General features: G+C 57.0%; 55 protein-coding genes and 3 pseudogenes (2 of these 58 only partly in view). 31 read left to right on the top strand and 27 right to left on the bottom strand.

Translation table 11 applies throughout. The annotated features are described in order from the left end of the window. The 5 genes from QA646_RS29985 to QA646_RS30625 form a co-directional block, all read left to right on the top strand. Positions 1-141: the 3' portion of a CBS domain-containing protein gene (locus QA646_RS29985; RefSeq protein ID WP_283061226.1), read on the top strand. It extends 561 nt beyond the left edge of the window; the window shows 141 of its 702 coding nt (coding positions 562-702); its start codon lies off the left edge, out of view; the stop codon is at positions 139-141. A gap of 262 nt (positions 142-403) precedes the next feature. After that, positions 404-859, top strand: coding sequence for an SPW repeat protein (locus QA646_RS29990; protein WP_283061228.1), 456 nt, complete (start codon positions 404-406; stop codon positions 857-859). After that, positions 813-1,271 carry a host attachment family protein gene (locus QA646_RS29995; protein ID WP_283061229.1) on the top strand — a complete coding sequence of 153 codons (459 nt, stop codon included), beginning with the start codon at positions 813-815 and terminating at the stop codon, positions 1,269-1,271. Before QA646_RS29990 ends, QA646_RS29995 begins: the two co-directional genes overlap by 47 nt. Positions 1,272-1,397: 126 nt before the next feature. Next, a complete protein-coding gene (locus QA646_RS30620) occupies positions 1,398-1,922 on the top strand; it encodes a hypothetical protein (protein ID WP_349254288.1) in 525 nt (174 codons plus the stop codon). Between the two features lie 16 nt (positions 1,923-1,938). Continuing rightward, positions 1,939-2,337 (top strand): hypothetical protein, encoded by a 399-nt coding sequence (locus tag QA646_RS30625; protein WP_349254289.1) that lies wholly within the window; start codon positions 1,939-1,941, stop codon positions 2,335-2,337. 184 nt (positions 2,338-2,521) lie between these two features. Here the strand turns inward: QA646_RS30625 and QA646_RS30005 are convergent, their stop codons facing one another. The 3 genes from QA646_RS30005 to QA646_RS30015 all read right to left on the bottom strand — a co-directional run bounded on the left by QA646_RS30005 (position 2,522) and on the right by QA646_RS30015 (position 5,614). Next, positions 2,522-4,237 carry a PAS domain-containing sensor histidine kinase gene (locus QA646_RS30005; RefSeq protein WP_283061230.1) on the bottom strand — a complete coding sequence of 572 codons (1,716 nt, stop codon included), beginning with the start codon at positions 4,235-4,237 and terminating at the stop codon, positions 2,522-2,524. Between the two features lie 15 nt (positions 4,238-4,252). Then, positions 4,253-4,990 (bottom strand): helix-turn-helix domain-containing protein, encoded by a 738-nt coding sequence (locus QA646_RS30010; protein WP_283061231.1) that lies wholly within the window; start codon positions 4,988-4,990, stop codon positions 4,253-4,255. Between the two features lie 177 nt (positions 4,991-5,167). Beyond that, complete coding sequence (locus tag QA646_RS30015) at positions 5,168-5,614, bottom strand: hypothetical protein (protein WP_283061232.1); 447 nt, start codon at positions 5,612-5,614, stop codon at positions 5,168-5,170. Between the two features lie 147 nt (positions 5,615-5,761). Here QA646_RS30015 and adhP point away from each other — a divergent pair, with 147 nt between their 5' ends. Beyond that, positions 5,762-6,835, top strand: a complete 1,074-nt coding sequence (gene adhP / locus QA646_RS30020) for an alcohol dehydrogenase AdhP (RefSeq protein ID WP_283061233.1) — start codon at positions 5,762-5,764, stop codon at positions 6,833-6,835. After that, the gene (locus QA646_RS30025; protein ID WP_283061234.1) at positions 6,828-8,693 is read left to right on the top strand and encodes a heavy metal translocating P-type ATPase; all 1,866 of its coding nucleotides are present in this window, start codon (positions 6,828-6,830) and stop codon (positions 8,691-8,693) included. The genes adhP and QA646_RS30025 overlap by 8 nt, the downstream gene beginning before the upstream one ends. Positions 8,694-8,746: 53 nt before the next feature. Here QA646_RS30025 and QA646_RS30030 read toward each other — a convergent pair whose 3' ends face one another. Continuing rightward, positions 8,747-9,487: a glycosyltransferase family 25 protein gene (locus tag QA646_RS30030; protein ID WP_283061040.1), complete on the bottom strand. Its 741-nt coding sequence runs from the start codon at positions 9,485-9,487 to the stop codon at positions 8,747-8,749. Then, positions 9,484-10,347, bottom strand: coding sequence for a glycosyltransferase family 25 protein (locus tag QA646_RS30035; RefSeq protein WP_283061041.1), 864 nt, complete (start codon positions 10,345-10,347; stop codon positions 9,484-9,486). The genes QA646_RS30030 and QA646_RS30035 overlap by 4 nt, the downstream gene beginning before the upstream one ends. A 272-nt stretch (positions 10,348-10,619) precedes the next feature. Between QA646_RS30035 and QA646_RS30040 the strand changes: the two genes are divergently transcribed. From QA646_RS30040 to QA646_RS30065, 6 genes are all read left to right on the top strand, one after another. After that, positions 10,620-10,892 (top strand): PepSY domain-containing protein, encoded by a 273-nt coding sequence (locus QA646_RS30040; protein WP_283061042.1) that lies wholly within the window; start codon positions 10,620-10,622, stop codon positions 10,890-10,892. 3 nt (positions 10,893-10,895) lie between these two features. After that, the gene (locus QA646_RS30045; protein WP_283061043.1) at positions 10,896-11,450 is read left to right on the top strand and encodes a cytochrome b/b6 domain-containing protein; all 555 of its coding nucleotides are present in this window, start codon (positions 10,896-10,898) and stop codon (positions 11,448-11,450) included. Next, positions 11,447-12,124 (top strand): response regulator transcription factor, encoded by a 678-nt coding sequence (locus QA646_RS30050; RefSeq protein WP_283061044.1) that lies wholly within the window; start codon positions 11,447-11,449, stop codon positions 12,122-12,124. The genes QA646_RS30045 and QA646_RS30050 overlap by 4 nt, the downstream gene beginning before the upstream one ends. 65 nt (positions 12,125-12,189) lie before the next feature. Further along, a complete protein-coding gene (locus tag QA646_RS30055) occupies positions 12,190-13,470 on the top strand; it encodes an ATP-binding protein (RefSeq protein WP_283061241.1) in 1,281 nt (426 codons plus the stop codon). A gap of 10 nt (positions 13,471-13,480) precedes the next feature. Beyond that, the gene (locus QA646_RS30060; RefSeq protein ID WP_283061045.1) at positions 13,481-14,158 is read left to right on the top strand and encodes a response regulator transcription factor; all 678 of its coding nucleotides are present in this window, start codon (positions 13,481-13,483) and stop codon (positions 14,156-14,158) included. Next, positions 14,155-15,495 (top strand): ATP-binding protein, encoded by a 1,341-nt coding sequence (locus tag QA646_RS30065; RefSeq protein WP_283061046.1) that lies wholly within the window; start codon positions 14,155-14,157, stop codon positions 15,493-15,495. The genes QA646_RS30060 and QA646_RS30065 overlap by 4 nt, the downstream gene beginning before the upstream one ends. 64 nt (positions 15,496-15,559) lie before the next feature. On the opposite strand, the gene QA646_RS30070 is transcribed toward QA646_RS30065, so the two are convergent. After that, complete coding sequence (locus QA646_RS30070; RefSeq protein WP_283061047.1) at positions 15,560-16,060, bottom strand: cytochrome b; 501 nt, start codon at positions 16,058-16,060, stop codon at positions 15,560-15,562. A gap of 557 nt (positions 16,061-16,617) precedes the next feature. On the opposite strand from QA646_RS30070, the gene QA646_RS30075 reads away from it, so the two are divergent. Further along, a complete protein-coding gene (locus QA646_RS30075; protein WP_283061048.1) occupies positions 16,618-18,213 on the top strand; it encodes an MBL fold metallo-hydrolase in 1,596 nt (531 codons plus the stop codon). Positions 18,214-18,379: 166 nt separating this feature from the next. Here the strand turns inward: QA646_RS30075 and QA646_RS30080 are convergent, their stop codons facing one another. The 3 genes from QA646_RS30080 to QA646_RS30090 all read right to left on the bottom strand — a co-directional run bounded on the left by QA646_RS30080 (position 18,380) and on the right by QA646_RS30090 (position 20,372). After that, positions 18,380-19,366, bottom strand: coding sequence for a zinc-dependent alcohol dehydrogenase family protein (locus QA646_RS30080; RefSeq protein ID WP_283061049.1), 987 nt, complete (start codon positions 19,364-19,366; stop codon positions 18,380-18,382). After that, positions 19,251-19,874, bottom strand: coding sequence for a DUF2267 domain-containing protein (locus QA646_RS30085; protein ID WP_283061050.1), 624 nt, complete (start codon positions 19,872-19,874; stop codon positions 19,251-19,253). The genes QA646_RS30080 and QA646_RS30085 overlap by 116 nt, the downstream gene beginning before the upstream one ends. A gap of 114 nt (positions 19,875-19,988) precedes the next feature. Then, the gene (locus QA646_RS30090) at positions 19,989-20,372 is read right to left on the bottom strand and encodes an EF-hand domain-containing protein (RefSeq protein ID WP_283061051.1); all 384 of its coding nucleotides are present in this window, start codon (positions 20,370-20,372) and stop codon (positions 19,989-19,991) included. 508 nt (positions 20,373-20,880) lie between these two features. Here QA646_RS30090 and groL point away from each other — a divergent pair. Further along, complete coding sequence (gene groL, locus QA646_RS30095) at positions 20,881-22,503, top strand: chaperonin GroEL (protein WP_283061052.1); 1,623 nt, start codon at positions 20,881-20,883, stop codon at positions 22,501-22,503. A gap of 179 nt (positions 22,504-22,682) precedes the next feature. Beyond that, a pseudogene (locus QA646_RS30100) lies at positions 22,683-23,103 on the top strand (CBS domain-containing protein). A 386-nt stretch (positions 23,104-23,489) separates the two neighbouring features. On the opposite strand, the gene QA646_RS30105 reads toward QA646_RS30100, so the two are convergent. Both QA646_RS30105 and QA646_RS30110 read right to left on the bottom strand, forming a co-directional pair. After that, the gene (locus QA646_RS30105; protein ID WP_283061053.1) at positions 23,490-23,666 is read right to left on the bottom strand and encodes a hypothetical protein; all 177 of its coding nucleotides are present in this window, start codon (positions 23,664-23,666) and stop codon (positions 23,490-23,492) included. Between the two features lie 205 nt (positions 23,667-23,871). Continuing rightward, complete coding sequence (locus QA646_RS30110) at positions 23,872-24,534, bottom strand: phosphoribosyltransferase family protein (RefSeq protein WP_283061054.1); 663 nt, start codon at positions 24,532-24,534, stop codon at positions 23,872-23,874. 228 nt (positions 24,535-24,762) lie between these two features. On the opposite strand from QA646_RS30110, the gene QA646_RS30115 reads away from it, so the two are divergent. Then, on the top strand, positions 24,763-25,281 hold the full coding sequence (locus QA646_RS30115) for an Hsp20/alpha crystallin family protein (protein WP_283061055.1): 519 nt from the start codon (positions 24,763-24,765) through the stop codon (positions 25,279-25,281). 350 nt (positions 25,282-25,631) lie between these two features. Here QA646_RS30115 and QA646_RS30120 read toward each other — a convergent pair whose 3' ends face one another. From QA646_RS30120 to QA646_RS30135, 4 genes are all read right to left on the bottom strand, one after another. Beyond that, positions 25,632-26,279 (bottom strand): BON domain-containing protein, encoded by a 648-nt coding sequence (locus QA646_RS30120; RefSeq protein WP_283061056.1) that lies wholly within the window; start codon positions 26,277-26,279, stop codon positions 25,632-25,634. Positions 26,280-26,421: 142 nt separating this feature from the next. Further along, a complete protein-coding gene (locus QA646_RS30125) occupies positions 26,422-29,163 on the bottom strand; it encodes a bifunctional acetate--CoA ligase family protein/GNAT family N-acetyltransferase (protein WP_283061057.1) in 2,742 nt (913 codons plus the stop codon). A gap of 16 nt (positions 29,164-29,179) precedes the next feature. Then, on the bottom strand, positions 29,180-29,617 hold the full coding sequence (locus QA646_RS30130; protein ID WP_283061058.1) for a universal stress protein: 438 nt from the start codon (positions 29,615-29,617) through the stop codon (positions 29,180-29,182). 197 nt (positions 29,618-29,814) lie between these two features. Beyond that, the gene (locus tag QA646_RS30135; RefSeq protein ID WP_283061059.1) at positions 29,815-30,651 is read right to left on the bottom strand and encodes a universal stress protein; all 837 of its coding nucleotides are present in this window, start codon (positions 30,649-30,651) and stop codon (positions 29,815-29,817) included. A 294-nt stretch (positions 30,652-30,945) separates the two neighbouring features. Here QA646_RS30135 and QA646_RS30140 point away from each other — a divergent pair, with 294 nt between their 5' ends. Then, on the top strand, positions 30,946-31,137 hold the full coding sequence (locus QA646_RS30140; RefSeq protein WP_283061060.1) for a hypothetical protein: 192 nt from the start codon (positions 30,946-30,948) through the stop codon (positions 31,135-31,137). 98 nt (positions 31,138-31,235) lie between these two features. On the opposite strand, the gene QA646_RS30145 is transcribed toward QA646_RS30140, so the two are convergent. Further along, positions 31,236-32,276: a lysylphosphatidylglycerol synthase transmembrane domain-containing protein gene (locus tag QA646_RS30145; protein WP_283061061.1), complete on the bottom strand. Its 1,041-nt coding sequence runs from the start codon at positions 32,274-32,276 to the stop codon at positions 31,236-31,238. A gap of 566 nt (positions 32,277-32,842) precedes the next feature. Between QA646_RS30145 and QA646_RS30150 the strand changes: the two genes are divergently transcribed. Together QA646_RS30150 and QA646_RS30155 are read left to right on the top strand one after the other, a co-directional pair. Further along, positions 32,843-34,111: a trypsin-like peptidase domain-containing protein gene (locus tag QA646_RS30150; RefSeq protein WP_283061242.1), complete on the top strand. Its 1,269-nt coding sequence runs from the start codon at positions 32,843-32,845 to the stop codon at positions 34,109-34,111. A gap of 418 nt (positions 34,112-34,529) precedes the next feature. Next, complete coding sequence (locus QA646_RS30155) at positions 34,530-35,657, top strand: site-2 protease family protein (protein ID WP_283061062.1); 1,128 nt, start codon at positions 34,530-34,532, stop codon at positions 35,655-35,657. 187 nt (positions 35,658-35,844) lie between these two features. Here the strand turns inward: QA646_RS30155 and QA646_RS30160 are convergent, their stop codons facing one another. Next, the gene (locus tag QA646_RS30160) at positions 35,845-35,979 is read right to left on the bottom strand and encodes a hypothetical protein (protein ID WP_283061063.1); all 135 of its coding nucleotides are present in this window, start codon (positions 35,977-35,979) and stop codon (positions 35,845-35,847) included. Between the two features lie 327 nt (positions 35,980-36,306). Between QA646_RS30160 and QA646_RS30165 the strand changes: the two genes are divergently transcribed. The 4 genes from QA646_RS30165 to QA646_RS30180 all read left to right on the top strand — a co-directional run bounded on the left by QA646_RS30165 (position 36,307) and on the right by QA646_RS30180 (position 38,865). Continuing rightward, positions 36,307-36,438: a hypothetical protein gene (locus QA646_RS30165; protein WP_283061064.1), complete on the top strand. Its 132-nt coding sequence runs from the start codon at positions 36,307-36,309 to the stop codon at positions 36,436-36,438. A 12-nt stretch (positions 36,439-36,450) separates the two neighbouring features. Continuing rightward, entirely contained in the window at positions 36,451-36,762 is a 312-nt protein-coding gene (locus QA646_RS30170) for a hypothetical protein (protein ID WP_283061065.1), read from the top strand. 97 nt (positions 36,763-36,859) lie between these two features. Then, complete coding sequence (locus tag QA646_RS30175; RefSeq protein ID WP_283061066.1) at positions 36,860-37,531, top strand: CBS domain-containing protein; 672 nt, start codon at positions 36,860-36,862, stop codon at positions 37,529-37,531. 20 nt (positions 37,532-37,551) lie between these two features. Then, positions 37,552-38,865, top strand: a complete 1,314-nt coding sequence (locus tag QA646_RS30180; protein WP_283061067.1) for a divalent metal cation transporter — start codon at positions 37,552-37,554, stop codon at positions 38,863-38,865. A gap of 353 nt (positions 38,866-39,218) precedes the next feature. Here the strand turns inward: QA646_RS30180 and QA646_RS30185 are convergent. Beyond that, positions 39,219-40,219 (bottom strand): IS3 family transposase gene (locus QA646_RS30185; RefSeq protein ID WP_283061068.1). Its coding sequence is split into 2 segments (ribosomal slippage): positions 39,219-39,958 and positions 39,958-40,219, totalling 1,002 coding nucleotides; the frame shifts between segments, so codons are not numbered across the junction. A gap of 116 nt (positions 40,220-40,335) precedes the next feature. Here QA646_RS30185 and QA646_RS30190 point away from each other — a divergent pair. The 3 genes and pseudogenes from QA646_RS30190 to QA646_RS30200 form a co-directional block, all read left to right on the top strand. Next, positions 40,336-40,578, top strand: coding sequence for a hypothetical protein (locus QA646_RS30190; RefSeq protein WP_283061069.1), 243 nt, complete (start codon positions 40,336-40,338; stop codon positions 40,576-40,578). Between the two features lie 510 nt (positions 40,579-41,088). Beyond that, on the top strand, positions 41,089-41,514 hold the full coding sequence (locus QA646_RS30195; protein WP_283061070.1) for a hypothetical protein: 426 nt from the start codon (positions 41,089-41,091) through the stop codon (positions 41,512-41,514). A gap of 78 nt (positions 41,515-41,592) precedes the next feature. Then, positions 41,593-41,772: pseudogene (locus QA646_RS30200) on the top strand (ISL3 family transposase); the annotation flags it as partial. 187 nt (positions 41,773-41,959) lie between these two features. Here QA646_RS30200 and QA646_RS30205 read toward each other — a convergent pair. From QA646_RS30205 to QA646_RS30240, 8 genes are all read right to left on the bottom strand, one after another. Further along, the gene (locus QA646_RS30205) at positions 41,960-43,183 is read right to left on the bottom strand and encodes an ATP-binding protein (RefSeq protein WP_283061071.1); all 1,224 of its coding nucleotides are present in this window, start codon (positions 43,181-43,183) and stop codon (positions 41,960-41,962) included. A 518-nt stretch (positions 43,184-43,701) separates the two neighbouring features. Beyond that, a complete protein-coding gene (locus QA646_RS30210; protein ID WP_283061243.1) occupies positions 43,702-44,952 on the bottom strand; it encodes an adenylate/guanylate cyclase domain-containing protein in 1,251 nt (416 codons plus the stop codon). A 132-nt stretch (positions 44,953-45,084) separates the two neighbouring features. Further along, on the bottom strand, positions 45,085-46,563 hold the full coding sequence (locus QA646_RS30215) for a sensor histidine kinase (protein ID WP_283061072.1): 1,479 nt from the start codon (positions 46,561-46,563) through the stop codon (positions 45,085-45,087). A 2-nt stretch (positions 46,564-46,565) separates the two neighbouring features. Continuing rightward, positions 46,566-47,591 (bottom strand): mechanosensitive ion channel family protein, encoded by a 1,026-nt coding sequence (locus QA646_RS30220; protein WP_283061073.1) that lies wholly within the window; start codon positions 47,589-47,591, stop codon positions 46,566-46,568. Between the two features lie 69 nt (positions 47,592-47,660). Further along, complete coding sequence (locus QA646_RS30225) at positions 47,661-48,077, bottom strand: cupin domain-containing protein (protein WP_283061074.1); 417 nt, start codon at positions 48,075-48,077, stop codon at positions 47,661-47,663. A 59-nt stretch (positions 48,078-48,136) separates the two neighbouring features. Then, positions 48,137-48,889, bottom strand: coding sequence for an SDR family oxidoreductase (locus QA646_RS30230; protein ID WP_283061075.1), 753 nt, complete (start codon positions 48,887-48,889; stop codon positions 48,137-48,139). A 162-nt stretch (positions 48,890-49,051) separates the two neighbouring features. Beyond that, positions 49,052-50,020, bottom strand: coding sequence for an MBL fold metallo-hydrolase (locus tag QA646_RS30235; protein WP_283061076.1), 969 nt, complete (start codon positions 50,018-50,020; stop codon positions 49,052-49,054). Positions 50,021-50,325: 305 nt separating this feature from the next. Continuing rightward, a complete protein-coding gene (locus QA646_RS30240; RefSeq protein ID WP_283061077.1) occupies positions 50,326-50,781 on the bottom strand; it encodes a carboxymuconolactone decarboxylase family protein in 456 nt (151 codons plus the stop codon). A gap of 274 nt (positions 50,782-51,055) precedes the next feature. Here QA646_RS30240 and QA646_RS30245 point away from each other — a divergent pair, with 274 nt between their 5' ends. After that, positions 51,056-51,841, top strand: coding sequence for an alpha/beta hydrolase (locus tag QA646_RS30245; RefSeq protein WP_283061078.1), 786 nt, complete (start codon positions 51,056-51,058; stop codon positions 51,839-51,841). A 232-nt stretch (positions 51,842-52,073) separates the two neighbouring features. Here the strand turns inward: QA646_RS30245 and QA646_RS30250 are convergent, their stop codons facing one another. Continuing rightward, positions 52,074-53,003 (bottom strand): MBL fold metallo-hydrolase, encoded by a 930-nt coding sequence (locus QA646_RS30250; protein WP_283061079.1) that lies wholly within the window; start codon positions 53,001-53,003, stop codon positions 52,074-52,076. A 408-nt stretch (positions 53,004-53,411) separates the two neighbouring features. On the opposite strand from QA646_RS30250, the gene QA646_RS30255 reads away from it, so the two are divergent. The 3 genes and pseudogenes from QA646_RS30255 to QA646_RS30265 form a co-directional block, all read left to right on the top strand. After that, the gene (locus QA646_RS30255) at positions 53,412-54,392 is read left to right on the top strand and encodes an alpha/beta hydrolase (RefSeq protein WP_283061080.1); all 981 of its coding nucleotides are present in this window, start codon (positions 53,412-53,414) and stop codon (positions 54,390-54,392) included. A 119-nt stretch (positions 54,393-54,511) separates the two neighbouring features. After that, positions 54,512-55,021: pseudogene (locus QA646_RS30260) on the top strand (SDR family NAD(P)-dependent oxidoreductase); the annotation flags it as partial. Between the two features lie 514 nt (positions 55,022-55,535). Next, positions 55,536-56,565, top strand: partial view of a PAS domain-containing protein gene (locus QA646_RS30265; RefSeq protein WP_283061081.1) — the 5' end (the start) only. It continues 3,032 nt past the right edge of the window; the window shows 1,030 of its 4,062 coding nt (coding positions 1-1,030); the start codon lies at positions 55,536-55,538; its stop codon lies off the right edge, out of view.

Here is a 56,565-nt window from a genome sequence, read left to right on the forward strand (position 1 = left end):
GAACTCTCGGGTACCATTTTTGACGAACGCGAACGTCTGGCGGCCAAGGTCGCTGCAGAAAATGTTCCGGGCGTCAAATCTGTCACCGACCAGCTTACGTGGATCGATCCTTACTATGGCGTGGCAGTTCCGCTGCCGTAAATCGCAATCCGGCAGGAAGGATCCGTTTCATCTTTCACCGCGGCCATCGCTTGTGATGGCCGCGTTCGACCGTTCTACGGGATCTTATCAAAAACCGGTAGAACATGTGGCTTGCAGCAACTTTGCCTAACTTGCCCAGCGAGCGTCGTATGCGTTTGCAATGGCGAAATTTTCCGATTTGCAGCCGTCGAATTGATCCGCCGCAAAGTAACCAATTCATGCCCGCGATATGGTTTTTCTATCAAAGCCGAGGGAGCACGCCATGTCACATCGAAACGTCAGCGACTATGCCGCCAGCGCAATCGGCACAAGCCTTGTTATCGCATCCTTTGCGCCCGCTTTTCTCTTTCCTAATCTCGGTGGAATTCTCGCTTTTTCGCTAAATTCCGGACTATGCGGGCTGGCACTATTGTCCAGTGAGAACGCTTTGGAACGCTACCCTAGAGAATGGGAGCGGATCACGCTTGCCTTGTGGCTCGCCATCTCACCCTGGTTGCTCGGCTTCCATGGCGCGGCCAGCACCAGTGGACAAGCGTTGTCTGCGCTGCCCTCATCTTCTTACCAGCCGCCTGGACGGTTTCCCATCCGGAAGAAGTTGCGAGAGCAGAAATCCTGGTATCGCAATCGCGGAAGCGGTAAAGGAAATCTACTCATAAACAGGAGCCAAGAGCATGACTCAATTGAAGATCAATTGGAAGAATTGGGTTCTCGTCTGTGATGGAGCTAAGGCACTCTTCCTGCGGAACGACGGCGATGCCGAAATCCTGAACCTCGTTCTAGTTCACGAGACGGCCGAGCCGGCGGAAGCCGCGCGAACTCTAGGGTCCGATCGTCCGGGACGGGTCTATGCATCCAAAGGAGGCGCACGCAGTGCCGTTGAAGCTGTTGACCTCCACGAAAGGGCGGAAGAGAACTTCCTTGCAGCAATCGCCGCGCAACTCGATGAATTCGTTCATGACGGCACGATCGAGCATCTGACATTAATCGCACCTCCGAAAGCCCTCGGCACCCTGCGCAAGCATATTAGCCCGTCGGTACAGGGAGCGATCACGGCGGAACTCGCCAAGGACCTCACCAAGTTGCCTATCGATGAAATCGAGGCTCGACTTCGAAGTGAGACTAAGGCCTGAACGGCAATTTTCGGGGTCTGAAACACGACGCATCATTGAGGCGAATGGACAGAAATCGTGCCCTTTCGACCTTTCCGCGGGATATCCGCATGCCGCCGGATCAATTCGGACAGAAAGGAGCGGAAAGTGCCGCAGAGCCTATTTGGCTCTATGCTGATGGGGCGACCTCACCAGATCGCAATTGCAGCGCTTTCCATCCTGCTTTTTATCATGGAAACTGTTCCGCTCGAACTGCAACGACGCATCGTCAAGGCTGCCACCGCAGGCACCTCCTACCATCTCGTCTTGCTCCTCGTTGCCGCCTATCTCGCGCTTGTCACTGCCCAGGGCCTTACCAAACTGGGCCTTGATCTCTATCGTGGCTGGATCGGCGAAGTGGCGATCCGCTGGCTCCGCCGGTCGGTTCTCGTAGAATCGACACATACGGACGATTTGCTGCCGGAATCTGTCGCCGAAGGCGTAACTTTCCACCCTCCTAGCCGGACGGAGCCTGCCGTCGGCTTCGTCGGTACAAGCATTTCCGAACCTCTCCTGCAGGTCGGAATCCTTGCAGCCGTTGCAGCCCCTGATGGCGCTGGCCATTGTCATCATCTATTTCCCGCAGATCGGCTTTGTCCCCTTCATACAAGCGGCCATCAATCGCCGGATTAAAACCAAGATCAGTGCGATGCGAAACATCAACGAAGGCATGGTGGAACACCTGACCTCCGACGATGCCGTCGAGGCACAGAGCGGCCGCATTCAAACGCTGTGTTCCGTCAACATGAGCATCTACAAACTGAAGTTCGCAATGAACCTCATGACTCGGCTCGGTTATGCCGGCATCTTCGTCCTGGGTGGATATTACGTCGTCACCGGTAAGACTGAAATCGGCACGGTCGTCGCCTTCCTTTCCGGCCTTTCCAAGATCACTGATCCTTGGGGCGCGCTGGTTGACTGGTATCGCGATTTAAAAACGACTCAGGTCAAATATGCCCTGATCCGCGATGCTATGGAGAGCTACGGCTCAACAAGCCTTGACGAGGCGAGCGACCAGGACAAAGAACAAGCAGTCCTCATCCACTGAGGATTTATCAGGACGACCGTGCCTCCGATAGAGTCCCGGTGGCAGATCGCGAGCGTTCCGCCGTTTTACGAAGATTCTCGCTTATGAACACCAACTCGCCGGCGCTGATCGCCTTTGCAGCGAGAAGGACGATTGAAAATCATGCGGCATAATCTCGACCCGACTTCTCAGCTTAATCAATGCATCACAGGCATTCGGTAAAAAGCAGTTTGATGTCATCGTTGCGAGACAATAGATCGAGCGCCTCGCTACCGCTTGCCGCCTCCAGAACTGTATATCCAGCTGTCAACAATCGTGCAACGGCAACACGTCGCACGCGCGGGTCGTCCTCCACCACCAAGATCGTTTCCGTTCCGCCGGGTATGTCAGCGGCCGCATCCTGCGGTTTGTCAGATCGAGCGGAAGCATCTTCCACCGCCGGCAGAAAGATTCTGATGCTGGTACCCTGCCCCGGTTCACTGTAAAGCTGGATGTGCCCCCCCAACTGTTTGACAAAACCGTATACCATGCTCAATCCCAAGCCGGTGCCGGAGCCCACGCCTTTCGTCGTGAAAAAGGGCTCGAACGCTCGCGCCTTCACTTCCTTCGACATCCCAACGCCCGTATCGGTGATGGATATCAAGACGAAATCACCAGGCCGCAGCTGGGGATACATTTGCGTATAGTCGATATCGAGATGCGCCTTCGATATTTCGATTGTCAGCCTGCCCCCCCTCGGCATGGCGTCCCGAGCATTGAGCGCCAAGTTCAATAAGGCATTTTGAAGCTGAGAGCCGTCGACAAGCGCGTGATTGTGGTTGCCTGTGACAATGGTGCGAAGCTCGATCGTCTCTCCTAGCGTTCGTCTCAGAAGCTCGGAAAAACCCGATACGAGGGAGCCGACATCCAGCGCTTTCGGATTCAGAGGCTGGCGCCGTCCGAAAGCAAGGAGCTGACCAGTGAGTTTGGCCCCGTCATCGGCAGCATCTTGCGCTTCGCGAAGCAGTGAACGCTGACGGTCTTCAGAGAGGCTCATCTCCAGCATTTCGAGATTTCCACTGATCACCGTCAGAAGATTGTTAAAATCATGCGCAAGCCCGCCGGTCAGTTGCCCGATCGCCTCCATCTTCTGAGCTTGGCGAAGTTCCTCTTCGATACGGTGCCTGCCAGTCAGGTCACGAATGAAACCAGTGAAAATGCGTTTCCCGTTTGAGATCGCTTCGCCGACAGACAGCTCCATCGGAAAGGTCGACCCATCTTTCTTTTGGCCTCTGACCACGCGCCCGTAGCCGATAATGCGCCGCTCGCCGGTTGTCAGATAGTGAGAGATGTAGCCGTCATGAGCCTCCCGATCCGGTGAAGGCATCAACATGTGCACATTCTGACCCAGCACCTCGTCGGAGCGGTAGCCGAAAAGCTTCTCGGCCGCGGCGCTGAACGAGGTAATGGTGCCGCGCTCATCGATGACGACCATGGAGTCGGGAACGGTGGCGAGGATCGACCTCAAATGCGCTTCTCGCTCTGCGAGATTGTCCTGAATTTGTTTCATGTCGGACACATTGTTGTTCGTTTGAATGATAACGAGGCCCACCGAGGGCGAATCGAGAGCAACCCAGCGCGTAGCGATTGCTAGACGACGCCCATCCTTGTGATGATGGATCACTTCGCCTTCCCACATCCCGCTCGAACGGACGTCCCGCCTGATATCATCGAGCGGCTGTGGAAACTCGGTGGCAAGCAGTTCATGGACGACTTGCCCAATCGCTTCATCTCGTCTCCAGCCGTAGAGGCGTTCGCAACCCGTGGTCCAGCGGCTGATAACGCCATCGAATGCGTGTACGATGAGATTGACGTTATCAAGAATGCGGACGATACGATCCAAATCCTGTTCTGATGTGGACGCCGCAGTCTCCTTGGACATGTCCGCCTCTTAGCTCTAGTGGCGGCGCTGTCCGACCGCCTTTCCTAAGTCATCGTAATCTTCGCTTTCTCCTGCCTGATGCGCAAGGGCGGTTTCATTCAGCACCTGAATGGCGTTGCGCCCGCAGACTGCGATGAGCCGCCTTCCTGACAATTTCGTAACCGTTCGCGATACGGTTTCAGTCGTGAGCCCCAAATAGTCGCCTATGTCGTGACGTGTCATCGGTAAGGAGATCATGCCGCGAGTGCCCTGCTGGGCTTCGCCATGTCGAAGCTGCTTCAGCAGAAAACTGGCAAGTCGCTCCTCAGCGCTCTTGCAGGACAATAGCACCATCTGATCCTGCGCGGCGGCCACCTCGTCGCGCAGCCGCGACAGTACTAACGAGCGAAGTTGGGGAAGCACAGCGAGCTCCTCTTCGAAGGACCGCTTTGTCATGCGCTGGAATACAACCTCGTTGATCACCTCCGCGCTGTAGAGGTACCGGTTTTTGAACGACACACCGACTACGTCGCCGTTTTTCAGAAAACCAGTTATGACGCGACGGCCATCGGGCAGCAGGCGGCAGATGCGCAAGTTCCCCTCCACGATCGAAAAGAGGTGCTTGGCCGCGTCTCCTTCAAAAAATAAGATTTGCCCGGCTGTGGCGCGCTCAAGAGGCTGTTTCTTGAAAATGATACCAAGGCTCACGGCGTCCGAAGCAGTGACAGCTCCGTCAACGATGTGAGGAACGAGATGAAGATTATTCGCCAACATGTCCCTGACTCCCTTTGTCGTGGAAGCAGTTGACGATCTTTGCGTGACGGCCGAATGCCTAGAACGTACGAATTGGTGCGACTTTGTAACAGTCTGTAACAGCCTCGGGATGGCGACTATCGAACATCAACACATAGCATCGGAATACCCATCTTGCCGTGAACAATGATCTTCTCACTAAGTCAAGTCGGCGGCAGGAGCGATATCGATGCGGCACATCAAGCCATGATCCCATTTGTTATAGTGTGCAAGATCACGAAGATGCTCAAAGACATCAGGCGCAGGCATCCAAATTCGAATAAACTGGCATTTCGAAACGATAGCTCGTCTTTTTGCCTCGGCGAAAAGATGCTCTGCAATGTTGACATCGTCGACGGCACTGCCAACGACGAGCACCGGCACATCCAGCAACTTGCCTGCGACTGGATGCTTACCGGTCGAAGATACCGTCAGCCCCCGAACATAACATGCGGTATCGGTCGCAACGACAATATGCCAGCGCTGTCCATCGACCACGGATTGCCACTGATCGATCGTCAGCGAGGGAGTGACATGCTGTAGTAAGGCGAACGCGCGAACGACCTGATCACTTCGTATCGTATGAAGTGTATATTCGCCCGTCATAAGCGTTCGCCTCCAGATACCGCCCTCATACCTCGTCGCTAGTCAAATGCGCTTGGGCTCACCCGTCATTGTTTCAGATCAATGCGAGGGCCGATGATGCGAGCATGGTGGTCGCCGACCTTATCTTATCGATGAACGGAGGTTCCCATGGTCAGGTTGATGAGGGCGGCAGTTGTAAGGGCATTCGGCAAACCACTCGTCATCGAACAAGTCCCGATACCCATCCCGGGTCCCGGAGAAGTGCTCGTCAAGGTCAAGGCGTGTGGCGTGTGCCATACCGATCTACATGCTGTCGACGGTGACTGGCCTATTCGTCCGATTTTATCTTTCATCCCGGGACATGAGGTGGCGGGTGTCGTCGCCGCTCTTGGTCCCGATGTCACAAATCTCAAAGAAGGAGATGCCGTCGGGGTCGCCTGGCTTCACGACGCGTGTCAGCGGTGTGAATATTGCGAATCCGGCTGGGAGACATTGTGCGAACATCAGCACAATACCGGCTATAGCTGCAACGGCGGCTTTGCCGACTACATGATCGCCGATGCCTCTTTTGTCGCGCGTCTTCCCAATCACATCGATTTTGCCGAAATCGCGCCGATCCTCTGCGCTGGCGTGACGAGCTATAAGGGGCTAAAGGAAACCGAAGCCCAGCCGGGAGAATGGGTCGCCATATCAGGCGTCGGCGGGCTCGGACACGTTGGCATTCAATATGCAAAAGCCATGGGTTTGAAGGTAATCGCCCTCGACATCGCACCGGAAAAGCTCAACCTTGCGCGGATGGCTGGCTCCGATTTCGCGATCAATGCCGCGACGCCAGATGCGGTCGCGGAAGTGATGAAGGTCACTGGCGGTGGCGCTCATGGCGTCCTGGTGACGGCGGTATCTCCGGCTGCCTTTTCACAAGCGATTTCGATCGCGCGTCGCAAGGCAACGATAAGCTTGGTCGGTTTGCCGCCGGGACAGTTCGCAACGCCAATCTTCGACGTCGTCTTGAAGCGCATTACCCTGCGTGGCTCGATCGTCGGAACACGTCAGGATCTCGATGAGGCAATTGCCTTTGCTGCCGACCGCAAGGTGAAAGCCGCAATCAGCCGTGCGCCGCTGGAAGACATCAACAAGGTTTTCGCCAATCTCAAACAGGGGCAAGTGGAAGGCCGAGTCGTATTGGATATGGCGATGGGCGCATCGACCGATCGTGCGAAATCAGAACCGAGTTATGTCTGAAGCGGCCGACCAATTCGAATGCGACCGCGATCCGGGTCAAGCCATTGATCTTTTCCGGATGCAGAGGGCCTCGTCCCTGCCGCTGTTTGTTCTTGCGGTCCTGGGACTCGGGACAGGCCTTGTATGCGCCTGGTTCGGTCTGGGTTCCTGGTCGGTGCTGGCATTGATCAGCGCTACCGCTGTTGTCCTGTTCGCACTGGCGGTGGACGTCTTTCTCAGTTTTCGCAAGAAAGAATTCGGTCTGGATATTATTGCTGCTCTAGCAATGGGAGCTGCACTCTGGTTTGGCGAATATGTCGCAGCCGCTATCGTGGCGGTGATGTTTGCCGGTGGACAGTCTCTGGAGAGCTATGCCCAAGCACGCGCCGAAAGCGGGATGACCGAACTGCTGTCGCGCGTGCCGCGTCTGGCGGTGATGGTGACGGACGCCGGCTTCGCCGATGTCGCCATCGAAGAGGTTCTGGCGGGAGACAGACTTCTCGTTCGCAATGGGGATGTCGTTCCGGTCGACGGGCACGTTGACACCGGTCACGCCATCTTGAATGAAGCCGCGTTGACCGGTGAGTCCTTGCCTGTGCGACACAATCCGGGACAGATGATCATGAGTGGCGCGTCCAATATCGGTGATGCGTTCGAAATGATTGCCGCCCACCCGGCGGCCGCGAGCACATATGCCAGCATCGTCCGTCTCATCGCGCAAGCGCGCAGCTCAAAGGCTCCGATGTCAAGGCTTGCCGACCGCTATGCATTGGCCTTTCTCGCTATCACGCTGGCAATCGCTATCCTGGCGGCCCTTTTATCAGGAGAGCCGACGCGCGCAGTGGCGGTGCTTGTCGTTGCGACCCCTTGCCCTCTCATTCTCGCTGTTCCCGTGGCGCTTGTTGCCGGTGTATCAAAGGCATCGCGCAACGGCATTCTTATAAAGGGCGCCAGCGTTCTCGAGGTTCTGGCAAGTATCAGGGCGGTCGTATTCGACAAGACGGGAACACTGACGACCGGACAACCGACGATACGGCACATTGATACTAACGCAGATCCAAACGAACTGCTGGGCCTGGCCGCATCGCTGGATCAGGCATCCGCTCACACCATTGCCCGTGCCGTGGTCGCTGAAGCCAAACGCCGTAAACTTGTCCTTTCGATACCGGCAACCGTGACTGAAGTCCCAGGGGAAGGCATTGAGGGATATGTTGGCAATCACCGGGTAGCGATCGGCGGCAAGCATTTTATTGCAGCCAGATGCGGACTCATGCAACCGCCGGAACATGCAGTGGGAACTGCCATGGCTTACGTTGCTATCGACGGGCATTATGCGGGAGCATTTATCTTTCAAGATCCGATCCGAACCGATGCTTTGGCAGTGGTCGAGAGTTTAAGAGGGCTTGGAATTAAGCGCATTTCGCTGGCCACGGGGGACAGGAACGTTGTCGGAAAAGCAGTTGGCCAAGCGCTAGGTCTCGACTTCGTCAGAGCAGAACTCGCACCTGCCCAGAAGGTCGAAGCTGTTAAAGACGAATTGAACCACGGCCACGTGATGATGATTGGCGACGGCGTCAACGACGCTCCAGCGCTTGCTGCTGCCTCTGTCGGGGTGGCCGTCGGCCGCGGGAATCTCGCCGCCGCAGCCGAGGCGGCCGATGTCGTCCTTCTACGAGACAATCTGCAGCTCGTCGCAACCTCGATCGAAATTGCACGTTGGTCGCGCCGGATTGCACTTGAGAGTGTCTACGCCGGCATAGGGCTCTCAGTCGCCGCCATGATCGCCGCCGGTTGCGGATACCTTAGTCCCATTCAAGGCGCTCTTTTGCAGGAAATCATCGACGTCGCCGTCATCTTCAATGCCCTTCGAGCCGGTTAAGGAAAATGGGGGTGGTTTTCTATTAGTTTACTAACCGGCGATGGGTCGTCCGTTTACAGTTCCAGGGCGTATCGAATACGGCGCCAATACTCTACGGCGCGTAGAGCATGGGTCGGCAAACGTTTCGGGCCGAAGAATTTGACTCGTTTGTAGTCGGTTCTGTGGCCGATCAGGCTTTCCCTGCTGTGCGTCATCAAGCTCACGAGGTTCCGTTTCGTGGTGAGTACGTTCGACCCGTGGTGCCATCCCCTTTCCAGCGCGACGTCGAAGGGAAAGGCCATGCGCTGTAAGGCGGACAGCATCTTTTCCGCTCCAAGTCGCGTGATGACATAGCAGGCTGCGGACCCCTGAGGACCGTGGAGGCAGCGGCCGATTTCATCTCCAAGAGCGCTGGTCGCCATGTGCCGGAAGCCCCGGCAGCGATGATTGAAGAGTTTTATGACGTCAGCATTGCGGACTGCATTCAAGATCGAGTTCGTTCTCTCAATCAGGTCTGCCGTAACCTCAACATCGTCCTCCATGACGATCACGGCATCGAAGTCGCTTTCGACAAGCATCGAAAGACATTTGATGTGACTGCGATAGCAGCCATATTCGCCTGCCAGGATTAGGCGTCCGCCATGCCGAAAAAAACTTTTCCAATCCACATCGCCATACTCCCGCTGCGACAACTGGCGACCGTCGATGGCCGCCACACGCATCATAGGCATGCTGTATTGATCCGCTTTAGCGCGGATCGCTCGCCAACGTTCGATGGAACTGTCGAGATTGATGACGTACACGCCAAGCTTCATTGCGTGTCGCCAGCTTGTTTCACCGCATTTCGCGGGAACTGAGCCACGCCGGAGCCTATCTCATCGCTCTTCCACAACGCCGCAGCAAAGGCGTGGACAAAAGCAACTGACAATCGCCATAACCGGAAGAACAGGCGACTTGCTTCGATGAATGCCCGATAAGGCAAGACAGTAAGGTAATGCCACCGCGATCTGTGATAGCGACGACGTTTTGACTGAATTTGCGAAGGCAATCCGATCATTTGGTCGATGGGCACCGGCGAGACAAACGCTGATTTCAGGCCGTCGAAAAATTCGACGTCGAATGCGAGATCGAAAGGCAATCTCATCGGCAGCAGCTTTTCGACGAACCAATGCGCCGCACGCCGATTGATGAGATAGGCGCCGGATCCCTTTTCGCGGGTCAGCGCAATCGCGAGGCTTCGCTTTTCCGTCAATTTGGCGAAGCTGAATTTCCTACCACGATTGACCGTTGATAGCCGCAAAATGTCCCATGCTGAGCCAGCATCAAGAGCTGCCTGCAGAAGCTCGGTCAAATCCTCGGGAAATTCGAGGTCGTCCTCCAAAACGAGGGCAAACTCGCATTCGGAGACAAGCAGGCGCCTGGCGCATTCCACATGGCTTAGATAGCAGCCGATTTCCCCCGGATTGCGGCGCCGACCATGCATGAAACGAAAGGAGCGTTCGCTGAATTCCGCAAGCGGAAAGTCGAGTATTTCGCCGTCAACGGCGGCAACCCGCTCAAACTGCAATCCAACCCGATCCAGCTTCTCCTGCATTGCGGTAAGCCGATCACCGGCGCGATCAAGATTAATCAAAAAGACCTTTAGCGGCCGGTTGTCCGGCTTCTGTTCATTCATGCCCTGCTCCACTCCGGCGGCAACGGCCTCATGACCGTGCTTTCGGAGCAGACACTGTTCAGCCCGACTTACGGGACGCTTACAAGATTCCGGCAAGAAGAAGGAATTTAACAGCTCATCGCCACACTGGAAATGCGCTGCGTTTCAATACCCCTGCATTGGATTGCCTTGCCGTCCCGCACAATCTTCGCCCGCCGACAGCAAACGGACAGCTTCGCTACATTAGTGATCTTTCGTCACCAACAACTTCAATGTGCAAAAAGGATGATCCAATGAACTTTAAGATGCTGATTTCCGTCGCCGTCGCCGCAGCAGCTCCGGCGCTGGCTCATGCGAGCCCTAGCTGCACGAAAGAGCCCAAATCTGCGTGGATGTCGCAAGACGCCATGAAATCCAAAATCGATCAGCAAGGTTATAAGGTCAGGACCTTCCAGGTCACTGGTAACTGTTACGAAATCTACGGCAAGGACAAGGACGGCAAGCGCGCAGAGGTCTACTTCAATCCGGTCACCGGCGCCATCGTCAAAGCCGAAATCGGGGATTGAGCCATGACGGAGATCACGACCAACGAAAACGACTTGGCTCCGTCCGCGACGATCAAGGTCTGGGATCCGGTCGTGCGCCTCTTCCATTGGACCGTTGTGTCGGCCTGCGTGCTCAATCTCTTCATCCTCGAAGAAGGACGATATTGGCATCGCATGACCGGCTACACCGTGGCGGTCGCCTTGACCATCCGCGTGCTGTGGGGGTTTGTCGGAACCAAGCATGCGCGCTTTTCCGACTTTTTCCCAACGCCGGCCAAAGTTATGGGTCATATATTCGATATCGTCGATGGTCGCAAAAGCCGGTCCATCGGCCACAATCCGCTCGCATCCGTTATGATGCTGTTATTGATGGCTCTACTGGCTGCGACCTGCCTGACGGGATGGATGACGACGCTCGATGCCTTTTGGGGCGATAAGTGGTTGGAGGAATTGCATGGCGTCATCGCAAATAGCATCATGGTGCTTGCTTTCATCCACGCAGCCGCTGCACTGATCGAAAGCTGGAGACATCGGGAAAATCTCGTTTGGTCTATGGTGACGGGACGAAAAAGGGCATGAGGATTCTACTGGTTGAAGACAGCCCACGCCTGCGGGAGTTGGTCTCGGAGACGATCCGCGAGGCAGACTGGCGGATCGATGCCTTCTGCACTGCGGAGGAAGGGCGCCTTGCACTGGAATCGGCTGGCTATGACCTCCTCCTTCTCGATCTTGGCCTTCCGGACGCGGATGGCCTCGCCTTCTTGAAATCGATCCGCTCAGACAAACATCAGATCCCGGTGCTAATTCTTACGGCACGCGACGCCATCGATGAACGCATCGCCGGCTTGGACGCAGGAGCCGACGATTACCTCACAAAGCCGTTCAACAATGGCGAACTCCTGGCCCGCATTCGGGCCCTGATGCGGCGGTCGCCCTCCGCGCTCATGCCGACGCTCGAATTCGCAAAATTGGAATTTGACCTGACGTCGAGGCAGGTGCGTTATGATGGCGCCGACCTGGCCTTGATGCCTTCGGAAAAGTCCTTGCTGGAACTTCTCATGCGTGACGCCGGCAAGGTCGTCTCCAAGCGCCGCCTTGAGCACGCCGTCTCCGAGTTCGGCGAGGAGCGCAGTTCCAATGCCATCGAGCTTGCCATTTCGCGATTGCGCAAGAAGCTGGAAGGCCGATCGACGAACGCTAAGATCGAGACGGTTCGCGGCGTTGGCTATATGCTGCGCGAGGCTTCACCGTGAGCACGCCAAGCCCGGCCCTTGCGACCATCCTCACCCGCAGGATCGTCTTCTTTGCGGTACTTGCTATGCTCGTTCAGCTCGCCGTCGTCTTTTCTGACTACTACTGGAATGTCGGAGAGCTTTCCCGGCTTTTTGTCGAGCAAGAGACTGACCGCCTCGCCTCCGGTATCGGCAATATTGGTGGGGAACCAGCCTATCAGCTCCCCGCAGGACTGAAGGATAGATATGGAAAGCCCGATACGGGCTATGTCGCACGCATCCGCAATGCCGATGGGCGGGTAATCTTCGCATCGTGTGACAATGAATGCGAACGGCATTTTTTGCCCGCCGACATCAGGCCGCCCGACTTCTGGCTCAGGACCGTGACGCCCGGCAAGCCCTTGACGCTGGTCGGAGGGCGTGCGTTCGCCATCAATGGCAAAAACTATTTCGTCGACGTCGCATCGATGGGAGATCCAGAAAATGTCGTCTCCAACGTCTTCTGGAACGAGGTACGAGAACATATGATCGTGCCGATGAGCATACTTCTGGTCCTGGTTCTGGGCGCCACGCTTCTTTCAGTTCACTGGGCGTTGCGGCCTGTCCATGCGGCGGCCATTGCGGCGGATGCCATCGACCCGATGGATGCTCGATCTCATCTCTCTGTAAAGGGCATGCCGCTCGAGATTGCGCATCTGGCCGAGGCGGTGAATAGGGCGTTTCAACGTGTCGGCGAGCTTATGAAATCGCAAAAGCTGCTGACGACGGGCATTGCACATGAAGTTCGCACGCCGCTCGCGGCAATCAAGCTCGAACTCAGCCGAATTGATCATCTTCGAGCGCGCAAAGCGGAAGCCGATCTCGATGAGCTGGCGGCTTTCGTTGGCCAGTTGACCGCGCTTGCCCGTCTCGACAGTTTCGACCATGGCATGTTCGCGAATGTGGACCTCGCGCAGATCTGCACCGAAGTTGTCGAACAGCTTGCCCCATGGGTCTATCAGAACAACCACACTCTGGAACTGCAGGTTCAGACGGAAACAACCATCGTCCTTGGTGTAGAAACTCTCTTGAAAGATAGTATCCGCAATCTCATCGAGAACGCAGTGAAGCACACCCCGACTGGCACCGATATCATCGTACGTGTCATCGCCCGGGGGGTTCAGGTCGAAGATCTAAGTCTCGCAAACTGCTCCAAGGATCGCCAGCTTCCCGAACACGGCGATGGGCTGGGCATTGGTCTGAAGATCGTGCAACGGATCGCCGCCCTGCACGGGGCCACCTTCAAGCAGCAACAGAGTCGTACCGGTCGGCTTGCCGAGATCACGTTTTCCAAAACCGCGCCGTACCGCGCGCCAGAAACATGGTAGAGAGCAGATCATGCGTGTTTTGCTCGTTGAGGACAACGCCAAGCTTGCTGCCGTGACGAGCGATGCCATGCGCGCGCATGGCTTTACCATCGACAACGTCAATACGGCGCTCGATGCCGAGGAAGCTGCCGCCACGGTCGACTACGACGCCATAGTACTCGATCTGGGCCTTCCTGATCGCGATGGTCTGACGCTGATCGAGCCCCTTAGGAGGATTTCCCCGTCAACGCCCTTGCTCATTCTGACGGCACGCGACGCGTCGAGCTCCATTATCGATGCTCTCGATCGGGGCGCGGACGACTATCTCTGCAAGCCTTTTGTGATGGGCGTTCTGGTCTCGCGGCTGCGTGCCGTCATGCGTCGCGGCCAACCACGATATGGCACGGTGCTCCAACTCGGCAATGTGGCGCTTGACCCGACCCAGCATGCCGCCTCGGTCGGAGGTGCCGAGCTGCAACTCAGTCGTCGAGAATTTGCAGCGCTCCATCTTTTCCTCCGGCGTCCCAACCACGTTTTGTCAAAAGCGGAGGTGGAAGAGGCTCTTTACGGATACGGAGACGAGGTAAGCTCCAATGCGATCGAAGTGCTGATCCACCGGCTACGAAAGAAGCTTCTGGGTGCGAGTTCGACGGCTGATATTCACAACATGCGCGGTATCGGCTACATGCTGACGGAAAAGCGTCCATGAAAAGGGCGCGATTTACACTGCTAAGGCGGCTTGTCTTGGCGATGTCGATCGTCGCAATGGTTGCCATTGCTGCCAGCGTGCTCTTCCTTTATATGCGCTTCAAGTCCTCGAATGACGAGTTCCGAGAAGAAACGCTTTCGACCTTTGCCAAGGACCTGCGCAAGGAGTTGTTGACCGATCCAGCTCTGACCGGGATCCATGCTACAGCGCTTAAGATGCGCATCAAAGAATTGCGTGGTGAATATGCCGTCATCGGAGCGGACGGGAACATTCTTGATTCTTCAGGTCTGGAGCAGTCGCTCATTCCGCTCCTTGGCCATAGGACAAAATATTTTCAGCTCCCGGCCTCCAATGGACGAAAAGCCCTTTTCGGCATGACGCTGCCGATCGGCGACAATTCAGCCGCCGGCTTCATACAGGTCGCCTTTCCGCGAGACCGTGTCATATTCGATTCCGTTCTCGAGGAGTTCGTCGCCGATATCGCCTGGATCTGGATACCCTTTGTCCTCGTGCTGCTGGCTACGAACGTCGCCGTACTTGCTGTTGCGCTGAGGCCACTCAGCACAGCAGCCCAGGAAGCAATGACGATCGGCCCGTCGAGCATCGCGAAGCGATTGACCGAGGCCAAAATGCCCGAGGATGTATTGGCGCTGATCAGATCGGTCAACGGAGCACTGGACCGCCTGCAAGCGGGGTTTCTATCGCTGGAGCAATTCTCCGGTCAGCTCGCACACGAACTCCGAACGCCTCTGGCGATCGCCAAGGCTCGGCTCTCCCTGTCTCAAGACGATACCGCACGCGCGGTCGAAAGGGATTTCGACGACATTGAGCGCGTCATCACACAACTCGTCGATCGTGTGAGGATCAAAACCCTTCACTACGAGTCGGACGATGTGGTAGACCTCTGCGATGTGGCCGCTGATGTCGCGCGCTACCTGGCACCCATGATCATTGATGCAGGGCACAATATCGAGCTGCGGACTAAAAACACGCCGGTCTTCATCACTGGCGCCGCCGATTACATCTTCCGGGCTCTGCGCAATCTCGTAGAGAACGCCATGCACCATAGTCCTGCGGAAGGTCTGATTACTATCGTGGTTTTCGAAACCGGGATCAGCGTGACCGACGAAGGACCCGGTTTTCCCGAATGGCGACTGGCCGACGTCGCTATTCAGGAAGGCAAAAGTGACCGAAAAGATGGCCTTGGGCTTGGCCTCTCCATAGTCGCGGAAACCATGGCCGCACATGGCGGAAGGTTGAAATTGGAAAATCTCCCCGGCGGCGGAGCTTCGGCAACAATGGAGTTCCATTCACGGCCTTCGGCGTTGCCCGGCTGAACCATTTTCGATCAGCCATACACTTGCCGAAAACCGTGACCACAAATGTCCCGAATGTATGTCTCTAGCCAATTGTCATTCGCCGAAGGACGTCTGTCTTCCAATAAAACTGGTGAGCCAGAGCACCAGCGACATGAGCAATGATTAAGGCCCATAGCAAGACCTTCAGGATACCCGCATGTACAGAGCCTATGGCCTCAATACCAAAGTAGTAGGCCGCAATGCCGGATAATGGCATGGCAAAGAGCAACACATACAGCGCGACATGGGCTAATCGGGCCGCGATCCGAAATAGCGCGGGTTCGCCTGCAGTCTCCTCGGGCACTCCTTGCGTGTAACGAATGCCCAAACGTACCAGCGCAAGCACCAGTATAATAATTCCAACATAGGCATGAACGTTTGCGGCCGAAACATCATCGGGCGATGGGCTCTCACCGCGTCGCACGATGCGATGCCACGCGTTCATATCGTCGGGGAACAGAAGGTTGAAGAAAACCAGCAACGCTATGGTCCAATGAAGGACACGTTGTAACGGGCTATATTTCGAACGTATCGGCTGCGTCATAGATTGTCCTCAATGGCTTCACAACTCATTGGGTATAGGATGCTTGTTGGAACTGACAATCATGTGAATTACAGCAGCCGTGTTTCTACGCAAGCTAGGTGCCTTCCGAATACCTACCGCGTTGGGCCAAACAGTCAGGCCGTGGCCGTTCCCGGTAAAGGTTCGAATTCGCGGACATCCTTCTTTGTCACCCGGAGCAGAACGCTCGCGTGACCGCGGGATGATATTAGTCGCGCATCGCAATTCGAGGCCCTACTCACACGCTCTGGCGATCGATCAAATACGAGGAGATCCATCTCCATGCCTATAAGACCGTGTCCGAGGCCCCGCGCTGGCATCGGCCGCTCTCTGACGGAGTTTCGGCAACAACGGAGTTCCGTCCGCTGCCTTCGATTTTGCCCGGTTAAGATGTTTCACACGTTGCTTCTCTTGCAGCTCCTCCACTCCTTCAGCTTGGAAGTGCCGAAAACGGAAAAGAACGACGCTTTGAACTTGATCTTCCTCAAAGCAGGACGCTGACGGCCAGCATAATATCGGTCATTACGCGGGGAGATGCGATGACGGATCCTATCCTACATTTTCATGGCGCAGCGGGCGGCGTTACCGGCTCTTGTTTCGTTCTGGAGCATAATGGCTTTCGAACCATGTTCGATTGCGGCATGTTCCAGGGCTCAAAAACGGAAAAAGAGCTGAACTACCGGCCATTCCCGTTTGAACCTTCGTCAATTCATTCAGTTATCCTGACCCATGCCCATATCGACCATTCGGGCCTTCTGCCGAAGCTTGTCAAAGCGGGTTTCGATGGTCCGATCTATTGCACTGCCGCCACGGTCGACCTCTGCACAATTATGCTGCAAGACAGCGGACACATTCAGGAAATGGAGGTCGAACAGCTCAATCGACGAAACCGTCATCGCTCACATGCTGCGATAGAACCAATTTACACGGTCGCCGATGCGCGCGCCGCCATGACGCAGTTCCGCGCCGTCTCTTACAAAGAATGGCAAGAGGGACAGGGTGGGCTTCGGTTTCGCTTCTGGGATGCGGGTCACCTGCTGGGTTCATCTTCGGTCGAAGTCGAACTAACCGCTGACGACGGCCCGATCCGCATCCTCTTTTCCGGCGACGTTGGCCCTGAGCACAAATTGTTGGAATATCCCCCGGATGCGCCTCACAATCTCGATTACGTTATCTGCGAAAGCACTTATGGCGACCGAGAACGTGATGAAGCTTCACAAGAAGGCCGACGGCAGCAACTTCGAGAGATCGTCAGTCGGGCCTATCATCCTAATGGCGCCCTCCTTATTCCGTCCTTCGCTGTCGAGCGTACGCAGGAGCTCCTCGCCGATCTCTATGCACTGATGGAGACAGGCAAGTTGCCGCGTACTCCGATCATCATCGATTCTCCGCTGGCATCGCGGGCAACCGCTATCTTTAAGCGTCATGCTCCATCGCTTCCCAACGGTGAACTACTTCAGAAAGCGCTGAACTCACAAAATATACGCTTCACGGAGAGCGCCGAGCAGTCGAAGGCAATCGATCTCATTCACGGGTTTTATATCGTCATCGCCGCGAGTGGCATGTGCGAGGCCGGCCGTATCCGGCATCGTTTGAAAAATTGGCTGTGGCGTGATGAGGGCACTGTCTTGCTTGTCGGGTTCCAGGCTGAAGGAACCTTGGGGCGCATACTTCAGGATGGTGCACGCACGGTAAAGATACAGGGCGAGGAAATCGTCGTGCGGGCCGCGATCAAATCGCTGGAAGCCTATAGCGGCCACGCCGATGCAACCGAACTGGTGGATTGGATTACGGGGCGGGAGCCGATCCGATCAGGATTGTTCCTCGTCCATGGCGAGCCGGCGGCGATCGATCAATTGAAGAGCCGACTATCTGGACGAGCATCCGTGCCAACCATCTTTAGACCCGCGCTTGACAGTGGATATCGCCTTACGAAATCCGGTGCCGTCGAACTCGGCGCTGCCGCACCTCCGCCGCGTCTGACGGCGGACGAGGTTGGGCATCGCGATTGGCATAATGATTATCAATCCGTCATTTTGGATCTTGAGGAGAAGCTACGCCAGGCTGCCGACCAAAAGAGACGCGCCGTCATTCTACGCAGAATCAAAAGAGCGCTTCAAGACGACGCCGTCTAAGGCAAGGCAGGGGGATGAACTATGTTGACAACAATCCGGGATTGCCGAAGAAGCGGAGAATGCTTTGCCATTCCGACGATCGGAGAAATCGAAGGAGCCGGTCCATGTCACCTGACGCTCGTTGCAAGAACCATGCTTCCCATATGAGAATATCATGCCCAAGCCACTACTCTGGCTTCAGCACGGCTGCGCCGCTCACTCGGCCCGCCCGCAAGTCGGCAACGGCCGCGTTGGCTTCGGCAAGGGGATAAACGCTCGTATGCGTCTTGACCATCGCCTCGCGAGCAATCGGGAAGAATTCACGGGCGTCCTGACGCGTAAGGTTTGCGACGGATATGATGCTTCGCTCCTCCCACAGCAGGCGGTAGGGCATTGTTGGGATATCGCTCATGTGAATGCCGCCGCAGACCACGCGCCCGCCTTTTCGGATCGCCTTCAACGCAGCAGGAACGAGCTCGCCGACGGGAGCGAAGATGATTGCCGCATCGAGGAGCACCGGAGGCGATTGATCGGAACCGCCTGCCCACTTCACGCCGAGACTAAGCGCGAACTGCTTGGCAGTGTCATCTCCGGGTCGTGAAAACGCATAGACTTCTTTTCCTTGCCACCGGCAAACTTGGCAGATGATATGCGCGGCCGCGCCAAAGCCATAGAGTCCAATGCGCTTCGCATCGCCAGCTTGCTTCAGCGAGCGCCAGCCAATGAGACCTGCGCACATCAACGGAGCCAGAGCGACGGGATCGGCCTCCTCATCGAGGTCGAAGGCGAAATCAGCATCCGCGACCGTATGGGTGGCAAAGCCGCCATCACGGGTGTAGCCCGTAAATAAGGGCTCGTCGCAGAGATTCTCCTGCCCCCTCAGGCAGAAAGAACACTCGCCGCAAGAATGGCCAAGCCAGGGCACGCCGACCCTTCGCCCTATCCTTGCTGGAGACACGTTTTTCCCAACCCCTTCGACAATGCCGACGATTTCATGGCCGGGAATGAGCGGAAGTTTAGGGTTGGGCAGATCGCCGTCAAACACATGCAAATCCGTTCTACAGATAGCACAAGCCTCGACACTCACCAAAAGCTCGTCCTTTCCGGGCACAGGATCCGGCCGTTCCATCATGCGCAACGGTGCGCCAACCTTTTCCATCACCATTGCCCGCATGGACTGTCTCCCTGAAGCTAAGTTCCTGTTTAATGAGGGGTGTCGGATCCTTTCCAATTCCGTCGATGTCGGTACCGGTGAGCTTCTCGGAGCGACGCTCACCAATAACCCATGACTCGGAAAGCATCATGTCGAGCTTGGCGAGCCCTTTCGGATTCAGCCGATGTTCGAGCAGTTTGAAAAACTCCTCCAACACCTTTTTAGCATCAAATTCGACCTGTTTCAGGCGTTTGGAAACTTCAACGGTCAGATCAGCTCGAGCTTGAGCGCGCTTCGCATCGGTCGGATGCCAATTCTCGTAGAATAGGCCGCGGAGGAGCACCGGCAAATGATTGGCAAGATCAACGCCCTCCTGCAGCGAGAGGCAATCACGGACGGCATGCAAAACCGACCGCAGTACGTCGTAAGCCTGCCGCAGTTCGCAATGAAGCTGTTCCGCAAGCTCCGCCACCCAAACTTCCGCCTGTCGAGCAGCATCCGGGAACGTTTGAGACGGGATATACGTCATGCTGGCCACTCCCTTGTTGGGGCTATCGAGCCGCAACAGGCGTCCGATCACTGCTCTCGATCGATCTCCAAGCGATATGCAACCGCCGGAGATGCGACGCCTGCGCGCCTCCGGCTATTGGTGCATAAATGCCTGCATCTCCTCGATCGTGACTTTACCGTCCTTGTTGGCATCCACGAGATCGAAGATGCGCTTGTGGATCGCCATCACTTCGTCGAAGGAAAGCGCGCCATCGCCATTGGTATCGGCGATCGCAAACATGATCTGCATCATGTGCCCTCGCATGGCCATCGGCATGCCTGACATCATGCCGGGCCTCATCATGTTCATCCCCATCATTCCGCGCGGCATCGTGCCATATCCACAAGGCGCGGTTCCCTCACTCTGCGCCATGCCGTCCGTCATATCGGGCGACGTCTGTCCGAACGCCAGATCTGCTCCCGAGAATGCGATCACAGCAGCAAGTATGGCTGCATGTCGTTGTTTTACCGATAACATTTCTTTCTCCTTCTCGTTTCGCCCTCATGTATTTGAACCTCTTCGGAATGGGCTTTATGTGCTGTTCCGACGATGCACCTGCGACACCTCACCGATGCCTTTCGAGGTAATTTTGGCCACTGCGTCGGCCGTCACACGGCGGGACGATGGCGGGGCAATGGCACGCCGCCGAGATCGCATGCGGCAAAGCCAACATCACTGACGCAACTATCCCTCAATCCATTCATTTTGACTTTGACCAAGATCAAAGCGTCACGACTGTAACCACCTCATCATGGGATCGGGGTGCGCCCACCCCGGCTACGACCATGGCCGCTTCAGAGAATGGATCTTTGGAGGCGCCACGCGTTCTCTGCTTCACAATTCCTGCGTAAATCTCTTTCTCTCGAATTGAAAAAGCATCGCCTCCGATCCGATTGGCACGCAAGCCAGTATCGGTCCACGTTTTGATTGGGATCAATGCCCAACCGGGCGCCTGCGCGTAGGTTGCCGACATGGAGGTGACGTCATGGCGCATAAACAAGTTTTGTTTCGCTCGGCCGCGCGAGAGAAAATCCTTAGAGGCACTACCCAACTCGCCGACGCGGTGCGTGTTACGCTTGGCCCGCGATCGAAGGCCGTCCTCATCGAGAAAAAATGGGGAACTCCGCTCGTCTGCAATGACGGCGTCACAATTGCGAAGGAGTTCGACCTCAAGGATCCCGAAGAAAATCTCGGTGCGCGCATGCTCCGCCAGGCTGCTGAAAAAACCGGCGACATCGTCGGAGATGGAACCAGCACGGCAACGGTTTTGGCTCAGGCCATCTTCTCCGACGGGTTGCGCAATGTCGTGGCCGGCGCCAGTGCCATCGAAATCAAACGTGGCCTGGATCGAGCGCTCGCATGCGCCGTCGGCCTGCTCAAACAAAACAGCAGACCGGTCACCGACAAGCGCGAAAAAGTGCAAGTCGCAACGATCTCAGCACATAACGATGCGCAGATCGGCACCTTGATTGGCGATGCAATGGAAAGAATTGGTGATGACGGCGTCATCACGGTCGAGGAATCCAAGACAACGGAAACCGTGCTCGAAGTCGTCAAGGGCATGCAATTCGATCGCGGTTTTCTGTCGCCCTATTTCGTGACCGATAGCGAACGCATGGAAATCGTCTTGGAGGAAGCCGCGATCCTTCTTGTCGACCGCAAGCTCAACGCGCTCAACGATTGCGTTGCCCTGCTCGAATCCATTGCAAAAGCGAGCATGCCTTTGCTGGTCGTTGCCGAGGATGTCGAAGGAGAAGCTCTAGCGACACTGATCGTCAACCAGATCCGCGGCACATTTCGCAATTGCGCGGTCAAGGCACCCGGTTTCGGAGATCGGCGAAAGGCGATGCTGCAGGATATCGCGATCGTGACAGGTGGACAGGTTCTGTCGGAAGACCTCGGCATCAAGCTCGAGGCGGTAACGCTCGACCAGCTCGGTCATGCGGCCCGGGTGGTTATCACGAAGGACACGACCACCATTGTCGGTGGTGCAGGTGACAAGAAAGCGATTGCGGCGCGCATCGATCAGCTTCGCCGCGAAATTGACGAGACCTCAAGCGATTACGACAAGGAAAAATTGAGGGAGCGCCTGGCAAAGCTATCGGGCGGGATCGCGGTCATAAGAGTCGGTGCGGCCACCGAGGCGGAAATGAAAACCAAGAAAGAGGCCCTCGATGACGCCATCAATGCGACCAAAGCAGCGGTCGCCGAGGGCATATTGCCGGGAGGTGGTCTGGGTCTGCTGCGCTGTGCAGAGGCAATCGCCACCGAAGAGGAGCGTTGCGAAGGCGACGAGCGGACGGGCGTACAGATATTAAAGCGTGCCCTGGAGGTACCGATCCGTCAGATAGCGGAAAACTCCTCGACCGATGGAGGCGTCGTTGTGGCGAAAGTCTTGGAGGGCAATGGCACGTTTGGCTACGATGCGGAGAAGAAGGTCTATACCGACATGTTTGCCGCAGGCATTGTCGATCCCACGAAGGTCGTCCGGGTCGCGCTCGAAAATGCCGTCTCAGTAGCCAGTGTCTTGCTGCTTACAGAAGCGACGATGACGGAAATACCCGATGATGCGAAGGAAAGCGCCGTTCATCCCGAAGCCGCTCTATAGGTCGAACAAAGCGAACACTGAATGGGCCGCCTCAGACGCCAAACAACAGGTTCTGAAAGATAGGCACATTTCAGCCGATCAAATGCTTCGCTTCATTCATACATTGACCAGCATCAATGCTGCAGGGACCATATCGTGGAAATCTGTAGTCGTCGTTGTTGCTGAAGGAGGAAATAGCAATGCATGTTTCCGAGGCGATGCACAAAGAGGTTCGGTCAGTTGCGCCGACGATGCCGGTCAAGGACCTCGCGAAAATCATGAAGACTGAAGACATCGGAGCAATTCCCGTTGTCGAAGACGACCGGATGATCGGCATGATCACCGATCGGGATCTGGCTTTGCGCGCCCTCGCAGATGGGCACGACATATCAATGCTTACAGCGCGCGAAGTGATGTCGCCTGGCGCGACATTCTGTCATGCTACCGATCGGATTGAAGAGGCCGTGCACATGATGGAGAAACCATAAAATCCGACGGCTGCCCGTGATGAACGCCAAAAACCGAATGGTTGGCATGCTGAGCATCGGCGAAATTTCGCATTGCGGCAGTAAACCTCTGACCGACCTTTTGATGAAATCCGTCAGCGAACATCACGCTTAAGGCGCATCAATGTGTTTTTAGGTCGTTCAACCTGTGTCGTGTAAACCTAAACTTCGAAGCCTTTTACTGCCGCGCAATCCGGCGCGGCAACAGGCTTATCATCTCTCCGTAATGCAAGGCTCTTTTGATGGAACGTCGACAGCTCAAGCAGGCGAACACAGTCGCCCCCGTTTGCGGGATCGGATGAGTTGGAGACATTAAAGCGTGTCGGGCGCCTTCCGCATCACGTAGCGGGCCGGACAGGGTGACTACGCGGCGCGGCGTGGTATGACCGACGCGTATGAAAAAGGTCTTTCACGAAAAACTGAAATCCAAGCGCTAGCCCTGACGACAGCAGTATGTCTCGATAAAATCAGAGGCTAGCCTTACGTCGGCTGTTGAGGTCACTATACCGATCGCTCTATCGAGCGCTGGAGTTCATAATTTTGATGATCCAACTCGCTTTTTGAGCGCAAGAACAGCACACTGAATACTGCAGCAATCATCAGAACTACAACGATCAAAAGTAGATGATCAAGCACCAGCCAGCGCAACCAGCGAAGAGAATCCTGTGCCTGTCTCATATGGCACCTCCGATGTCAGGGCCCGCGCGCGAGGTTCTGAGGCGGGTCGTAGGGGGCACGTATTCCGGATCACAATCTACGGCGGCCTTCGTTTTCTGCCCATGAGGGCACGCCTGGCGGGCGCTCCTCGGTACCCTGAAATATCGGTGCGCCTCCGAGCAACGCCCGGCTAGCGGTCGGCACGTTGGCGTTGCGGGGGAGTTCTTCATGGGCTTAATCCCAAATCCTGGGCAAGCATTTGTGAGTGGAGATATCCGACCACATCGTCATCGGAGAGCTGAGGAAAATGGTTGTAAAAGTCGCCGACGCCCCGGAAGAAGTGCGTCGTCTCCAGGCAGATGATTTCATCTGCGTCGTTTTTGAGCGCGGATATTGCCGAGAAGTGCGCGACGGGAACGGCAATGACGGTACGGCCAACGCCGTTCCCTTTGATCGCCGACAGGGCAGCTTCCATTGTCGAGCCGGTCGCCAAGCCATCGTCAACCAAAATAACAGTCTTGCCCCGTATGTCGCAGCGAGGCAGAACATCCTTAAATACAGCCTTTCTTCTGGCGATCTCCCGCAACTCTTCTTCAGCCGCAAACTGAAAGGCTTCTTCCGTGACGCGGACGCGTCGGATGACCGCCTCGTTCCTATAGATATGGGGATGGGTGCCATCCACAACCGCGCCCATAGCAACCTCCGGCGCGCAGGGAAGGCCGACTTTCCGCACAAAAACAATGTCCATGGGCGCGTGCAAAACTTTGGCAATTTCAAACGCCACCGGAACACCGCCTCTAGGCAGCCCGAGAACAACGACATGGCGATTGCGATAGTGACGGAGCACTTTTGCGAGCTTCCGCCCCGCTTCCGTTCGATCTTCAAACATGCTCCGATCTCCTAAGGGCTGGATGCAAATTTCTAACGGAAGGCAGTAGGGGTCATTGATATGCATCAAAACTAATATACCGCATCGGTGTTTGACGGCGATCAATGTCGGATGCCCGTCAATCGGCTTTGCTGTTCTCACTGCAGGCACATAACACGACTGCCAGCGGTTGAAGCGGTGAGGCCGGAGCCGGCGCCGCTCCATCTTTCAAACATGAGGAGAATGAAGATGGCCGATACAGCAACGAAGCTACCCGTCAAGACGGAAGAAAAACAACCCAGGACCCCGGACATCGGTTGGTCGCCCTTCGAGAGTTTGCGTACGGAAATCGATCGCCTATTCGATGATCTCACGCCCACGTTCTGGCACCGCCCATTCGGCCGCCTTTCGCTTGGCAAATCCTTCCCCTCAATCGCAGCACCCGCTGTCGATGTCGTGGAAAAGGAAAAGTCGTACGAAATCTCGGCCGAGTTGCCCGGCATCGAACCCAAGGACCTTGACGTACGCGTCGCCAATCACACGCTGACGATCAAAGGCGAAAAGCAGGAAACCAAGGAAGAGAAGGAAAAGGAATATTACCTTTCCGAACGCCGGTATGGATCCTACCAGCGCAGTTTCCAGCTACCCCAAAGCGTCGACGCATCCAAGATCGAAGCCTCGTTCAACAATGGCGTTTTGATAGTAACTCTTCCCAAGACTGCGGAAGCACAGAAAAACGAGCGGAAAGTCATCATCAAGGCAACGTGATGCCCACACAGGCAAAGCGCATCAGCGCTTTGCCTATTTTTCAAATGTCTCTGCGTTTTTGGGGACACTACAGCCGAGGCAAACGGCGTCTGCCGCATCGAACCGATTTGATTTATCACGAAGACAACCGTGACCATATGGAGCTGACCAACTGGACCGTTGGCCGAATGGCTTGTTTTGCGAATAGCGCTGCGATGATGCAGTCGTAGACATCAGAACGACATAGCTTTTCACGAATGGTAGGTCGCTCCATCTTTCTGTCTTCTCGCAATTCTGTACACAAGATCGCATTGCACTCACTGTCAAACTGCTTTGGGGGTGACGTGGCGTTACCGCCACGTCAGCGATTTTCAACCGATAGACAAGTGATTTTCAACTGCGGTGACCCCCGCTATCGACCAAGCCGCCTGTTCGGCTGCACTACGCTCCGTCCAGGCATGCACACCGCCTTCCAATACGACTCGCCCATCAACGACATTGACCCGGATGCGGCTGGCTTCAACTTCGGCGTAGCGTCGCAATGCGCCTTCAATCCGGCGCTTGATGTCGGAAGCCGCAGCAGCCGGGCGAATGGTCAGAAGGTTGGTGACTCCCACGACCCCGCCAAGCTTTTTTACAGCGTTTTCCGCCGCTATCCGTTGAAAATGCCACCGCACTTCACCTGAAAGCGTCACCCATCCACGCTGAACTTCGACATCGATGACCCCTTCGGGGAGCGCCGTGTCCCACTCGAGAATATCGAGTGCGCGGGCCGCGATTTCATCGTCGGCATGCTTTTTCCGCTCGGCATATCGAACTTCGATTTCCTGGGCGATGGCGCGCACACCTCTGACGCGTCTGACTGCTGCATCCGCGGCGGATTTCTCGGCATAGCTATTCACGTGTCCCGTTAGAGTGACGACACCATTTTCCACCGCGACGCCGATATTGGACGCATCGATACTGGGCTCGAACTCCAACTCGTCAAGCACATCCTGGCGTAAACTGAGATCATTCATCGCATCTCTCCAAATTGGTTGGATTTGCTGAGGTTGAACCTCAGCCTCAAATGATGATCTGTCTCGGCGTCGTGTCATTGCGCTCTGTCAATAACTTGGTATGACAAGAACCTCGGTGCGACAAATGTTGGCAAGTGCAGCATTACGAAGTGGCGGAAGCTGCATCGATCGCCTCGGATGTGCGCAATACAGCTTTGTCTGTTGATCGACAGTAGCCCGACAACCGCAGCCTTACCTGCAAAAAGGTCGCGTCATGAGGCGATGTCATGATCTCGAAGCCAGCTTTCCGGCACAAGGCCAGCATTTTGTGATTGTGGGCAAGAACCAAACCTCGCACCTCTTGTAATCCTTCGGCGCCCGCAAACTCCAGAAGCTGCCGCAAGAGAGCGGTTCCCAAGCCAATATGTTGGCAATCGCTTCGGACCAACAGACCGAAATCGCCCCACTCTCTGCTGACATCAGTGGCGAGCCGTGCGACACCGACGATCCCGCCGCCGCGATCGATCGCTATTAATGCCATCTCCCGTTCGTAATCGATATGGGTCATGCGAACGATCGCCGCCTGGGAGAGTTTTGCCTGTCCAAAGAACCGCATTCGCAAGTCGTCCCCCGCTGTCAACTCGAGCATGGCCGCATAGGCCTTGGCGTCCATGGGGCGGATTGGGCGGAAGACGAAGTCCTGACCGCCCACACTGATTTGTCTCGTCCATTCGCTCGGGTATGGCCTGATGACAAGGCTGCGGTTTGGCACCGCATCATGCAGCCGAGAAGGATCAATCTCTATGCGCGCATCGATCGCAATGGCGGTTTGATGTCCGACCGACAGCGGATTGATGTCGAACGCACGAACGAACGGGAAATCAACAGCCATTTGCGACAAAGCCAGGAGAACGCTTTTGACAATGTTCAGATTTGCGGGCCGGATGTGACGAAAGCCATGCAGCAGACGTTCTATTCGGGTTGCATTTATCAAATCGGTCGCCGAACCGTCGTCGAGCGGCGGCAAACCGACTGCGATATCATCCACCTGTTCGACGCCGATGCCCCCGGCGCCAAAGGCAATCGTTGGGCCGAAAACCTTGTCGACCGAGAGGCCGGCGAACAGCTCAAGACCATTGTCTATCTTGATCATCGGCTGGAGAACGAACCCCTCCACCTGATCAGCGAGCCCGGCGGCGGCCGCCGACGCCGCGATGGAGCGCGCGGCCCGACGGGCGCCGGCGCGCGTCGTGATGTCGAGCATTACGCCGCCGATATCGGATTTGTGCGTAATGGATCGTGATAGAAGCTTGACAACGATGGACGGATACCGGTGCAGCAACTCCGCAGCAACCTGCTCGACGGCGGCAACGTTTTTAGCGACGACGCATTCGGCAACAGGTATCTCGTAAAAGCCAAGGACGGCTTTCGCCTCGACTTCCGTCAGCATCGTTCGCGATTGCTTTGCCACTTCCTCGAAAACACGCATCGCCCCGTCGCGATCGAACCGGAGCGGCGTAGTGGTCGCGACGTGGGTCAATTGTTCCTGCCGTCGTCCCCATTGTCCAAGAACATGCAGTGCCGTGATCGCATCTTCGGGCAAGCCATAGTCCGGGATGCCGGCGTTGCACAGGATTTGCCGGCCTTCGCGACTTGCGCTGCCGCCGAGCAGACAGCTCAACAGACGTTTGTGCGGCCAGTCGGGTGCCTGCACCGTCGAGATGATCGCCGACGCGACCTCTGCCGGCGGCGCGGCCTGTACCGGGCAATACAAAGCCAGCACCACGTCAACCGCCGGATCGAGCGCGACCGCATGAATGGCCGCGGCGATCCGATCGGGCGATGCATCCCCTAGAACATCGACCGGATTGCTTTTCGACCAGCCATTGGGAAACAGGTCATCGAGGCTTGCCATCGTCCGATCCGCCAATGGCGCCAAGGCCTCACCGTGATCGAGGAGACCGTCGACGGCAAGAACCCCTGCTCCACCGCCATTCGTTACAATTCCCACCCGGGCCGACGTAAGTGGCGGCACCTTGGCCGTGATCTCCGCGGCAGCGAATAATTCTGAGAGCGCAGTGACCCGAACAATGCCGGCGCGTTTCAGGATCGCATCGATAACGCGCGGCTCTCCTGTGAGCGCGCCGGTATGGGTTGCGGCCGCCTTTGCCGCTGCCTTATGCCGGCCGGGAACAATAGCTATCAACGGCTTCAGCCGGCCCGCCGCCCGGGCTGCGGAGACAAACTTCCTCGGGTTGACGATCGATTCGAGATAGATGATGATCGCAGACGTTTCGTGGTCTCCCGCCAGGAGATCGATCCCGTCGCCGATGTCGACATCGATCATGTCGCCGAGCGACAGTACCTGAGAAAAGCCGATGCCGCGTTCGCTTGCCCAATCGAGAAGCGAACTGACAATCGCACCGGATTGAGACAGCAGCCCAATCTTGCCAGGGCTTGCGCCCGTGAGCACGAAGCTGGCGTTCAATTTCGACCCCGGAAGGATCAGGCCGACTACATTCGGTCCGAATATCCGCAGGCCGTAAGGCTTGCTGGCGGCGAGCGCCGCCTCCTTCAGACCGTTTTCTGTCGTCAATCCAGCACTTGCGACGACGGCAATTTTCGTTCCCTTCTCCCCGAGTTCGCGCAGAATGGATGGTACGGTCGGGGCCGGTGTTGCGACCACAGCAATGTCTGGAGTGTCGGGTAGCTCAGACACGCGTACATAACATTTGCGTTGCAGAATCTGCTGGTGTTTTGGATTGACGGGCCAGACCTCCCCTATAAAGCCGCCATCAATCACGTTCTGCAGTATTTTCGTACCGATGGCACCGGCCCGGTTCGAGGCGCCAATGACGGCCACCGACCTGGGACGGAAAAGAGGCGCGAGATTCTTGATGGACATCCCAACGCCCCTTCCCTTATCGGTAGACCAGAACGGGTATGGTCGATCTTTCAAGCACCTTGCCGGTGACGCTTCCGAGCAGCAGTGAGCTCACGCCGCTTCGGCCATGGGATCCCATGGCTATCAAATCACATCCCAAATTCGCGGCGGTGTCCGCAATGGTGCGAGCGACATCTTCGCTCCCAAGCACTAAAGTATTGCAGGAAACGCCGTGGCCATCGGCCCTAACTTTCTGCTGTGCCAACATCGCATTACACTTCGAGGTGGACGTCTTCTCATATTTTTCGCGCTGATTGAGATAGTCGATGCTGTCAACCGCCAACATATGAAATGGCTCCGTAACCGCCAGCAGCGTGATGTCGGCTCTCATATCCGCTGCAAGGGCAATCGCCTGCTCGGCGGCTTGCGATGCAAGCTTGGAGCCGTCCGTGGGAATGAGGATGTGCTTGAACATGGGTGGCCTCCTCGGCCGGGGTTAGATCACATGATGCTCTTGAACATCGAGAAACATCACCTGCTGTCATGGTCTGGCTGAGCGATGACCGGTCGGACACAGTGGTCTTGACGCGTCCGCTTTGATCGCCGGCTCCCGTAGCCTCGTCGCAGATATTCCATCAACCTGACAGTGAGCGTCACCAGGAAAGCTATGCCTCAGTGGCTCCAGAAAATGGGGAGCTTGGCCGTTTCAAGCATAGCCTGCGTCACACCGCCGAAGATGATCTCCCGCAGACGGGAATGGCTGTATGCGCCCATAACGATAAGCTCGGCAGCCACATCGACAGCATGCTGTTTCAACGTCTCATCGACGGTTCTTCCGCCGCTGGACAGGACATCCACGGCAACCGGAACGCCATGCCGCGCAAGGTAGGTGGCGATATCCGCGCCAGGCTCCTCACCACTGTTGGACTCGGTCGCAATGGGATCGATCAAAGTCACATGAACCTCGCTCGCCGTCTGCAGCATCGGCAAGGCCTGCTGAACAGCCCGAGCAGCTTCCATTTGGGAATCCCAGGCAATGAGTGCTGACCGTGGCGTCAGATTTGCAACTCGATCTCTCGGATTGAAGAGCACGGGTGTGGGCGATTGAAACAGGGCACCGTCCAGGATGCGTTTGCACAAATCCTGATCTTGCGCCGCTTGGCGACCGACAAGCGTCAGGTCAGCATATAGGGCACGCTTGGCGATATCTTCGTCAGCCCATGCAAATTCGGTGTAGAGATCCTGGGCATCATAGGAAAGGCCCGATGTCTTAAGCATGTCTTTGACGATCTCCACTTGATCGGCAAGCTTGGCAAGGTCGCCTTGACGTTCTTCCAGCCAAGCCGCGGAGATGATTTCGGCATAGCCGCCAACCGGCGGAGGCGCCGCCATTGCGACAATCGTCACAGCAAGGTGAGCGTCCGCGGATTGGCCCAGGGCGATGGCGTTCTTCAGATCCTCCTGAAAGTGATTGACGCCGACGGGAACGAGAATTGTCTTATAGCTCATGATCGTATCTCCATGCTTGAAAGTGAGCATAGGCACGATAACGTTTTCAGCATGAACTCACTTTGATCCGAGTCAACCGCGCAGCAATGATCGCTGTCGTTATAGAGGCAATGCCCTCTCGTGCTGGGGTGAACCTCTGATCGCAAAAAACCAGCGTCCCGGCGCCTGTTTCCCCAAGGTCGAATCGTAATCTTCTGTGCCTAGTCGCTTCCTTTGATCAAACGCAATACCGGGAATCCAGTTCGGTTAAATATATGGACAACCGAACGTATGCGTCGTCAGAAAGGAAGACATATGTTTCTTCGAGCTTTAGCGGTAGCGCTGGCAATAACTTCGGGATCGATGGCCCTAGTTTATGCCAGCCACAAATCGAGTACCAATACAGCGCCGGCCGCGCGGGACGATGCCTCGCAGACGCGAGACAAGAAGCCGAAGCTCGGCTATCCCGATCCTTTCATACCGCCAACGAAGGGCAATGGTTTTTGACACGCCGCCCGATGTCTCCAGTAGGACTTTCCCTCCTCATGTGACGGCTAGGTGTGCATGAGGACGGTAGAATTGCGGTTGCCGGGCCTGCAGCGATGTCACCCCTGTTGTACGGCTCGGGTCTCGCGGCGAATGAGCCATAGGCCCGGCAACATCGGCAGCCAGAAGGTAAAGCCGCGAAAGATAAGTGTCGCAGCGAGCGCTGCCTCCGCTTGCACCCCGAATAAATGCAACACGCCGACGCATGTACCCTCGAAGGAACCAAGGCCAAGCGGAAGGGGCGCAAGGGTCGCCACGACCGACGCAAGAATAAAACTCACGAAGGCTTTCGTCGGCGCGATATCCGTACCTATGGACCACAATGTGAGCCAAAGCGTCACCGCGTCGAGCAAGAAGATGCTCGCCTGCAAGGCAATCGTCTGCGCGAGAATGACGCTGTCGCCGACAATGTCACGTCTGACCGATCTCAGCACATCCGCAAGTCTTTTTGCTGGGCGCCAATCGAGAATAGATTGCGGGATAAAGCGACCTCGCGAGCGCGTAATAAGGAGCAAAACACCTGCGATGAGGATAATGACGCCGGCAAAGGCAATCGACATTGAAAGCCAAGCATCGCTCAGGTCGCCACTATGCCATAGCAGGATGAAAGCGACGATGGCCATCAGGAGATAGGCCGCGTAGTAGGAAAGCGCCGCGATCAAAAGCGCCGTCACCGCGACTGCAGAAGGAATGGACCGATGAAGCAGACCACGGACCACCATGATGCTGCCGCTTAATCCACCCGTCGGTATGGCCTGATTGGCGAAAAGCTCCACGACGGCAAGACCGAGCAGATCGAGAACACGTCTGTGAAATCCAGCTTTGGCCATAACCGTCGCCCAGATGGCGGCGGCACATGCATAGGTCGCCGCTTGCGAGACGAGCGCGATTGCGAGCCATAACGGATCGGCCGCCTCCAGCGTCGCGATGAAAATTGTGATGTCGCCATAGTGGAGAATGAAGCGGATCAGGCCGCCCAGGACGATGAGACCCACCCCCCAGCCCAGGATGAGGCTGATAGTGCTTGTCTCTCCGGACAGAGATTCGACATGGTATGGAGGCTGTTGAGCGGACCTCGCGGAATCTGCTCGATCATCCATCATCTGCCTCCACTTTGCGATGACCGCCGTACTCGGCATTGCCGTCAGATGTTTCCGCGCATGGTTTTCCATGCTGAAGCGGCGCCTTCATGGCCGCTACAGCAGGAATGCGGCCATACTCGCAAGATGGCACTTCCCGCATTGACGCGTATCAATGACCGGCAGGCGACGTCTTCCAGGAAGACATCACTGTCAGCATATCATGGAAAATGGTGCGGTGAACTTCTCGTCGCAACGATAGCTTGTCGACGCATTGGTACCGACAGCGGCGCCGTCTCGCCCGACAAAGTCTGCTATCTCATTCTAAAGGCGCGCCAGTTCGACGTGAAAGGACAGCTTTTTTGAGGCTGATCAATGCGCGCATCGATCTTCCGATCCATCGTGACGACCTTTGAAGGAGGATGACGGAGGTGGGTCAGATGGTGGCGCATATATTCCGAGGGACAAACGGCCGGGATCATGTCCTACAAAACGGCCTTAAAGTCATGGTTTCCGCCGTCCTCGTATTGTTCCTGTGCCTCTGTCAGGCTGGCGCGGCCTCCTTGGAGCAACCGTCCTTGGCGCCGATGCTTGAGCGGGTTCTGCCGAGTATCGTCAGTATCGCGGTTCGAGCACAAACAGAGTCCGACGATGAAAGCTCGTTCGTGACGCCGCGCGCCGAAAAATCCGATGCCTCCCCAAAGGACGCCGCGCCCTTGATGCACATATCCCAGACGACCGGCGCCGGCGTAATCGTCGACGCAGGAAACGGTTATATACTGACAAGCAACCATGTCATCGACAACGCCATCGATATCAAGGTCACGGTTGCCGGCGGCGGCACCCATGACGCTGCGGTCATCGGTGCCGACGCGGATACCGACCTTGCCGTCATCCAGATCAAGGCCACTGGTTTGGTGACAGCGCAATTGGGCGACTCACGAAAACTGCGCGTCGGAGACTATGTCGCCGCCATCGGCAATCCATTCGGCCTCGGGCAGACGGTGACCTTTGGAATCGTCAGCGCTCTCGGCCGAACGGGGCTTGGGCTCGAAAATTATGAAAACTTCATTCAAACCGACGCCTCCATCAATCCCGGCAACTCCGGCGGTGCCTTGGTCAATCTCGATGGAGAGGTGGTCGGCATCAACAGCGCCATTCTGGGACCGTCGGGCGCAAATATCGGCATCGGCTTCGCGGTCCCGGTCGGCATGGCCAAGACCGTCATGGAGCAGCTCATTGCGCATGGTGAAATTCGTCGTGGACAGCTTGGGGTTCTTGTGCAGGACAATGACGCCGACCTTGCGAAGGCACTAGCGATCAATGCCTCGACGGGGGCGCTGGTCGGCGAAGTTGTTCCTGGATCTGCAGGCGCCAAGGCCGGGATGTTGATTGGCGATGTTATTGTGGCCGTCAACGATATGCCGATCCGCACTGCCGGCGAGCTGCGAATGACAATCTCGTCCTTTCCGCCGGGCGTGGCGGTCAAGCTGTCGGTGATCCGCCCCAGCGGAAAAGTTGACATGACGGCAACGCTGACCTCCAGCGTGCCCGTCGCGGATGCGTCCCGCCCGGCCGCGATCGAAGGAGAAGGATTACTGGCGCTTGTCACGCTTGAGACGCTTAGGCCCGACTCGGATGCCTTCGGAAAAGTGGAAGGCGCCTTTGTGGCATCCACGATCGAAGATAGCAGGGCTGCGGCTGCCGGCCTGACGCCCGGCGACGTCATCGTCAGTATCAATCAAAAGCCGACACCCACGCCACAAATGGTCATCGACCTCGCACGAAAGGAAAAAGATCTGCTTCTGCTGGGAATCTTCAGGGATGGCCACAAACGCTTCTTAGTGGTGAGGTAAGTTGGACAAAGGTTTTCCGCGTGAGACCTCATCACTGGATCGAGGAGTTCAAGACGTTGGTTTACGTTGGCATTGGATGTCACCATCCGCTCTCCGCCAACGCCCGCACGGGCATTCTCCATCATTCCGGTGCCATCATAGCCCGGGATTGATCTCAATCAAGGCGACCGCAGCCGCTTCGGTTGATCTTGGTGATCGACAAAAGGAGGCAATGGGATGGTGGGAATTGCTCCGCCGGATGCCGTTCGCCAGGCGGTTTTTCTGCAAGTGCCGATCCGCACGCCGCCAGACAAAATGTCGGCAACCTGCCCGTGCGCAACACCGTTATCTGTTCGTGACGGGTGCCGACAGCTCCGCTTTCAGCACAACGGTATCGCTCAATATGACCGCACGTTAAACTCAGACAAGGGGTTCAGGCATGAGATGGTCGCTCAAGATCGGCATAATCGCTGGAACGGCGATCCGAGTGCATATGACTTTTGTCGTCCTGCTCGTCTGGATATGGCTGGCCCACTATCAAATCAGTGGAGCGCGAGCGGCTTGGGAAGGACTGGCCTTTGTCGTTGCGGTATTTGGCTGCGTATTGCTGCACGAGTTTGGTCATATCGCCGTTGCGCGTCGCTTCGGCATCAAGACGCCCCAGATAATGTTGCTGCCGATCGGAGGCGTGGCGACCCTCGAGCGACTTCCCAAGGAACCACGGCAAGAGATGTTGATCGCCATCGCCGGCCCGCTGGTGAACCTTGCCATAACCGCACTGATCGTTGCGGCGCTCGGAGGAACAGGAAGTCTGGACCAGGCTTTCGAGCCTCAGGATCCCCGCATCGGCTTTCTCGTTAGACTGGCCGGCGTCAACATCTTTCTTATGTTGTTTAATCTGATCCCGGCGTTTCCGATGGATGGCGGCCGAGTTCTGCGTGCCGTTCTGTGCTTCTGGCTACCCTGGGTTCGGGCCACACAGATTGCCGCAGCGATCGGACAGGGCATCGCCTTCGCGCTCGGTCTCTTCGGCTTGCTTTACAATCCCTGGCTCATCGTAATTGCGATCTTTGTCTATCTTGCCGCGACCAGCGAGGAACGGGAAGCGCAGATCGAGGATGTCGCTGCTCATGTCCGCGTGTCCGACGTGATGATTACCGAATTCGAGACCCTTTCACGCTCTGCCTCCATCGAAGAGGCTGTCGACAGGATGCTTGCGACGACACAAGGCGATTTTCCTGTCGTGGGATCTGATGGGCGCCTGATGGGCCTGCTGACCCGCAACAGCATCATCACGGCGCTGAAGGAGCAAGGGCCTGGGACGCCCGTCACTCAGGCCATGCGGAGCAACATACCGGAAATCGATTATCGCTCTCCGTTGAAGGAAGGCTTGCGGCGCATGCGGGAGGAAGATGCCCCAGTGGTAGCGGTGGTCGATGACGCCGGTTCGCTGTCCGGCCTCATCAACTACGAGACAATTGGTGAGATCTTGATGGTGCGATCGGCGGCATCCGATGATTTCAAGTTTGGTCATCTGCGCCACGGCGGATTGAAGTATCGCTTCTAGGTCCCTCCGCCGCTTAGCGAATGCAAAAATGGCTGCCGGCCGCAGATCGCACATCTATGGTATATCCGGATATCAATAAGCGGGTGTTTGCGGGAACATCAACTCGAGGGCCTCCCGCATGACCGGTGGAACGCCCTTGACGCGACGTCCGAAGGCTCGATCGATATCGATCCAGCCGCGCCTATATTTAGGCGTTTGCGTCGGCGCAGCTTTCGAGCGACTTTTTCTGTCGCTTGCCGTTTGCCTCTTCCTTTTCCAGTTGCTCCTCGGCAGCCTCGAGGAGTTCCATGGCATAGCAGGTGGCCGCATCGATATCACTCATGCTGAGCTTTGCGCCTTTGCATCTGTCTTGATCGCGCGCCTGATCTTTGCAAGAACGCGCCGTCTTTCCCCTTTGTGCGCCTGGTAGAGAGCCGGCAACGCTGTCAAAGCGATCGTCTCAAGCACTTCAGCCAGAATACCCCATAAAGCTCCTTACCGGTCATCATACCATATAACCCTTGCAAATAACGGAAGGTGCCCCTCACCACGGAGCCCCTTCCTGTTATCGGTAAGGATTCCAAACAGCCCCTTTCCGCCTGTCACCGACCGGCTGAATTGCTGCCGAGCAAAGTTCGCCGGGTGCTTTCAGGGATGTGGAATCTAATGGATGATGAAAGTTTTGCTTGAAGCAGCCTTTTATTGCGCCCTGGTGATGGGGGAAATTTCCTCTGCTTTTGATTCCGATCAAAGCCGTCGCAGGAAGTACGGCGCATTGTTCGACGTGAACCAAAATTCATGAAGGATTGAGACGATGCTGAGAGCCAAACGCGATACCCTCGGCGGCGCGCCCTCCAAGGCCATTCCCTCGTTGGGTGAGATAGAAGGTCGCATAATGATCCTTGAGCTACTCGCGCAAACCGCTCTCACCCGCCTTATTCGGCTTCATAGCTCCGAAGAAAAATCTGAGCTCATCAGAGCGATCAGGCACGCGATCGATCGAAAATGCCACGATGCTAAGCTTTGTGGAAGCGACAGAGAGTCCGCAGAGCAATATGCGGAGGAATTGCTGGCATGTGCGCAGGAGCAGGCAATCGATATCAGTGCAACCCGTGAAAGCGCCTGACGCGGGACATGGTAGTCAGAAACCATCGTCAAAGAAAGCTCTGCTTGCCTCTCACTAAACAAGCGGCGCTACCAGTGGCTGAATTAGGGGATCATCTATGTTGGCAAAAGACATCATGACTAGGAACGTCATCTCGGCCACACCGGCAATGAGTGTTCGAAATGCCGCGCTACTTATGCTCGCAAACGGCGTTAGCGGCCTTCCAGTGCTTGACGACAATGGAGCCGTTTGCGGCATGTTGACAGAGGGGGACCTGATCCGCCGCATTGGCGTAAACTGGGCTGCAAAGGACGCTCGAGAGCGTGACGATAAGCAGGGATTGAACACCTACATCCGAACCTATGGTTGGTCGGTCGAGGAAGCAATGACTAGAAATGTCGTAAGCATCGCCCCTGAGACGGACCTCGGGCTCGTCGGCAAATTGATGCTTGAGCACAACGTCAAGCGAATTCCGGTCATCGACCATGGGCACCTTGTCGGTATCGTCAGTCGATGCGATCTGCTCGGCCTGGTCATCGATGCACCTCCGGAAAAAATCGCAATGGGTGATGACGCCATAAGACTGGCCGTCGCAACTCGACTAGCAACGGAGCTTGGCCTCAGCAGCGACAAGGTCACCGTTATTGTCAAAGATGGTCAGGTCTATGTGGAAGGAACAATAGAAACGAGCGTTCAACGGAAGGCGATCAGGTCACTGATAGAAAATATCGGCGGTATTGGCGCATTTGTTGATCAGACGAGGCTTCCTGTTCACACAACGTCAAATTGATCCTCGGGCATAGCCATTCGATGACTCAAGACCTACTCACTGTCAAAGACAACTCTTTCCGTTCACGATTGTCGGATCGCCTCGCTCTTTTGCGGGAACACCCACTCGCCCGTGTTGGACCGGGCCTCATTACGGGCGTCGCTGACGACGACCCAGGCGGCATCGCTACTTATTCACAGGCCGGCGCCCAATTTGGTCTGAATATGCTCTGGACAATGCCCATATCGTTTCCAATGATGGCGGTGGTCCAATCGACCTGTGCTCGCATCGGCCGCGTCACGGGACAGGGATTGGCGGCAAACATAAAGAGGACATTTCCCCCCGTGGTCTTGTTGGGGGTCGTGTTTTCGCTTCTTGTCGCCAACATGCTGAACATCGCCGCCGACGTTGCCGCGATGGGCGAAGTTGCGGAGCTTGTTACAGGACTCGATCGACATTTGATGACAACGTTGTTCGTCTTTGGAACGCTCGCGATGCAGGTGTTTATTCCGTATCACCGCTATGTAGGTTTCCTAAAGTGGCTAACCGTTTCCCTACTGGCTTATGCGGCGGTCCTCTTCACGGTTCGGGTCGACTGGAGCCAGGTTGTGCTGCGGACGATCTGGCCGACAGTCACGATAACATCGAGCTACTCTGCCGTCGTCGTCGGGGTCTTCGGCACCACCATCAGCCCCTATCTGTTCTTCTGGCAGGCTTCGGAAGAAGTTGAGGACATGAATTCACAAAATAGTGGAACGGCACTGGTTAATAATCCCGCGGGGGATGTCCAGGAGCTCCGTCGAATTCGCTGGGATACTTGGAGCGGCATGCTTTACTCCAATGCAACGGCTTTCTTCATCATATTGGCCACTGCGGCGACACTGAATGTCGCGGGTATCACCCATATCGACACTGCCGCGCAAGCAGCGAGCGCGTTGCGCCCGCTTGCCGGATCGTTAGCCGCACTCGTTTTCGCGCTTGGAATCTTGGGAGTCGGTTTGATTGGCGTGCCCGTTCTCGCCGGCTCGGCCGGTTACGCGTTTGCCGAAGCCATGGGATGGAGGTTCGGGTTGGAACGGGCACCAAGGGACGCGGGAGGCTTCTACGCGGTAATCGCCATAAGCGTACTTCTGGCATTGGGTATTCAATATTCACCGATCACGCCGATGAATGCCCTATTCTGGAGTGCTGTGGTGAACGGCCTTCTCGCCGTTCCTTTAATCATTGTAATTCTAATGCTGGCGTCCAATCCGAAAGTTATGGGCCGCTATACCATCGGGGACGCTTCGAAATGTATCGGGTGGGCGACCGTTGCGGTGATGACAATCGCGGCCATTACAATGTTCCTCCCTTGACGAAAGTTGGCGCGCACTTGGCGGGATGCGCGCATCCTCGTGGCACGTGGCGCCATAAATGCTGCGCAGAACTTGGTCGCTCTTGTGCACTGGCATGCTGACCGCCCGAAAGATTTGGGGGTGCAGCGCAGGACTGCAATCATTGACGGGATATGCGATTGGGGCGCCATCAACTTTCAGAAATTCAGGACAAGTCGAATTGGCGTCGCCAGACCCCAGAGAAAGACGATCAACGTTGCTCCCAAAACTGCAACGGACCTCCAGATCGATTGATAAAGGATGTGCATGGCAGACGATCCAAGTATTTGAGTGTCTTCCTCACTTTGTGTGGAGATCGGCCAATTTGATTGGCATCATCCGTGAACCGCCCCCAAACGTTGGACCAGCGAAGGCTGGAGTTTTCCGGCTTCGGGAGTCGTGCTGGTTGCGCTTCCCGAATTTATCAGCGATATCGGCACCTTGTTGCCGATCGCGCCATGAGGCCGTTCTTCGTTATAGTATCTACGCCAATCCTCCATCTTTTCGCGGGCATCCGCAAGGGTCAGAAACCAGTGCTGGTTCAGGCATTCGGCACGGAAGCGGCCGTTAAACGCTTCTATAAAGGCGTTGTCAGTCGGTTTTCCAGGGCGTGAGAAGTCCAACGTGACGCCCTTGGCATAGGCCCAGAGATCAAGATCGCGAGACACGAACTCGGTCCCCTGATCGACACGGATCGTCTTGGGATAGCCAACTTTCCGACATACTCGTTCCAAGGTTTGCACGACATCTTCACCTCGATAGCTGTGACGCGGATCGAGCACCGGCACATAGCGTGAGAAGGTATCCACCACCGTGAGCACCCGCAGTTTCTTGCCGGTCGCGAGTTGGTCGTGAACGAAGTCCATAGCCCAGACATCGTTCGGACCGACTGCCATTTGCCGATCCTCACAGATCTCACGGATACGACGTTCCAGACCGGCCTGATCGGCACGACGAGAGGTGTAGTGGTAGGTTGACCGATCGAAGTTCAGCGCCCCACAGGCACGCCGGATCGAGATCGCCCAATCCCGGCACATGCCCTTCACCATCTCCCGCTTGCGAGCAGGCCTTAGAGCTTTCGGCGAATGACGTCCTGCAGCATCTCACGGTCGAGCGTCAGGTCCGCGACAATCTTCTTCAGCCGCGAATTCTCATCCTCGAGCTGCTTCAGCTTCTTCATCTCCGGCGGCAACATGCCGGCGTATTTTTTCTTCCAGTTGAAATAGGTCGCCTGGCTGATCCCCGCCTTCCGGCAGATCTCTGCGACCGGAACACCCTCATCACCCTGCTTCAGAATGAACGCCTTCTGTGCGTCCGAAAATTGCGATGCCTTCATCGTCTTCCGTTCCTTTCCCAGCCAGGAAAATCCACCGGAAAACTCTAGCTAAAACTGGTCCAGTTTGAAGGGTTCAGGTCAGTTCAGGTCAGGGCTATTTTCATCAGGATTGGAAATTGGTCTACGACAGCTACCTCGACGCTATTGAGGACTTCGTAAAGCATGCGTCATCTCAGGAACTTCAAGCGGTCTTTGATGTAGTCGACCCATATCTTGCAAGTGATAATTGTGACTATTTCGATATCAGCCTGTTCGGAGGCGATTACCGTCTCGAAGACGACGGAATCTCCAATTCTGACTTCCTGAATGCGATTAAGCGATCTATTGAGCAGAAAAAGGCATCGCTTTCCAATATCTGAAGCGATGAAACAGGACGTTGTTGCGTTCGATCTCGCCGCGGAATTTCCAAGCGGCTTGCGCGAGCTCACAGATCGTTCCAGTTACCTTCGTAAGCGCACACAGAGCTCAACGACCTCGCCGTCGCAGCAAGCTCGCTCCTGGCAGGGGAGTGGCGATTACCCCGGCTTTGATAACTACGCGGATGTTATGCTTTCTGGTGGAAGTTATGTGGTGGGAGCCGCACCGGGCCAATCACCCTACTATACTAGCCTGCAGGGATACTTGGGCACCGGCGGCACTGAGAAGGGGTATTATGGCGCACTTCAAATAGCGCCCAATACCAATCCAGCCTATCCACCTTATCGAAGTGGCGTTGCGGTATATCAAGTGATCGGGAATACGTCGGCTGCATTCAGTTCTGCAACAACCGCGAACCCTGATTGGGCAACGGCGGAGATCCGCAATTCTTTATACCAAGCTACAAGGATTCCCTGGTGCCGCTGTTTTCCATTCCATTCAAGGATTAAACAATGGTTTGCAACATTGACAGGAACGACGGTTCCATTCTCTTGGGAGAGCGTCGTGTGCTCGCTCGGAACGAACAGCTTTCTCAGGTTCTCGGGATGGGGCTTACGGTATGGAATGATTTGGAGGTCAATACCGGCTGGCGACATATTTCGATTAAGGATATTTTCATGCTTGGAAGGCCGGCCGCCGCAAGATTAAGCTTTTTCAGAGAAGAGTTGAAAAAAGTTTCCTTCATGCTGCTCGATCGAAACCGTGCTGAACCCGATCAAGTGCGTCGCCACTATGACGAGATCTTGATGGCTGAGTTTGGCAATCCGCAGGAAAGACACCCCCACGGGATGACTGCCTACATTCTGCCATGGGGCCGCATCGAAACAGCATATGATCTGCACAACAATCAGTGGAGTATACTGCTAATTTGGATCTGACATTCCGTCGATCTAGCCCCAAATAATGGACTCGAGTTCCTGATTTGCCGATCAGGCCTACAGGATCTCAAATTGACAGCGAACCAGGACTTATCTGTTCAGGGTCAAGTGGTGAGAATCAAACTCGCACTGAACCGATGGCAGTGTAGACACCGGAAATGCGAGCGACGAACTTTCACCGACAGGTTGCCCGAGATTGCTTCACCCTACATGCGACGAACTGAGCGGATGGCTGAGATTGTGGGCTTGGTTGGCCACAGGATGGCGGGCTCTGTTGCAAAAAATCGGCTGATCGATGGCCACCTTGATCGGAGTCGAACCTCAGGCGCTGTAGTTTGGCGTCTATTGCAGTTGATGGGAATCGAACCTAAGGCCAATTTGTTATCGAAACCGTCGAAGTTTCAAGAATGCTCGAGTCTGGAGACTGAAGCGAAATTCTCACGCGCTAGCGCCACAATGCCGATATTGGGACAGCGGACAAACGTTCCCCGAAAGGGATCACCCTGTCATGGTCGTACAAGACGATACCCGAAACAAACTTTTCTCCGGATGCTTCGGCCAAAATTCGCAACCCCGAAAAATCGGAATTCGAGACGGTTGCTGCCGCTTTTATCTCAATACCGACGATCCGCCCTCTTCTATCTTCGATGACGATATCGACTTCGTTCTGCTGCTTGTCCCGAAAGTGCGAAAACTCGAAGCGGGTTTGCCCACCGCTGGCGAGTTTGAGGATCTCCCCAAAAACAAAAGTCTCCAGTAACGCCCCGAACTGGCCCCTGTCGTCGCGGAGGCGCTCAAGAGAGAGATCGCGAAGGGATGCGAGAAGACCAGAATCGAGGAAATGTATTTTCGGCGTCTTGGTCAGGCGTTTCAGTTTGTTGGAAAACCAAGGTTGCACGGTTCGAGCGAGGAACAGGCTCTCGAAGATTCCGACGTATTTTTGCGTTGTGATGTGGTTCATCCCGATGGCAGCCCCGATCCCGGAATAGTTCACGAGCTGGCCCGAATGCTCTGCCAGAATGCGTAGCAGTCGCGGCATTTGAGCAATCTGCTCGATTTGCGCGATATCGCGAACGTCGCGTTGAACGATCGCCTGGATGTAATCCGCATACCAGTCCTGTCTGCGGCTCAAGGTTTTGCGGCCCAATGCCTCGGGATATCCACCGGCCAGAACCGCAGCCATCAGGTCGCCTCCGACGATTGGTTCTCCGGCCTTTGCTTCGTTTTGAAAGGCGTCCTGCAGGAAGCTGCTGCCGGCCCTTCTGATCTCGCTTTGCGCAAGCGGCAGCAATCGAACGACCTCCATGCGCCCTGCGAGCGAGTCTGCCACGCGTGGCAGCGTCATAAGATTGGCTGAACCGGTCAGGAGGAAACGCCCTGGGCGCTGGTCGGTGTCCACACTCTCCTTGATCGCCAACAACAGCTCGGGAGCGCGCTGAATTTCATCGATAATGGCGCGGTCCATACCCCTTACAAAGCCAACTGGATCCTGTCGCGCTGCCTCCAGGGTCGTCCCATTGTCCAGCGTGTAATACTCCATCCCCTCGTTGGCCATCTTCTTGGCCAACGTCGTTTTGCCTGATTGTCGGGGACCTACGATCAGAACGACTCGCGTGTCTGACATGGCGTCGGCAACGCGTTGCTCAACGAGCCTTGGATACAGCGCCATAGCTTCATTCCATTGGTGACCGTTTGAAACTACGGCGATGACCGATTGAAAGTCAAGTCTTGACCAATTGAAATTCAAGTGGCGGCCAGTTGAAACAACAAACCAAAGGTCGGTGGCTTGCTAGATAGCGATATGAGGTAGGCGAGAGGCCATCGCATCCCCAAGCCCACCAGCTTTTAACAACGGAAGTAATGCAGCTCTTGAAGGGGTACGAACCGAGGACTATCCAATTTCTAAGAGCTTTACAGGCTAAATATCCACGAGAATGTCTTGCCATACACCATAACTAGCTAGAATGAGCTCGACTGCACGCAAACGTCGGTCATCGAGGTGAGCATGCTCGCGGATGTCCTTCGACGCGCTGGTGTTTTGCCACTGGTTCGGGCCGCCCAAAAAGCCATGCGCGTTAGGTGGTGCCAACGTCCGAGACGATGCAAGTGGTCTTCACGCAGCCCGAGGCGACGGGGACCGGCCTCAGGATGGCCTGATTGCGTCAGGCTCGTTAACCTCGTACTCGATCATCCGATCTGTATACAAATCCCTTTGGCGCCGTTGAGCAGCCGCCTCAAATGATAGCTGGCGAGCGGATCGTCTGCGTGTGCGCCAACCAGAGCGGCGAGGGCTGGTATGGCAGCGGCTTCATCCTGCTCAAGCTTCATAAAGGCCGTTGCATACTGCGCCGTAATCGGCGCATCAAACTCTTTGATCGATAAAGGCTGGTAGGCGCGCAATGACTGGCTCCGTCCGCGCAGCACAAGATCGCCAATCGGTCGTCCTCGGAATTCCTCTGCCGCACTCGCAACACTTTCGCTGACGCAAATCCGCGTGCCCAGCGTCTTGTTTGCAGCCTCCAACCTCGCAGCCGTATTGACCGTGTCGCCGTAGGCGGTGAAATCGAAGAAGCGATCGCCGCCGAAATTCCCGACCAGCGCCGGGCCTGCGTGAACGCCGATGCGTGTGACCCCGAAATCAACGCCTTTCCGCTTCCAGCGTTCGCGAAACGCCTCCGCCCATTGATCCAGCGCCTGAGCGCAGGCGATGGCGCGGGTCGCATAGTCGACCTGATCGCCAGGCGCATTGAACAGCACCTGAATGGCATCGCCAATCACTTTAGCCACCGTTCCTTCGTGCGCGAAGACGACATCCGTGAGACCGCCGACATATTCATTGAGCAATTCAGCAAGCACTTCGGGAACGGCTGTTTCGACGAGTGCGGTAAAGCTCGTGATGTCCGTGAAGATTACGGCGATGTCGAGCCAGCGGACCTGCATGTCATCATCATTCCCACCTGTAGAGAGGCGCTTGGCAAGTTCAGGCGAAAAATAACGCGACAACGACGCATGGGCGCGCTCCGCTTCCGCTTGGCGACGGCGTGCCTCGCGCAGGAACTCGACGTGACGGATGGTCTTCAGGATCGTCGCTTCCAGATCGGCGAAATCGATTGGTTTGGTCAGAAAGTCGAACGCACCGCGATTCATTGCGGTTCGTATATTACTCATATCGCCATAGGCCGAGACGATGATGGCCGACTTCCTGTCCTCTCGCTCCTGCAGTTTCGCCAGCAGTGAGAGGCCATCCATGCGCGGCATGTTGATGTCCATGAGCACGAGATCGACATGGGGATGCTGCTCGATCGCCTGAAGCGCATCGATACTGTCATGCGCGAACACGAAACTGATGCGTCCGTCTCTGATTTGTCTTCGGAATTTCCGCAGAATAAGCGTCTCCAGGTCTGGCTCGTCGTCGACGACGAGAATGGTTACAGTCATGCCGCCGCTCCAGATCTCGTCTGGATGAAACGGTGTACTCGGCTGAAGTCGATCGGTTTCGTCACCAGTCCATCGGCGCCCCCGATCCAGCACACCGCTCATTCCAGACATGTTGACGTCAGTAGTCATAACTCAGCTCTCCTCGTGTCCGAAAAAAATACTCCTGCGAGGCAAGCGGATTGTGAACTCGGTAAACGCGCCAGGCTCGGTCTCGACATCGATGCTGCCGCCGTGTTGCTTCACGATGATGTCGTAGCTCATGGAAAGTCCGAGGCCGGTGCCTTCGCCAGGCGGCTTTGTGGTGAAGAATGGATTTAACATCTTCTCCCTGATCTCTGCCGGAATGCCAATGCCGTTGTCGCGAATGCGGATTTCGACATGGTCACCGCGGTTGTGCGTGCTGGCGCAGAGCTCGGCCTCAAAGCCAGCGGTGTTTTCGCCGCTTCGCTCGGCAAGGGCATAGAAGCCATTGGACATCAGATTCAGCAACACGCGCGAAATCTCCTGGGGGAATACGTCAGCGGAGCCGGCATCGCGATCGAACTCACGCCTAAGAGTGACGTTGAACTGCAGCTTCTCGGAGCGCGCTCCATGAAAAGCGAGGTTGAGACTGTCTTCGACCAGTGCATTCACGTCCGTCAGCCGGTGTTCGCCGCCGCCTCCCCGCGAATGCAAGAGCATGTTCTTGACGATGGAATCGGCTCGCTTGCCGTGCTGAACGATCTTTTGCAGATTGTCCTTCAACAAGCCGCCCAATTCCTCGAGTTCATCGCGAACGTTGTCGGAAAGCGCGAGCGGCGCGATCGTATTGCTCAGCTCATCCATCAGTTCCGCCGAGAGGGCGGCGAAATTATTGACAAAGTTGAGAGGGTTCTTGATCTCGTGCGCGATGCCGGCAGTGAGCTGCCCGAGCGAGGCTAGTTTCTCGGTCTGCACAAGACGGTCCTGTGCGGCGCTGAGATCATCGAGAGACTTGGATAGCTGCCTCGTCCGCTCCTGCACCTCTTCGAATAGCCGCGCGTTCTCGATCGCGATCGCGGCCTGATCGGCAAACGTGTTGAGAAGATTGATCTGGCTGTCGCTGAATGTCCCCGGCTCGGCACGCGAAATACCGATGGTGCCGATCGCGATGCCGTCGCAAAGCATCGGCACCACGATAATGCTTCGGTATCCTCTAATGCGCGCCATGTCCTTGACGGCTTGGGGGATGCCGGGTTCGGTTTCGATATCAGAGCGGAATGCCATAGCCGAGCTGAGTGCAACTCGGCTGTGAATCCCCGAAGAAGTCAAGGGAGTCGGAAATGAAGACCTGATCTCCGCATGGCTGGCGGGACTTCCCGCGGTGCAGGCTGCCAGATGGAGCATGCCATCCATGACGCGCGTCACAAGCGCCGTTTGACCGCCGAGCAACCGTCGCGAACTCTCGGAAATGACATCGAAAACCGGTTGCACGTCGGTTCGCGACATGGAGATGACGTTGAGAATCTGCGCGGTGACGGCCTGGCGTTCCAACGCAACTTCAAGCTCCGATCGCAGATCGGTGTTCTCGACCGCCGCCGAGCCTAGTTGCTGTTCAAGTTCGTCAATCCTGCGCCTAAGCTCGACGTCCATGGCTAAACCTCGCTAGACGAGAGCGGTCTGATGATGGCTGCGGGTTCACCCCTCGCAATGGCTGTCACCCAGGACAGGCTCTCCGGCGGCATCGCCAATGAGAGGCCGTTGGTCTTACAGTGCCGGTAGACGCGATCAATGACCTCATTTTTGGCCAGCATCCTGCTCGCCGGGCTTGCCACGCAAAACTGCAGCTCGACCTCGATGGCCATTGCATCGATCGCTTTGAGCGCGACGGACGGCGGCGGAATTTTAACGATTCGCTCGCAGCTCCGCAGAACGGCCAGCATGAGGTCCTCAACGACTGACGGCGGCTGAGTGGCGGCGACGTGCACAGCAAGCGCGATCCAGTGCGTTTCGTCGGGACGGCTGAGATTGGTCATTCCTTGTTTTGCAAGGACACTGTTGGGTAAGACGACGACATTGTGCCCGCCGGTCAGCAAATTGGTCGACCGCCAGTTGGTTTCGGCTATGCGCCCTTCCGTCCCGTCGCCAAGCTGGATCCAGTCGCCGATGACGTAAGCACGACCGAGCGTGAGCGCGATCCCGGAAAAGACATCAGCCAGCGTGTTCTGCAGCGCCAAGCCTATGATGATGGCGACCACGCCAGAGGTAGCAACCAACGGGCTGATCGGCGCTCCGAAGACGAAGCCGATGACTGCCAGAGCCACACCGAGATAGACGACGCCGACGATCAGATCCTGCAGCAGATGCGCTTCCCGCGGCTTGTGGTTGAGAGTGATATAGATCTGCACGAAGCCGATCAGCGTCCAAGCGAGATGGAGCCACCAGAGAACCCTCGCGGATTTGGCCAGCAGAATGCCGGCCTCCCGAAGCTCGGCATCGTCGAGACGATAGGGCGACACTCCACCCAGGCCGAGCACGAGGCTCATTCCGGCGAAAAACAGGATCTGCACGATCAGGCGCCCGGTCGGACGGCTGCGCCCCTGAATATGCCAAATGACAATGCCGGCCAGCCCGAGCAAATTGATCAGGACGAATGGAAGGGAATGATGTTCGCCAAGCATAACGGGCTCACCGACGATGATTTCCTGGGGTGGCGCGGGCGGATGCCGAAGGCATCCGCCTCAACGCAGCTACTTCTTGATCGGGAAGGTCATTTCTTTCTGGCTGCTATCGACGACGAAGACCGCCAGCAGCTTGGCCGGTTTGGTCTTGCTGGCATTCTCACTGACGCCATGGCGATCGCCCGGCATCTCGGAGAAGTTCTCGCCAGCTTTGAAAACCTTGACGGGGCCGTCATTGACCTGGCTTCGGATCGCCCCTTCCAGAACCGTCGCATAGATGAAGGCCGAGTTCGGATGGGTGTGGGCCGAAGAAAAGCCTCCTGGGCCGTATTCCACGAGGACGCCCTTGATGCTCTTGCCCGGAACGTTCGGCAGTTCATGCTCGTAGACGAGCGTGACCTTGGCATCCTTCTCGCCTGCAGCGGATGCAACGGCGGTGGTGGACAGCAGAGCGGCCAGGGCGAGGCCGAGAATTGACTTGATCATCTCGAATTCCTTTCTTGAGAGCTGAAGGTGCGGCGCCCGCGGCGCTACATCTTGTTCATTCATTTGCGGGCGGAAGTGGCGAACCACTGCTCGAAGGCGATATGACCGAGGCGTGGATTGCCATCGGAAACGAGCGAGCCATCCTCCAGCCTGGCGCCAAAATAGCGCGCATCGGGATCCCCTTCGACATTGCGCGCATCACCCATAGCCTTCAGATAGCGGGCGACGAGCTCGTTCATCCGGACGCGTTCCGGACCGGAGATTTCGATCACACCGTTCATGGTGGCCGCCGTCGCGGCGGCGGCCATGGCGTCGGCGACGTCATCCGAAGCGATCGGCTGCACGTAGGCCGTCGGCAGCCGCACAACGTTCCCGATGGTGGCGGATTGGGCGATACCGCCTAAGAATTCCATGAACTGCGTCGAATGGACGATCGTATAGGGGATGCCCGATTCCCTGATGATCTTTTCCTGGGCGACCTTGGCACGCATGTAGCCGCTTTGGGGCAGACGATCGACGCCGATGATGGAAAGGGCGATATGATGCTTCACCCCGGCCTTCTTTTCCGCTGCCGCCAGATTGCGGCCTGAGGTCTCGAAGAATTCGAGCACGGCTTTGTCCTCGAAGGAGGGCGAGTTTGCGAGGTCCATGACGACGGAGGCGCCGGCAAGTGCTTCGGTCAGCCCTTCGCCGGTGATCGTATTGACACCCGTATTGGGGGAGGCGGCGATAACCTCGTGGCCCTGCTTGCGAAGGCGGTCGGCTGTCTTCGAACCGATGAGGCCGGTTCCGCCTATGATAACGATTTTCATGAGCTTCTCCATGTACGGCCGCTTTGCGCACCGCATTGTTCATTCGTTTCTGAATGATTGGCCGAGGATTGGGCAGGTCCTGCCGGTTCCGCAGATACACTCAGCTGAGCCGGGATGTGGCCTAAAAGGCCGCGCACCGGCTCAGCTCTATTGCACTATGGGTCAGTAGTCCCAGAAGACCGGAACCCAACGGAAATGATCGCCGTCGGCTGCCACATGACCGACGGAGGGGAACGGCATGTGAGTGGCCACCAGAAGCTCACCGGTCTCCGCCAGCTCCCGCAAAAGACGGAGGCGGACGCGGGCAGCTTCTTCCGGATCGTGTTCGAAGCCGTTGAACCAGTCGGGGTGATCGAAGCCGACCGCGAACACCGCATCGCCTGCAAACATCAGCCGGTCCTTGCCGGAGGCCACGCGGACCACACTATGGCCAGGTGTGTGACCGCCGGTTCGAGAGACAACCACGCCGGGCGCCACCTCGTGCTCATCATCGAACAATCTGAGGTGGCTGTCGTACTCTTTCCTGAATTGCTTCGCAGCAGCCCGAAGCGCATCCGGGAAGCCGGGCGGCATGGATACATGAGAGAAATCGGGCGCCTCCCAAAATTTGACCTCTGCCGCCGCAACATGGATCCTGAGATCTGGACGCAGCCGCGCCTTCACCCCGTCAACGAGCAGCCCGCCAACGTGGTCCATATGCATATGGGTCAGCACCACGTCGGTAACGGATCCAAGGTCGATGCCGGCGGCTTCCAGTCGCTTGATCAATTGCCCGGCCCGCGGCAGGTTCAATTCCGGGTCCAACCCCAGACCGGCGTCGATGAGAATCGTCTGCTTACCGCTGCGCACCACAACGACGTTCAGCGCCCAGTCGAAAGCGTCTTGCGGCAGGAACATGTCTTTCAGCCAGGCCGCATGATCGGCAGGGTCGGCATTGTATCCCAGCATCTTGGTCGGCAGCGGCAACACGCCGTCGCTGATCACGAGCACCTCGATATCACCGATCTGCACCGCGTAGCGTGACGGGACCAGTTCGTCGGCGCCCTTTCTCCCGACGCGTGAGTTGTTTTCCAAGCTCATGTTAGTCTCCTGTTGAGCAATCGTGTGAGGTTTTGTTTCTGTCTGCGACATGATGCGCTCCTGTTTTGCGTGATCGAAATGGTCACAAGCCACGGCGCGGATTTTATGTTGAGGGGCATTTGGCGGTCGATCCGGCCAAGGGAGAGGAAAGGCTATACCCGAGGATAGGGCCGCCCATGCTCTCGGCGTGTCGCGGCGCAGAAGACTTGCAGTGAAGAGGCTGGCATGAATTCTCGCCGGCCGGACGATGTCCTGCCCCTCCCGTCCTGCCGATAATGCATCTCGGTGCTGAGGGCTGTGGATTGGATAATGCCGGGCGGATGCACCCGCCCGGCCTACTCGCATCTGGTCCGGAATTAGGCGGCCCGCTTGTGATCCGCCGGATGCTGCAGCCGGAAGCCGATCGCCAGCCGGTTCCAGGCATTGATCATGGCGATGCCGATAGACAATGCCAGAAGTTCATCTTCCGAAAAGACGCCATGTACCGCTTCATAATCGGCGTCAGGCGCACGGCTCTCGGCGATATTGGTCAGCGACTCCGCCCATGCGAGCGCCGCACGCTCGCGGTCCGTGTAAAGCTGCGATTCATGCCAGGCATTCAGCAAGAGCATGCGCTCTTCCGTCTCGCCCAGGTTGAGCGCATCATGACGATGCAGATGCAAGCAATGAGCGCAGCCGTTGATCTGCGACACGCGCACCTTGACGAGCTCCATCAGTTTGGGATCGAAGCTCTTGGCAATCCAGGCCTCGACGGCGACGAGGCCATCGATGCTGTCATTCTTCCTGGCCAATATGTTCAAACGCTTGGTCATCCTGTTCTCCGTTGATTGATTGCGATCGGAAAGCTGGGCACATCGCCCGGATCACCAACTATTCCTGACGTCGTGGATCAACCATCTGGCCGGAAGGTGCGCCCGGCTGGTCTCTGAGGTCACAATGCCTTGCCGATCGATCGGATTGCTCGGCATTTGCGCCATCTCATCCTATACTTCAGCAGTGGATGGGCGCATCTCACGTAGAATGGCTTGCCACCACAAACCCACGCATTCTCCCGGCATAGGCAACCGCTATGTTAGGAGAAAGCAGATGCTCAAAATCATAAAGATCTTGGCGCTTGGCGTCGCGATCGCCACGCTGACTGTCACCGGCGCACAATCCCAAGATCACGATCTCAAACCGACAATCGTTCTCGTTCATGGCGCCTTTGCTGAATCGTCGAGCTGGGATGCTGTGATCACCCGTCTGACGAAGGATGGCTATGTGGCGATCGCGGCGGCCAACCCGCTTCGCGGCGTCGCATCGGATGCCGCATCCGTCGCATCCGTCGTCCGTGCGATCCACGGACCGGTGATCCTGGTGGGCCATTCCTATGGCGGACCGGTCATCACCGAAGCTGCGAACGGCAGTCCGAACGTGAAAGCCCTTGTTTATGTCGCAGGTTTCATGCCGGACACCGGCGAATCCAGCGCCACCCTATCGGGAAAATTCCCGGGTAGCACGCTTGCCGACACGCTTGCGCCGGTGACGCTGCCAGACGGCAAACAAGACCTCTACATTCAACGGTCCAAGTTTCAACTCCAGTTCGCTGCGGACGTTCCAGACGACAAGGCCGCGCTGATGGCTTCGACGCAGCGGCCCGTCGCCCAGGCTGCGCTCGCCGAACCCTCCGGGGTCGCGTCGTGGAAGCTGCTGCCGTCCTACATGATCTACGGATCTTCCGATCGCAGCATTCCGCCGGCGGTTATGCAATTCATGGCCTCGCGGGCACACGCCGTGAAGACCGTTGTGATCGACGGGGCCTCGCACGCAGTCCCGGTGTCACATCCCAGCGAAGTCGCCGCTCTCATCGAAGAGGCGGCATCCGCCCAGTGACTGGCCGCATTGTCGGTCTTGAGGCTCCTCCTCAAATGAAATTGCGGGCACGGTTCCTGGCGCCGCTCTGCCGGCATCCGGGCGAAACGCACCACCGACAATCCGAACAAGGTGGCCCCATCTAAAGCAAGCCCGATCCGTCCCATTTCATACCATTGTTGCGAAAACCGGCGCATCAAACAATGCGCCGGCCATCCATCTCCAAATACTGTTCGACCCTACCGAGTAACGGTCAGTAGTCCCACCAGGCCGGCACCCAGCGGAAGAGGTCCCCGGCTGCAGCGACGCGACCCACGGATGGGAAGGGCATGTGCGTCGAGATCAGCCAGGAGCCCGTATCTGCAAGTTCGCGCATGAGACGGAGTCGAACGCGCGTGGCTTCTTCCGGATCATGTTCGAAACCGTTGTGCCATTCCGGATGATCGAACGATACCGGGAAGATCGCATCGCCGCCGAACATCAGGCGATCCTTGCCGGACTTCACCCGAACGACGCTATGTCCAGGTGTGTGACCGCCAGTACGGGTTACGGAAACGCCGGGAGCCACTTCAGCCTCGTCCTTGAAGGTGCGGATGTGGCTGCCGTAGACATTCATGAAGTCGAGCGATGCCTTGCGGGCGAGTGCCGCGAGCGTCGGTGGCATGGCAGTGCGGGAGAAATCGGGCGACTTCCAGAATTCGGTTTCGGCGGCGCAGACGTGCACGCAGAGATCGGGACGCAACTTCTCCTTCACACCTTCGGCAAGAAGGCCACCGACGTGGTCGAAATGCATGTGGGTCAATACGACATCCGTAACAGATCCGAGATCGATACCCGCGGCTTCCAGCCGATGCACGAATTGCCCTGCGCGCGGAAAGTCCGGATATTCCTCGCCGAGGCCGCTGTCGATAAGCATCGTCTGCTTTCCTGTGCGGACGACCACGGCATTGAGTGCCCAGTCGAAGGCCTCCTTCGAAAGAAATTGACTATCCAACCAAGCCCCGCGGACGGAAGGGTCAGCATTGGTTGCCATCGATTCAGCCGGCGGCGTCAGGACACCGTCGCTGATCACCATGACGTCGATATCACCGACCTGTACTGCGTAGCGCGACGGAACCCGTTCGTCAGGTCCGGGCTTGGCTTGCTGATCCACCGGTCGTGATGTTGCCTCTACGTTCGACATAATACGCTCCAGTTGTAAGTTTGACGCGTGGCAATCAAGAGCCACATGGCTGAACCTAAGGGCGCGAGTGTTGCCGGTCGAGTTATGCGCGGGTACGGGTGGTGCAATCCAAAGGATTGCACCCCATGACGTTTCGGACATGAGGGCGGTCGAATCGCTTCCTGCACCGTACGGACAATCTCCGAGATAACGCCCTCTACTATTCCGGCGACGATACCTTGATCCCACCGGCATATGGCGGTCGTTGAATCGCCGTCGCTCGCCATCAAGGCCGACAAACCGGCTAGCTAGTCGTTCGATGCGATCACCTAAACTTTCGCACAGTCCGCAGATGCTTTCGGCCAATAGTTTTCCGGGCCGCCGGTCGCCATCCTCGTTCGCATTTCAATCATCGGGAAAGATAAAAATATGCAGGACATATCAAACGCCTCGGCTATCGGCATCTCGCGCCGCGCCGCGCTGCTAAGCGGCCTCACCGCCGGTATCGCAGTGGGCTTGCCCGCGGTTGCCGCCGCAAAGACTGCGAAGCAGCCTCTCCCCGCCACCATCAACACCGGAAAGCACGCAATGAGCACGATCACCGCCAAGGACGGCACCGAAATCTACTATAAGGACTGGGGGACCGGCCCGGTCGTCACCTTCTCGCACGGCTGGCCTCTGAATTCCGATGCCTGGGACGGCCAGATGCTGTTCCTCGCCCAGCAGGGCTTCCGCGTTGTGGCACACGATCGCCGCGGCCATGGACGCTCCAGCCAGCCGACGTCGGGCAATGACATGAACGGATACGCCGACGATCTGGCTGCCGTTATCGAGGCGCTGGACCTCAGGGACGCAACGCTGATCGGCCACTCCACCGGCGGCGGCGAGGTCGCCCGCTATATCGGCCGGCATGGCACGAAGCGTGTCGCCAAGGCCGTCCTCATCGGCGCCGTGCCGCCGGTCATGGTCAAATCGGCGGCCAATCCGGAAGGCCTGCCGATCGAGGTGTTCGACGCGATCCGCGCCGGTCTCGTCAGGGATCGTTCACAGTTCTACCGAGACTTTGCCCTGCCATTCTACGGCGTCAATCGATCGGGCTCGAGCGTCTCCCAAGGCACTCTCGACCAGTTCTGGCGCTTGAGCATGCAGGCCGGCCTGCTCAACGCCTATGAATGCGTCAAGGCATTCTCCGAAACCGACTTCACGGAAGACCTGCGGAAGTTCGACGTGCCGACGCTCGTCCTGCATGGCGAAGACGACCAGATCGTTCCGATCAAGGATTCCGCCGTCAAATCCGCGCGGCTGATCAAGGGTGCCAAGGAGATCTACTATCCCGGCGCGCCGCATGGCATCACCGCCACCCATCAGGACCGGGTCAACGCCGACCTGCTCGCCTTCCTCAAGGCTTGAGCTGGCCACGGCTCGTGGAGCAAGCCGCCCGGCTCCGCAAGCCGTCCTGAACTGGCGCGGCCTTGCCGCGCCAGTTCGTCGATCCCATTCCATCATCACCTTTTCGGAGGTCAGCCAACATGCCGAAGACTTGGCTCATAACCGGCAGTGCCGGCGGGATCGGCCGAAGCACGGCCGAACTCGTGCTCGCACGCGGCGACAACCTCATCGCAACGGCCCGCAACATCGACCGCCTTCTCGACCTTGCGCGCCGCTACGAGGAGCATGCTGAACTCATCGCACTCGATGTGACGGACTTGACGGCATCGCACGGTGCAGTCAAAACCGCGGTGGAACGGTTCGGATGCCTCGACGTGCTGGTGAACAACGCCGGCTATGCGCATCTCAGCCCTTTCGAACAGGTCTCTGAAGATGATTTCAGAGCGGAGATCGACACCAATTTCTACGGCGTGGTCAATCTGACGCGCGCGGCACTCCCCGTGATGCGCCAGCAAAAATCGGGACATATCATCAACATCTCGTCCAGCTCGGCGCGCTTCGGCAGTCCCGGTTCCACCGCCTATAGCGCGGCGAAATGGGCGGTGAGCGGCTTTACCGCTTCGCTCGCCAAGGAAGTCAAGCCGTTCGGCGTCAAGGCCGTCGCCATTGAGCCGGGCAGCATCCGCACAAACTGGACACGGGTCGCCCGCAGCCATGTCCCGCCGCTGCTGCCGGAATACGAACCGACCATCGGCGCGATCATGAGGATGACGGAGGGCTATGCCGGCACCGAGCCCGGCGATCCCGACAAGGTGGCCGCTGTCATCTTCAATCTTTCACGCCTCGACGATTTGCCGGAACAGCTCGTCCTCGGAAGCGACGCGTTGGCGAATTGCCCAGAACGATGCGGTCCGATCGACGGCCGCACTCCAGTGGAACGAGTTCAGCCGGTCGACAGACTTCCACGAGGATGCCATGCCCTTGCGGCTTTTGGACTGAGACAGGAACCAAGCGACGGCATTCCCGTGAATACATGGATTTCCATAAGTTGCGGCCGCGCGGTGGCGCGAATAGTGTACGACTCTGGATCGCTGATGCTGCTATCGAGACTAGCCGCTCGATATGCCGGCGCCGCCAAGCTGATATTCCCTGCAGGAGCCGCCGATGACGCGTGTCTGGTCGTACCGCCCCCAACTCCTGCACCTAGGTCTGTTTTTTGCAGCCTACGTCCTGGGTTGCGGCTTCGCACAGGCACTTGCAATCGTACCTGGAACTGGCATTTCCATATGGCCACCGAGCGGGCTTTTCATTGCAACGCTTATGCTCGCACCCAAGCAGAGCTGGCCGTGGTGGGTGTTGGTCGGCGGCCTCGGAGAGCTATTCGGCAATGTCCTGTGGTTCCACAGCCCGCTGCCCGCCGCCATTCTGATTTATGCCGGCAACGCGCTCGAAGCCATGGTCGGCGCATGGCTCGTAAACAAGGCTTTGGGTCGGCCGGTTCGGCTGGAAACCCTACGGGAAGTCCTTGTATTCATCGCGTTAGGCGCCGGAGTTGCCCCGCTGGTGAGCGCGACGGTCGGAAGTGCGACGCTGGCGTGGTTCGGCATATTTTCGCAAACCTTCCTAGGCGCGTGGCCTCTCTGGTGGATCGGGGATGCCACTGGGGTCCTGATCGTCGGGCCCCTCGCGTTGGTCGTGATCCAGAACTGGAGCAGCAAGGCCAAGCTATCTGTTGCGCGGTGGCTTGAAGCATGCGTCGTGGGACTTATTCTTCTCGGCGTCGCGGCCCTTTCGCTCGGCGGCTATCTGCCCTTCGCCTATATCGTCATGCCGCCACTGCTTTGGGCCGCGGTGCGTTTCGAATTCAAGGGGGCTGCCGTTACTCTCGCCCTCCTCGCACTCATAACCGCGATCTTCACGATATCCGGCGCCAGCCAGTTCGCCGGAAATCCCGAGAGCCAGCGCCATAACCAGATCATGCTGCAACTCTTCTTGGCGATCTCGGCATTTTCGGCTCTGATCATTGCCGCCATATCGCGGCAGCACCAGCTCGCCTTGCTGACATTGCGTCAGAGTGTGGAGGCCTTGCGCGACCGGGAGCGAGAGCTCTCGCAGATCGTGAACATGGTCCCAGTCCACATCAGACGGCTGACGCCCGAAGGCGAGCCGACCTTCTTCAACAAGCGCCTTGTGG

Source organism: Rhizobium sp. CB3090 (assembly GCF_029714285.1).
Classification (GTDB): Bacteria; Pseudomonadota; Alphaproteobacteria; order Rhizobiales; family Rhizobiaceae; genus Rhizobium.

Excerpts from the sequence above, each read along its gene's own strand:
- QA646_RS29990 (WP_283061228.1), top strand. The coding sequence starts at position 404 with ATGTCACATCGAAACGTCAGCGACTATGCCGCCAGCGCAATCGGCACA.
- QA646_RS29995 (WP_283061229.1), top strand. The coding sequence starts at position 813 with ATGACTCAATTGAAGATCAATTGGAAGAATTGGGTTCTCGTCTGTGAT.
- QA646_RS30625 (WP_349254289.1), top strand. The coding sequence starts at position 1,939 with ATGCGAAACATCAACGAAGGCATGGTGGAACACCTGACCTCCGACGAT.
- QA646_RS30005 (WP_283061230.1), bottom strand. The coding sequence starts at position 4,237 with ATGTCCAAGGAGACTGCGGCGTCCACATCAGAACAGGATTTGGATCGT.
- QA646_RS30010 (WP_283061231.1), bottom strand. The coding sequence starts at position 4,990 with ATGTTGGCGAATAATCTTCATCTCGTTCCTCACATCGTTGACGGAGCT.
- QA646_RS30015 (WP_283061232.1), bottom strand. The coding sequence starts at position 5,614 with ATGACGGGCGAATATACACTTCATACGATACGAAGTGATCAGGTCGTT.
- adhP (WP_283061233.1), top strand. The coding sequence starts at position 5,762 with ATGGTCAGGTTGATGAGGGCGGCAGTTGTAAGGGCATTCGGCAAACCA.
- QA646_RS30025 (WP_283061234.1), top strand. The coding sequence starts at position 6,828 with ATGTCTGAAGCGGCCGACCAATTCGAATGCGACCGCGATCCGGGTCAA.
- QA646_RS30030 (WP_283061040.1), bottom strand. The coding sequence starts at position 9,487 with ATGAAGCTTGGCGTGTACGTCATCAATCTCGACAGTTCCATCGAACGT.
- QA646_RS30035 (WP_283061041.1), bottom strand. The coding sequence starts at position 10,347 with ATGAATGAACAGAAGCCGGACAACCGGCCGCTAAAGGTCTTTTTGATT.
- QA646_RS30040 (WP_283061042.1), top strand. The coding sequence starts at position 10,620 with ATGAACTTTAAGATGCTGATTTCCGTCGCCGTCGCCGCAGCAGCTCCG.
- QA646_RS30045 (WP_283061043.1), top strand. The coding sequence starts at position 10,896 with ATGACGGAGATCACGACCAACGAAAACGACTTGGCTCCGTCCGCGACG.
- QA646_RS30050 (WP_283061044.1), top strand. The coding sequence starts at position 11,447 with ATGAGGATTCTACTGGTTGAAGACAGCCCACGCCTGCGGGAGTTGGTC.
- QA646_RS30055 (WP_283061241.1), top strand. The coding sequence starts at position 12,190 with ATGCTCGTTCAGCTCGCCGTCGTCTTTTCTGACTACTACTGGAATGTC.
- QA646_RS30060 (WP_283061045.1), top strand. The coding sequence starts at position 13,481 with ATGCGTGTTTTGCTCGTTGAGGACAACGCCAAGCTTGCTGCCGTGACG.
- QA646_RS30065 (WP_283061046.1), top strand. The coding sequence starts at position 14,155 with ATGAAAAGGGCGCGATTTACACTGCTAAGGCGGCTTGTCTTGGCGATG.
- QA646_RS30070 (WP_283061047.1), bottom strand. The coding sequence starts at position 16,060 with ATGACGCAGCCGATACGTTCGAAATATAGCCCGTTACAACGTGTCCTT.
- QA646_RS30075 (WP_283061048.1), top strand. The coding sequence starts at position 16,618 with ATGACGGATCCTATCCTACATTTTCATGGCGCAGCGGGCGGCGTTACC.
- QA646_RS30080 (WP_283061049.1), bottom strand. The coding sequence starts at position 19,366 with ATGCGGGCAATGGTGATGGAAAAGGTTGGCGCACCGTTGCGCATGATG.
- QA646_RS30085 (WP_283061050.1), bottom strand. The coding sequence starts at position 19,874 with ATGACGTATATCCCGTCTCAAACGTTCCCGGATGCTGCTCGACAGGCG.
- QA646_RS30090 (WP_283061051.1), bottom strand. The coding sequence starts at position 20,372 with ATGTTATCGGTAAAACAACGACATGCAGCCATACTTGCTGCTGTGATC.
- groL (WP_283061052.1), top strand. The coding sequence starts at position 20,881 with ATGGCGCATAAACAAGTTTTGTTTCGCTCGGCCGCGCGAGAGAAAATC.
- QA646_RS30105 (WP_283061053.1), bottom strand. The coding sequence starts at position 23,666 with ATGAGACAGGCACAGGATTCTCTTCGCTGGTTGCGCTGGCTGGTGCTT.
- QA646_RS30110 (WP_283061054.1), bottom strand. The coding sequence starts at position 24,534 with ATGTTTGAAGATCGAACGGAAGCGGGGCGGAAGCTCGCAAAAGTGCTC.
- QA646_RS30115 (WP_283061055.1), top strand. The coding sequence starts at position 24,763 with ATGGCCGATACAGCAACGAAGCTACCCGTCAAGACGGAAGAAAAACAA.
- QA646_RS30120 (WP_283061056.1), bottom strand. The coding sequence starts at position 26,279 with ATGAATGATCTCAGTTTACGCCAGGATGTGCTTGACGAGTTGGAGTTC.
- QA646_RS30125 (WP_283061057.1), bottom strand. The coding sequence starts at position 29,163 with ATGTCCATCAAGAATCTCGCGCCTCTTTTCCGTCCCAGGTCGGTGGCC.
- QA646_RS30130 (WP_283061058.1), bottom strand. The coding sequence starts at position 29,617 with ATGTTCAAGCACATCCTCATTCCCACGGACGGCTCCAAGCTTGCATCG.
- QA646_RS30135 (WP_283061059.1), bottom strand. The coding sequence starts at position 30,651 with ATGAGCTATAAGACAATTCTCGTTCCCGTCGGCGTCAATCACTTTCAG.
- QA646_RS30140 (WP_283061060.1), top strand. The coding sequence starts at position 30,946 with ATGTTTCTTCGAGCTTTAGCGGTAGCGCTGGCAATAACTTCGGGATCG.
- QA646_RS30145 (WP_283061061.1), bottom strand. The coding sequence starts at position 32,276 with ATGGATGATCGAGCAGATTCCGCGAGGTCCGCTCAACAGCCTCCATAC.
- QA646_RS30150 (WP_283061242.1), top strand. The coding sequence starts at position 32,843 with ATGCTTGAGCGGGTTCTGCCGAGTATCGTCAGTATCGCGGTTCGAGCA.
- QA646_RS30155 (WP_283061062.1), top strand. The coding sequence starts at position 34,530 with ATGAGATGGTCGCTCAAGATCGGCATAATCGCTGGAACGGCGATCCGA.
- QA646_RS30160 (WP_283061063.1), bottom strand. The coding sequence starts at position 35,979 with ATGAGTGATATCGATGCGGCCACCTGCTATGCCATGGAACTCCTCGAG.
- QA646_RS30165 (WP_283061064.1), top strand. The coding sequence starts at position 36,307 with ATGATGAAAGTTTTGCTTGAAGCAGCCTTTTATTGCGCCCTGGTGATG.
- QA646_RS30170 (WP_283061065.1), top strand. The coding sequence starts at position 36,451 with ATGCTGAGAGCCAAACGCGATACCCTCGGCGGCGCGCCCTCCAAGGCC.
- QA646_RS30175 (WP_283061066.1), top strand. The coding sequence starts at position 36,860 with ATGTTGGCAAAAGACATCATGACTAGGAACGTCATCTCGGCCACACCG.
- QA646_RS30180 (WP_283061067.1), top strand. The coding sequence starts at position 37,552 with ATGACTCAAGACCTACTCACTGTCAAAGACAACTCTTTCCGTTCACGA.
- QA646_RS30195 (WP_283061070.1), top strand. The coding sequence starts at position 41,089 with ATGGTTTGCAACATTGACAGGAACGACGGTTCCATTCTCTTGGGAGAG.
- QA646_RS30205 (WP_283061071.1), bottom strand. The coding sequence starts at position 43,183 with ATGGCGCTGTATCCAAGGCTCGTTGAGCAACGCGTTGCCGACGCCATG.
- QA646_RS30210 (WP_283061243.1), bottom strand. The coding sequence starts at position 44,952 with ATGACTGTAACCATTCTCGTCGTCGACGACGAGCCAGACCTGGAGACG.
- QA646_RS30215 (WP_283061072.1), bottom strand. The coding sequence starts at position 46,563 with ATGGACGTCGAGCTTAGGCGCAGGATTGACGAACTTGAACAGCAACTA.
- QA646_RS30220 (WP_283061073.1), bottom strand. The coding sequence starts at position 47,591 with ATGCTTGGCGAACATCATTCCCTTCCATTCGTCCTGATCAATTTGCTC.
- QA646_RS30225 (WP_283061074.1), bottom strand. The coding sequence starts at position 48,077 with ATGATCAAGTCAATTCTCGGCCTCGCCCTGGCCGCTCTGCTGTCCACC.
- QA646_RS30230 (WP_283061075.1), bottom strand. The coding sequence starts at position 48,889 with ATGAAAATCGTTATCATAGGCGGAACCGGCCTCATCGGTTCGAAGACA.
- QA646_RS30235 (WP_283061076.1), bottom strand. The coding sequence starts at position 50,020 with ATGTCGCAGACAGAAACAAAACCTCACACGATTGCTCAACAGGAGACT.
- QA646_RS30240 (WP_283061077.1), bottom strand. The coding sequence starts at position 50,781 with ATGACCAAGCGTTTGAACATATTGGCCAGGAAGAATGACAGCATCGAT.
- QA646_RS30245 (WP_283061078.1), top strand. The coding sequence starts at position 51,056 with ATGCTCAAAATCATAAAGATCTTGGCGCTTGGCGTCGCGATCGCCACG.
- QA646_RS30250 (WP_283061079.1), bottom strand. The coding sequence starts at position 53,003 with ATGTCGAACGTAGAGGCAACATCACGACCGGTGGATCAGCAAGCCAAG.
- QA646_RS30255 (WP_283061080.1), top strand. The coding sequence starts at position 53,412 with ATGCAGGACATATCAAACGCCTCGGCTATCGGCATCTCGCGCCGCGCC.